Source organism: Streptomyces sp. NPDC059567 (genome assembly GCF_042735655.1).
Lineage (GTDB): Bacteria > Actinomycetota > Actinomycetes > Streptomycetales > Streptomycetaceae > Streptomyces.
Genome location: NZ_JBHWBS010000021.1, coordinates 25,524 through 81,926, shown reverse-complemented (window position 1 = coordinate 81,926; position 56,403 = coordinate 25,524). Strand labels below are relative to the sequence as shown.

Genomic DNA, 56,403 nt, shown 5'->3' with positions numbered 1-56,403 from the left:
AGCGGTTCGCCGCGGTGGGCCGCCGCGCCCACTGCACCGCCCCGGACCCGCCGACCCGGGTGGGCGGCGCCGCGACGTAGTGGCCCTCGCCCCGCGTGACCAGGTCGATGGAGGCCGGGGCCCAGCCCAGCTTGCGGACCAGGTCCGGGACCTTGGTGGCGGCGCCGGGCAGGACGAAGAAGAGCATCCGGCGGTCGGGGGTGCAGGTCGCCGGGCCGAGCGTGAGCTCCATGCGCTCCATCCGGGCCAGCGCCAGGAAGCCGGCCGACTCGGGCACGTCGATCGCGTCGAAGGTACGGCCGGTCGGCAGCAGGATCGACGCCTTGGGCTGCTTCGACCACATGCGCCGCGCCCCGACGGCGCTGCCGGTCGCCTGCGTCGACCAGTCGGGCCTGGCCGGGTGGGCGCCGGGGGTGGCGCAGCTCTCGACGCCGCAGGAGCAGCGCTCCCTGCCCTCCACGGCTTCCAGCCAGGTCCCGGGGAACACGTCCCAGTGCCGCTCTTCCGCGTACCGCACGGCGCAGTCCAGCAGCAGCTCGCCTCGCTGCTTGGGGATGTGTGCGGCTTCCGTGACTCCGATGGTCTCTTCCACGGTGAGCACAACTCCCGCCGTCACCTGGGGTTACGGGCGCGGTGAAGAGCGGTGTGGAGCATCGATCCTGCATACGGGGCGCATGGGTGCACGGGTGGGGGCGCGCGTGGGCCCGGGAAGCGGTGGGTGGGTAGCCCCCATCGGGGGTGTCGCCCTGGGTTCTGTACGACTGGGTGATGCGTCCGGTTTCGCGTGTTCACATCGGCATTGACCGGATATCCGCCGGGCAGTGATCAGTTCTCGGATCGCTCTCCGGCCTCAGGGGGTACTCATGGCAGCCAGGCCACTCGTTGCCCGTCAGCCGAACGAACGGCTGCAGGCGCTGATTCAGGAGGCCGCGTGTTCCAACGCCGGCCTCGCCCGCAGGGTGAACATGGTCGGGGCCGAGCGCGGTCTCGATCTGCGCTACGACAAGACGTCGGTGGCGCGCTGGCTGCGCGGGCAGCAGCCGCGCGGCCGGGCGCCGGGGATCATCGCGGAGGCGCTGGGCCGCAAGCTGGGCCGCACGGTCACCATCGACGAGATCGGCATGGCGAACGGCAAGAACCTGGCCTCCGGTGTCGGGCTGCAGTTCGCGCCGACCGTGCTCGGCGCGATCGAGCAGGTCTGCGAGCTGTGGCGCAGTGACGTGGGGCGCCGGGACTTCCTGTCCGGTTCGACCGTGGCGGCCTCCGCGCTGGTGGAGCCCAGCCGGGACTGGCTGATCACGGGCGCGGACGCGCAGGTGGCCCGGTCGGCCGGGTCGCGGGTGGGGTTCTCGGACGTGGAGGCGGTCCGGGCGATGACGAGTGCGCTGGTCGACCTGGACCGGCGGTTCGGCAGCGGGCACGTCAGGCCGGTGGTGGTGCACTACCTGAACAGTGTGGTGGCGGGGATGCTGTCGGGCTCGTACCGGGAGGCGGTGGGCAGGGAGCTGTTCGCGGCGGTCGCCCGGCTCACGGAGCTGGCCGGGTACATGGCGGTGGACACCGGGCAGCCGGGGCTCGCCCAGCGGTACTACATCCAGGCGCTGCGGCTCGCGCAGGCGGCGGGCGACCGGGGCTACGGCGGGTACGTGCTGGCGGCCTCGATGAGTCATCTGGCCGCGCAGCTCGGGAACCCGCGGGAGATCGCCCAGCTGGCGCGGGCGGCGCAGGAGGGCGCACGGGGGCGGGTGACGCCGAGGGCGGAGGCGATGTTCTACGCGGCGGAGGCCCGGGGGCACGCGCTGCTCGGGGACGCCCACTCCTTCGAGGCGGTCGCGGGACGGGCCGTACGGGCGCTGGAACAGGCCGATCCGGAGTCGGGGGACGACCCGGACTGGATCGCGCACTTCGACCACGCGTACCTCGCCGACGAACTGGCCCACTGCCACCGGGACCTGGGCCGTTCCGAGGCGGCGGCGCGGGCGGCGGAGGAGTCGCTGAGCGGCCATCCGCAGACGCGGGCCAGGCGCCGCGCGATCGGTCTGGTGCTGCTCGCCTCCGCGCAGGTGCAGCGGCGCGAGGTGGAGCAGGCCTGCCACACGGGGACGCAGGCGCTGGAGCTCCTGGCCACGCTGCGGTCCTCGCGCGGGGCGGAGTATCTGGACGATCTCAAGGAGCGACTGGAGCCGTACGCGGGGGAGCCGGCGGTGCGGGAGTTCGGGGCGCGGCTCGAGCTGTTCGCGGCCTGACGTCGTGTGACCGCGGTCACCGCCCCGGTCGCTCCGCGGGGCGGACCGGCCGCGGTGGTGCGGCAGTTGTGTGTGGGGTTGTTGTGGGTCTGTTACCGGACTCACACGTGTGTGCGCTGCCCTGGACGCACCCGGTAGCGTGAGCCGACGATTCCGTAGGTCCATCAGTAGGAGTCCCGGTGACGCAAAGCGGACAGGGTCCGGAGCCGCAGTATCCGGCGGTACGGCCCACGCACGAAGGTGTCGTGCTGCCCGCCGAGGGTGGCGTGGAGACCGGCCCGGCCGCAGGCCCGGCCGGCGGTCAGCCGTGGGGCGGCGCCTGGGGTCCCGGTGGGGCGCCGCAGGGGCAGCCCCTGCCGCCGGCCCAGCCGCTGCCGCCGGAGGCCGTGCCGGGCGGTGCCGCGGACATGCAGGCGACGCAGTACATCGCGCCGGTCCCGCCGCAGGGCGCGCCGCCGTCCGCCGGACCTGGGCCGATGCCCGGGCCCATGCCGGGCGCCATGCCCGGGGCGAACGGGGGCATACCGGGCGCGCACCCGCTCCCGTCCCACCGCCCGCCGGAGGGCGGCTACGGCTTCCCGCCGCCGGTCTCCCCCCAGAGTGGCTACGGATACCCTCCCGCGGCAGCCGCACAGGGCGGCTACGGATACCCTCCGGCCGCGCCCGCGCAGGGCGGCCCCGCGCAGGGCGCCGCGGACATGCAGGCGACCCAGCACATCCCGCCGGTCGCCGCGGCGCAGGGCGGGCCGGACACGCAGTTCCTCGGCACCGGGCCGCTGCACCAGCAGCCGGGCGTTCCCGCCCAGCCGGCCGGCGCCTCCGACGCGACCCAGTACATCGCTCCCGTGCCGTCGCAGATGCCCGGCGAGCGGCAGCCGCCCGCCGAGTTCGACAACCTCTTCCGCAGCGACGCGACGCAGCACCTCCCGCAGCCGCCGCAGCACACCCAGCCGCCGCGGGCGCAGCAGCAGTACAGCCCCCAGCAGCCCCCGCAGCAGCAGTTCCACCAGCCTGCCCAGCCGTCCCCTTTCCAGGGCGCCTACCAGCAGGACGCGTACCAGGACGCGTACGACGACGAGCCCGAGCCGCGCCGTAAGTCGCCCCTCGCCCTCATCGCCGCCGTCGTCGTCGGCTGCGCGATCGTCGGCCTCGGCGCCGGCGCGCTGCTCAGCGGCGGCGACGACGACAAGAAGGAGAAGGACCCCGGCCAGAACGTGGCCGCCTCCTCCGGAGCACCGTCCACGGGCACGACGGAGAAGGCCGCCGACCCCGCGGAGCCGCAGGCGAAGGCGCTCGACAAGCTGCTCGCGGACAGCAACAACAGCCGTGACGCGGTGATCCGTTCCGTCGAGGCCATCAAGCAGTGCAAGAACCTCGACCAGGCCGCCACCGACCTGCGCGGCGCCGCCCAGCAGCGCCGGGATCTGGTGACCCGGCTGCAGGCGCTGTCGGTCGACCAGCTGCCGAACAACGCCGCCCTGACCTCCGCCCTCACCAAGGCGTGGCAGGCATCGGCCGCCGCCGACGACCACTACGCCGCGTGGGCGGACCAGATGAAGCCCAAGAAGGCATGCAAGGGCGGCAAGGCCCGCAGCACCAGCCAGACGGTGGCGGCGACGAAGAAGAGCGGGGAGGCGACGACCTCCAAGCGCCAGGCGGCCTCGCTGTGGAACCCGACCGCCACGAAGTACGGGCTGCCGGAGCGGACTCCCACCCAGCTGTAGGGAAAGGGGAGTTGCCGCCCTTTCCATGATCAACATATAACGCGCGGGGGGCCTTGCGGCAGGGCCCCGCCCGTGGCGCACAATCTCCGGGCTGGACAGAGGAACGCCGGAACGGGGAGTGGCGCATGCGGGTGTTGGTGTCGACGTACGGGGCGCGCGGCAGCGTCGAACCGATGGTGGGGCTCGCGGTGCGGCTGCGGGAGCTCGGCGCGGAGGTGCGGGTGTGCGCCCCGCCGGACGAGGAGTTCGCCGAACTGCTCGCCGGTGTCGGGATCCCGCTGGTGCCGGTCGGCCGGCCGGTGCGCGCGATGGTGACCACGGTGGTGCCGGGGTCGGCGGTGGGCCTGGCGCAGCGGGCCGCCGAGTTGATGGCCGCGCAGTTCGGTCCGGTCGCCGCGGCGGCCGAGGGGTGTGACGCGCTGGTGGCGTGCGGCCCGTTGCCGGTCACGGCAGGCGCGCGGTCGGTGGCCGAGAAGCTGGGCATCCGCTACGTGCATGCGAGCCACCAGCCGATCATCCTGCCGTCGCCGCACCAGCCGCCGCCCGCGCGGCGTGGCCGGCCGCTGCCGCCGGGGGTGAGCGACAACCTGGAGCTGTGGGAGGTGGACGCCCGGAACGCGAACGAGATGTTCGGCGCGGTGCTCAACTCCCACCGGGCGTCGATCGGCCTGCCGCCGGTGGACAACGTCCGCGACTACGCCTTCTCCGAACAGCCGTGGCTGGCGACTGACCCGACCCTGAGCCCGTGGCCGCCGACGGACCTCGACGTCGTCCAGACCGGAGCGTGGTTCCGCCCGGACGAACGCCCGCTCCCGGCGGCGCTGTCGTCGTTCCTGGACGCCGGCGCACCGCCCGTGTACGTGGGCTTCGGCAGCACGCCCATCAGCGCCTCGAAGGACGTCGCCCGGGTCGCCGTCGAGGCGATCCGGGCACAGGGCCGCCGCGCGATCGTCTCCCACGGCTATGCCGGCCTGGACGTGATCGACGACCAGGACGACTGCTTCGCCGTCGGTGAGGCCAACCACCAGGCGCTGTTCGCCCGGGTGGCCGCGGTCGTGCACCACGGCAGCTCGGGCACCACGACGACCGCCGCCCGGGCCGGCGTGCCACAGGTGGTGGTACCCCAGGGGGCTGACCACCCGTACTGGGCCGGCCGGGTGGCCGAGTCGGGCATCGGCGTGGCGCACGACGGGCCTACTCCGACCGTCGAGTCCCTGTCGGCCGCGCTCGCGACGGCCCTGACCCCCGAGACCGGCGCGCGGGCGAAGGCCGTGGCCGGCCAGGTCCGTTCCGACGGGGCGACGGTGGCCGCGCGGAGGCTGTTCGACGAAGTCCGCCGCGCGAGGAGTGTCAGGGGGCGCTGAGCACAGTGGCGCCGACGTCGACGAACCCGGGCTTCTGCGCCACGAGTTGCCCCTTGCGGACCACCTGGAAGGTCACCTCATGGTTGACGATCCGGGGGAAGCGGGGGGCGCCGAGCATGTCCTCGTAACGCCAGCGCAGTTCGGGGGTGAGGCCGCCGGTGTCGATCTGCACACCGCGGTCGAGGGCGTGCGAGACGGCCCCCGCCGTGATCGTGTCCTTGTCGAGCGACTCGATCACCTTCTTCAGGACGGTGTACGCGATCCAGGTCGTCTGCACGCCCGCGTCGGCCGGGTCGACACGGTTGTCGGCGAACGCATGCTCCTTGATCACCTTGCGCATCGGCGTCCAGCGCGCGTCGTTGGCCTCCGGGTACCAGCCGGTGACGTACGCGCCCTCGAAGGGGCTGTGCGCGCCGCCGGTGCGGTCGATGACGGGCTGGCTGACGCTGCCGAGGACCGAGGAGATCCGCACGCCCTCGTTGCCGTTCTTGCCGTCCGCGTCCCCGCCCCCGTCGCCGCCGGAGTCCTCGTCCTCGGGCAGGCGCCGGAAGGAGTCGAAGAACGTCTGGGTCCGCTCGCCGAGGACGGCGGCGACGCAGCCTTCCTCGCCGCCGGCCCTGGCGCGGGCCCGGCCGGCCTGCTCGGTGTACTCGGCCGCGTCCTCGAGCGCCGGGATGTCGGTGGCGCTCTTGTGGCTGCCCTTGCTGAGACCGGAGTTGAGGAGGTCGGGCAGCTTGTCGCCGGCGAGGGTGTCGGGACGTACGAGGGAGACCTTGCGGCAGGACTCGGCGAGCTGGATCCCGTGGCCGGCCATGAGGGAGGCCTGGCCGCCGTTCACCGGGTAGGAGAGCGGGCTGGTGAACTCGTCCTCGGAGATTCCGTAGCCGCCGATGTACGGAATGCTCGCGGCCTCCAGCGGGGCCATGAAGGCCCGGCCGTTCTGGCTGTAGGAGCCGACGACGGCGACGACGTCCTCGCGGACGGCCCGGCGTGCGCAGGCCGCGGCTCCGGCGGAGGTGTTCTGCTCGTTGCAGGTGAGGATGCGCAGCTCGTGGCCGTCGATGCCGCCGTTGGCGTTGACCCAGCGGGCGTACGCCTGGGCCATGGCGGGCATGCCGGGCTGGTTGGTGGCGCGGGTGCCGTCCGGGGCCCAGGTCATCACTGTGACGGGCTCCCTGGATCCCCCCGTGGTCCCAGGGAGCACGCCACAGCCGGTGAGCAGCGACGCCCCGGCCGCCGCCGCCGTGACATGTGCGAGGAGTGAGGTCAGTCGCCTACCGGTCATGACCATGCACAATTCCGCCTCATGGGTAACGCAGAAGTGTGCGGGGTTCAACGCGGGGTGACGCAAAGGTGAATTGCAGGGGTCGGCCGCGGTGGGGGAGGGGGCCGGTCGGCCGATCTTGGAAGGGAACGTACGATCGAACGGTGTCCAGTCCAGTCTCAGGTTCGGTGAACTCTTCCCGTCGCGGCCGTCGCTCCTCCACCATGGGCGGCATGCCGCTCAACGACATGCCGTGGTGGCGCTGGCGCAGCAACGCGCGCTCGGCGCTGCACATGCTTTCCGATCCCGAGTTCCACGAAACGATCTGGCTTGCCGGCCACGAGGGGTACGGCGACGTCACCGACGCCGTCTACCGCCTGGTCGAGGACACGTGGCTCGACAACTGGTCCGCCGAGAAGTACGTCGGAACGATCTTCCGCGACTCCGGCGAGGCCGCGCTGGTCGACGTGGCCGTGCTGCGGGTGCTGCGGATCATGCACCAGGTGGGCCCCGACGCGCCGTTCTCCGCGTACATGGAGCACCACGGGTGGCCGGAGGCCGTGCGTGCGGCCCGCGAGGCACACGTACGCATGGCGTCGGCCGACGGCGAGGACCCCGACACGCCCCCGCGCTCCCTGGACGTGCTCCGTATCATGACGCGGTCCGCCTGACGGACGGCGACCCTGCCGCCGGGGCGGGGTGTGGCACCCTACGGGGATGACCGACCAGTACGTCCTCACGCTTTCCTGCCCGGACAAACAGGGCATCGTGCACGCCGTGTCGAGCTATCTCTTCATCACGGGATGCAACATCGAGGACAGCCAGCAGTTCAAGGACCGGGACACGGGTCTCTTCTTCATGCGGGTCCACTTCTCGGCGGAGACGCCGGTGACCGTGGAGAAGCTCCGCGCGAGCTTCGCGGCGGTGGGCGACTCGTTCGCGATGGACTGGCACATCGACCGGGCCGACGAACGCATGCGGGTCGTGCTGATGGTGTCGAAGTTCGGCCACTGCCTGAACGATCTGCTCTTCCGCTCTCGGATCGGGGCGCTGCCGGTCGAGATCGTCGCGGTCGTCTCCAACCACACGGACTTCGCGGAGCTGGTGGGCTCGTACGGCCTTCCCTTCCGGCACATTCCGGTCACGAAGGACAACAAGCCGGAGGCGGAGGCGGAGCTCCTGGAGCTCGTCCGCGAGGAGAACGTCGAGCTCGTCGTCCTCGCCCGCTACATGCAGGTGCTCTCGGACGACCTGTGCAAGCAGCTGTCGGGCCGGATCATCAACATCCACCACTCCTTCCTGCCGAGCTTCAAGGGCGCCAAGCCCTACCACCAGGCGCACGCACGCGGCGTGAAGCTGATCGGCGCGACGGCCCACTACGTGACGGCGGACCTCGACGAGGGCCCGATCATCGAGCAGGAGGTCGAACGGGTCGGCCATGAGGTCACCCCGGACCAGCTGGTGGCGATCGGCCGAGACGTCGAATGCCAGGCGCTGGCGCGAGCGGTGAAGTGGCACGCGGAACGCCGAATCCTCCTGAACGGCCGCCGCACGGTGGTCTTCACGTAACCGTCTCGTGGGCCGGCGCCCGCTCGCCCCGGGCCGCGGACGAGGGGCACCTGCCGCCGGCCGCGGCTACAGGCGGCTCAAGGAGGCCGCTGCGAAGAGGACGTCGCGGATCGCCTCGCGGTCGCCGTCCTGGCCCGCCGCCGCTTCCTCCGGTGGGACGTGGCCCGCCACCAGCTGGCAGAACTCGACGCCGTCCATGGCCACCTGCGCCACCGCATGGTCAGGGGAGCCGAGGGCCGCCGGGGAGTCCAGAGCGATGTACCAGTGGCCGCCGCCCGAGCCCTCGACCTCCAGATGGAGCGAGCGGCCGGGCGCGCCCGCCGTCACCAGATGGCGCGGCGGGGACGCCAGGCCCGCCCGGCGCCGGTCGGCCAGCGCCGCCGGAAGCAGCCGCGCCGCCAGGTCGATCATGCCGTGCAGATGCGCCCCGCTCGGCGGCTCGTACGGATACGCCACCGCGTTCGCGATGTCGTCCGCGTGCACCCAGCACTCGAAGGCCCGCTCGAGGAGCGAGTCCCGCATCGGCAGCGCGAAGTCGCCGTACGTCACCGTCAGATCCGCGACACCCCGCCCGGCGAACGACACCGTACGGATCAGCGTGTGGCTCTGCTCCCGCCACGGCTCGCGCACCCCGCGCGTCGGCGGATGGTACGAGCCCTGCCAGTACGTCTCCGTCCGCTCCGTCGGAGACACCTCCGTGGCCGAAGGCCCCAACGGGTCGTCCAGACCGAGCGCCGTCGACACCAGGCCGTCGACCGTCAGCAGATGCCCGATCACCCCGGCCACCGTCGTCTTGCGGCTCACCGGACGCTCGCCCTCGAACCACTTCAGCCGCACCGGCGCATGCCACTCCGACTCGCCGATGTCCCGCAGCAGCGCGTCGAGCCGGGCGGTCTCCGCGTCGTACGACGTCGCCCAGGCGGGCACCGGGATACGGGCGGGGCGCCGGCCCAGACAGTTCTCCAGGACCCGGGAGCGCAGCAGCGGATCGAGGTCCAGGTCCCGCTCGGAGTGCAGCAGCCCGACCGCGTCCCGCAGCCGCAGCGCCTCGTCCGCGCACGGCGCGCAGACGGTGAGGTGGTCCTCGACGGCCTGGGTCTCCTCGGCCGAACACGCCGACAGTGCCCACGCCCCGAGCAGGGACTTGAGCACACTGTGCGGCGGCACGTCCGGCGGAGGCGGAGGAGGCGGCGGGGGAGCGGGCTCCTCCGCCGGCTCGGGCGCTGTCACCTCAGGCCGTCGCGTCAGGTCCGCGTGGTCGTCCGCGGCCGGCCGTGGTCCCGGTATCCACGGAGCGCGCGCGACCTCGTCCGGGTCGCCGTTCGCCCCGTTCACAGCGAGCGTCCGTAGCCGGGCGGTGAGGTCCCCTCCAGCGGGCGGGTGTTCGCGGTCGACAGCAGCTGCAGTCCGAGCCGCAGCCGGCGCCGCGCCTCATCCTCCGTCACACCGAGGTCGGCGGCGGTCTGGCGGTAGTCCCGCCGCTGGAAGTACGCCAGTTCCAGCGCCGCGCGCAGCGGCGCCGGCATCGACGTGACGATGTAGTCCGCGCGGGCGGCGACCGAGGCCTGGCGCACCTTCTGCTCCAGCTCCTCCGCCGAGCCCTCGCCGCTCTCCGCGTACGCCGTCGCCTCCGTCTGCCGCAGCCGGTGCACCGCCTGCCGCTGGGTCAGCTTGGCGACCCACGAGCGCATGTTGCCCTGCTTGGGGTCGTAGGCGTCGGGGTTCTCCCAGATGTAGCCGAACACCTCGCGGGTGACCTGGTCGGCCGCGCTGTCGTCGTCGAGCACCCGGTGGGCCAGGCTGTGGACGAGGGAGGCGAAACGGTCGTAGAGCTCGCCGAGCGCGGCGGCCTCACCGCGCGCCAGCCGCTGCTGCATCCTGCGGTCCCAGCGCGGTGGTGTGTCCTTCGCCATACGAAGCCCTCCGGAGCTCTTCGGCTGCCCTCCCGACCCGAGTTCACCATCCAAAGTAATGCGCCCGACCGACAGCGCACCCGCCTTTGTGGCAAGTACACCCACACAGGGCCTGGTGATGGTAGAGAAAGCGTCACCTTTCATCCGGGGTGTTTCGTTCCGCCGAGGCGGGGCAGCGGGAGGAGACAGGAAGCACTGCCTCCGTTTGAAGGGCGCTAGTCGTGACGCTTCACGTCGAGGAAGACGAGCGGGACCCCTGGACCGTGCTGCGCATCCAGGGCGAGCTGGACCTGGTGACGTCGCCGCTGGTCCGCAGACGCGTCCACGACGCGGTCGCGGGCGGCCGCCACGACGTGGTCCTCGATCTGTCGGGGGTGCTGTTCTGCGACTCCAGCGGCGTGGGCGTGCTGATCGCCGCGCGCCGTCTGATGCGCTCCTGCGGCGGGCGGCTGCGGGTCGTGCTGCCCGCGCGCGGCGCGGTGGAGGGCTCGCACGTCAACCGCGTCCTGGCCGCGCTCGGCGTCCGCCGGCTCTTCGAGGTGTACGCGGACGCCACCGACGCGGTCGACGAGCGCGCCCGGCCCCTGCCCGTGGACTCCCTCGTCGGACAGACCGCCGCCGTGCCCGCCCAGACGGTCCGCCCCGCCAACCACGACGTGCGCCGTCTCTCCGCGTAGCGGCTCGGTTCCACACGGCCGTCCCTCTCGGCATGAGGGCCGCCTTCGTCGTACGCTCCGCCCATGGAGCCCATGGAACCCGCGCAGGACCAGGACCCCGGACAGCTCTACCAGCGCCGGATCGCCCGCCGTTTCTCCGCCTTCGACCAGGACGGCGACGGGACGATCTCGCGCGAGGACTTCAGCACGGCGGCGAAACGGCTCCTGACCGAGTTCGAGGTGTCGTTCCGCTCCGACCGGGGCCAGGCGCTGTGCGACGGCGCCGAGGCCTTCTGGCAGGGCATGGCCGGGATCGCCGACGTCGACGGAGACCAGCGGGTCAGCCGCGAGGAGTTCGTCGGCGGTGCGGTGAAGCGGCTGCACGACCACCCCGAGCGCTTCGCCGAGATCGCCCGGCCCTTCCTGCACGCCGTCCTCGCCATCGCCGCGACCCCCGCCGAAGTGGAGCGCGCCCTCCTGGCGCTCGGTGTCGACGCGGCGCCGGCGTCCCTGAGCGTACGGACGCTGCCGACCCTCGCCTCCGGCCAGGTCGACGAGGCGGCGGCGGTGACCGCCTTCGCCCACTACTTCATGACGGAGTGATCCGGCTCCCGGCGTAGCGCTCGCGCAGCTTGTACTTGAGGACCTTCCGCAGGGTCTCGTTGCGCGGCAGGGCCTCCACGATCTCCAGCTGCTCCGGCAGCTTGTGGACGGAGAGGCCCTCCGCGCGCAGGAAGCCCGTGACCGTCTCCAGGGTCAGGGGTTCGGCTCCCGGCGGCTGCTCGATCACCGCGCAGACCCGCTCGCCGCGCTCGGGATCGGGGAGGCCGACGACGGCCGCGTCGCCGACCGCCGGGTGCCGGTGCAGGAGGTCCTCGATCTCCTTGGCCGAGATGTTCTCGCCCTTGCGGATGATGATGTCCTTGATCCGCCCCGTGAGGACGAGGTGCCCGCTCGCGGTCACATGCCCCACGTCGCCCGTGATCAGGAAGCCGTCCTCGTCGAAGGCGGCCGCCGACTGCGCGGGGTCCAGATAGCCCCGGCAGACCGCCTCGCCGCGCAGCCGGACCTCGCCGCCCTCGGATATCCGTATCTCCATGCCCTCGGGCGGCCGGCCCTCCGTCGTCGCCAGGTTCTCCGCCGTGTCGTCCGGCGCACCCATCGTGATCATGGGGACCTCGGTCATCCCGTACCCGTGCGTGAGCTGGCAGCCCATCTCCCGTACGACGGCGTGATAGATCTCCGGCGGCTTGGGCGCCCCGCCGCCCGCGAGCAGCCGCAGGCTCGGGATCAGCTTCTCGCCGGGCGGCAGTTTCCGCTGCTCGGCGAGGAACATCGAGTAGAAGGCGGTCGACCCGCCCGCCACCGTCACACCGTGCCTGCGGTACTCCGCCAGCGCCTCGGGCAGCGCGAACTGCTCGAACATCACCGCCGGGAAGCCGTAGAGCAGCAGCATCACCGTGTAGTCGGGCCCGGCGATGTGCGCGTACGGGAAGGCCATCGAGCCGATGTCGTCCTCGCTCAGACGCAGCGCGTGGGCGAGGCAGGAGCCGCCCGCGATGAGTGAGCGGTCGGTGTGCAGGACGCCCTTGGGGTCGGAGGTCGTCCCCGAGGTCCAGTAGATCCACCGCACGTCGGTGCCGGCCCCGGGGGGCGGCGGCAGGACGGCCGGATCGCCGTCCGGCAGGTCGTCGTACGCCTCGAAGATCCCGCGCGCCCCGAGCCGCCGCGCCATCTCCGTGTGGTCGAAGCCGCGCCACACCCCGGGCACGGCGAAGAAGTCGGCCTTGGACTCGCGCAGCGCGAAGCCGACCTCGCGGTCCCGGTAGAAGGGGATGACCGGGGACTGTACGGCTCCGATGCGGGCCAGCGCGAAGGAGAGGACGGCGGTCTCGATCCGGGTGGGCAGCTGCCAGGCCACGACCGTCCCGGGCCGCACCCCCATCCCGTACAGCCCCGCGGCGCACCGCTCGGCGCGCTCGCACAGCTCCCCGAAGGTGAGGCTCCGGTCCCCCTGGAGGAGGACGGGCCGCCCGGGCGTGAGGCCGGCCCGCCGCTCGACGAGCTCCCAGAGGGTGCGGGAGGTGCCCAGGGTGTGTGCGGTGTCGGTCACGACGATCCCCTCTCCGCCCCCAACTGACGGTCAGTCAGATTGCCTGGAGAGCGTAGAGGCCCGCTGCTTGTCGGTCCAGGGGTCGGGGGCTAGCCTGAGACCGATCAGTATCTGACGGGTCATCAGAAAAATGCGGGAATGGGAGAGGGTCTCATGACGGAACTTCCGCGGATCATCAGCGTCGACGACCATGTGATCGAGCCGGCCCACCTCTTCGAGACCTGGCTCCCGGCCAAGTACCGCGACCGTGGGCCCCAGCCGTTGACCGCCGGGATCGGGGAGCTCGCCTATGTCGGCGGGAAGTACCAGATCACGATGGACCCGGACGGGCCGCCGACCGACTGGTGGATCTACGAGGACCTCAAGTTCCCGTACAAGCGCAACATCGCCGCCGTCGGCTTCGACCGCGACGAGATGACCCTGGAGGGCATCACCCGCGAGGAGATGCGGCGCGGCTGCTGGGACCCCGTCGAGCGGCTCAAGGACATGGACCTCAACCACGTCGAGGCGTCCCTCTGCTTCCCCACCTTCCCGCGGTTCTGCGGCCAGACCTTCGCCGAGGCCAAGGACAAGGAGGTCGCCCTCGCCTGCGTCCGCGCCTACAACGACTGGATGGTCGAGGAGTGGTGCGGCGACAGCGGCGGCCGGCTCATCCCGCTCTGCATCATCCCGCTCTGGGACATCGACCTCGCCGTCGCCGAGATCCGCCGCAACGCCGCCCGCGGCGTCAAGGCCGTGACCTTCTCGGAGATCCCGACCTATCTGGGGCTCCCGTCGATCCACTCCGGCTACTGGGACCCGTTCTTCGCGGTCTGCCAGGAGACCGGCACGGTCGTCAACATGCACATCGGTTCCAGCAGCCAGATGCCCGCCGCCTCGCCCGACGCCCCGCCCGCCGTCCAGGCCTCGCTCAGCTTCAACAACGCGATGGCCTCGATGATGGACTTCCTCTTCAGCGGCGTCCTGGTCAAGTTCCCCAGGCTGAAGCTGGCGTACAGCGAGGGCCAGATGGGCTGGATCCCGTACGCCCTGGAACGCGCGGACGACGTGTGGGAGGAGCACCGCGCCTGGGGCGGGGTGCGGGACCTCATCCCCGAGCCCCCGTCGACGTACTACTACCGGCAGATCTTCTGCTGCTTCTTCCGCGACAAGCACGGCATCGCCTCGCTCGACGTCGTCGGCCGGGACAACGCCACCTTCGAGACCGACTACCCGCACGTCGACTCCACCTTCCCGCACACCAAGGAAGTCGCCCTCGACCACGTCAAGGGACTCGACGACGAGACGATCTACAAGCTCATGCGCGGCAACGCCATCCGCATGCTGGACCTGGGCATCGTCTGATGGACCTCGCGTACGACGAGAAGGAGGAGGAGTTCCGGGCCCGGCTGCGGGAGTGGCTGGCCACGGCGCTGCCCGCGCTGCCGCCGAAGCCCGACCCGCTGGACTGGCCGGGGCGGCGCGCCTACGACTGCGGCTGGCAGCGGGCGCTGTACGACGCCGGATACGCGGACGTCCACTGGGACGCCTCCCCGACCCAGCGGCTCATCTTCCTGGAGGAGACCGAGCGGGCCGGGGCGCCCTACGTCGGCGCCAACTTCGTCGGACTGCTGCACGCCGGGCCGACGATCGCCGCCGAGGGCACGCCCGAACAGCGGGAGCGGTGGCTGCCGCCGGTGCTGCGCGGCGACGAGGTGTGGTGCCAGGGCTTCAGCGAGCCGGACGCCGGCTCGGACCTGGCCTCGCTGCGGACGAGAGCGGTCCGGGACGGGGACGCGTACGTCGTCACCGGCTCCAAGATCTGGACCTCGCACGCCGAGGTCGCCGACTGGTGCGAGCTGCTCGTACGGACGGACCCGGGGGCGGCCTCGAAGCACCGGGGGATCAGCTGGCTCGCCATGCCCATGGACGCGCCGGGGATCACCGTCCGGCCGCTGCGGACCCTCGCCGGGTCGACGGAGTTCGCCGAGATGTTCCTCGACGAGGTCCGGGTGCCCGTCGCCAACCGGGTCGGCGAGGAGAACGACGGCTGGCGCGTGACGATGGTGACGCTCTCCTTCGAGCGCGGAACGGCCTTCGTCGGCGAGGTCGTCGCATGCCGGCGTGTGCTCGCCGAACTCGCGCGGGCGGCGCGGGAGAACGGCACATGGGACGACCCGGTGATCCGGCGCGGGCTCGGCCGGCTGAGCGCCGAGTTCCGGGCGCTGTGGCGGCTCACCCAGTGGAACGTCAGCGAGGCGGAGGCGTCGGGCGGGGTGCCGGGGATCGGCGGCTCGGTCTTCAAGCTCCGTTACTCGCATGCGCGGCAGGAGCTGTACGACACGGCGGCCGCCGTCCTCGGCCCGGACGCGCTCGACCTCGGGCGCGAGTGGAACCTGGACCGGCTGTCCTCGCTCTCGTACACGATCGCCGCCGGGACCAGTCAGATCCAGGCGAACATCGTCGCCGAGCGGATACTCGGCCTGCCGAAGGGGCGGTGAGGGGTGGTGTCGTGGACTTCCGGCTGACGGACGACCAGAAGGCGTTGAAGGCGGGGGTACGGGAGCTGCTCGCGGGGCGCTTCGACCGGGACGCGCTGAGGGCCTCCGTCGAGCGCGGCACGCTCGACCGTGGCCTGTGGCGGGAGCTGGGGGCCGCCGGGTTCTTCGCGCTGCGGGTGCCGGAGGGGGAAGGGGGCGTGGGGCTGGGGCTGCCGGAGGCGGTGCTCGTCTTCGAGGAGGCGGGGAGGGCGTTGTTGCCGGGGCCGTTGGTGGCGACACATGTGGCGGCTGGGGTGGTCGAGGGGGCTGCGGAGGGGGAGGTTGTCGTCGCTGCCGCCGACGGCGGGCTGGTCGAGTGGCTGGACGAGGCGGACGTGGTTCTCGGCGACGCTGGGGGAGCCGTACCCGTGCGGTCCGTCGATCCGCTGACGCCGTTGCATCGGTTGCCGGCCGCCGTGGTTGCGGGGGACATGAGCGGAACGCGCCCGCCAGGGCGCCGTTCCGTCGTGCCCAGCGGTTCCGCCCCAGCGGAACGTATGGCCACAACGGGGGTGGCGGGGTTGCTCACCGCTGCCGAGCAGCTCGGGAGTGCTGCCCGCACCACCGAGATGGCCGTCTCGTATGCCCGAACCCGGGAGCAGTTCGGGCAGGCGATCGGGTCGTTCCAGGCCGTGAAGCATCTCTGTGCGCAGATGCTCGTGCGGACCGAGGTCGCCCGGGCCGCCGTCTACGCGGCCGCTGTCACCGGCGACCCCGTCGAGATCGCCGGGGCGAAGTTGCTCGCCGACGAGGCGGCGGTCGACTGCGCGCGGGACTGTCTTCAGGTGCACGGCGGAATGGGGTTCACCTGGGAGGCCGATGTGCATCTGCATCTGAAGCGGGCCTGGGTGAGGTCGCGGCGCGGTCCCTCGAAGGCGCAGGCGGAGGAGGCGGAGGCGGCTGCGTTGTAGGCGGACGCTCACGCAGCGTCGATATCGGGTTGTGTCCTTCGGCCGGTCCGTCACGGCCCGGAGTCGGGGTCCCGCTCCGGTACGCTCCGTGGGATGCGAGTGCTTGTGGGCCCGGATCGTCCCGGTGTCGCCGATGCGGCGGCTCCGGATCGGGCGATGCCCGCCGTTCGCACCCCGTGGAGGGGCTGGGCGCCCTCCTGTTCGACTCCCCGCAGCGTGCGTCGCACAGTATGGACCATGCGTACTCCTTCGCGCTGGAATATGCCCGAAGCGCTTGTTGCGGTGACTGTACGTCAACCATGCTGTCTCACAAGGGAATCACGGTCCGTGAGGACGTCGATGGCTGTGAGGCGCGAGGCGATGTGTCCGCCGGTTCGGATGGTGTGAGCGGTGCAGGTGCTTCAGGTTCAGTTGGAGGTCGGGCCGGACCCGGCGGAGGTGGGGCGTGCCCGGCGATGGGCGCGCTCGAGGCTCGCCGGATCGGGCATAGGGGATGACGAGCCGCTGGCCGAGACGCTGGTGCTGCTCATCTCCGAACTCGTGACCAACGCCGTGGTGCACACAGGCTGTCCGGCCGTGCTGAGGATGCTGTTCGGCGCGGGCTGTCCGGAGGCCGGGACGGTACGGGTGGAGGTCGCCGACACGAGCGACCGGCCGCCGCTGCCGCGCCACGCGCAGGGCGAGGACACCAACGGGCGCGGCCTGGAGCTGGTGGACGGCCTGGCCGACCGATGGGGCTGGCAGCGTGAGGGCGCCGGCAAGAGCATCTGGTGCGAAGTGGACCGTGGGGCGCCGAAGGTGCCGTCGGAGTCGGCGGTCACCACCCCTACGGCCTCGGTGCACTGTTGACGGTTCGTGGCGTTTTGTTCACTCTGGGGTGAGCGATTCGACGTGAGGGGACGACGAGGGCGCGCCAAGGTGCCCTCGACGAGTGCGGGTCGTGTCCAGGGTGGCGGCGGCCGTGCCGTGCTCGGGGCGCGCGCGAGTGCGCCGCCACCCGCGTACAACTCCTCCTTCTGTGATCCCTGGATCCTTCGAGCCCCTCGACCCTTCGGTTCAGAGAATCGCGACCGGGGCCACCGGTGTGCCCGTACCGCCCACGAAGGGCTCGGGCATCGCGGAGAGCAGGAACGCGTACTGCTCCCTCTGTGCACAGGCTGTGGACAGACTTTCCAGATTCCAGTTCTGCCCCTGGAGCATCCCCATCTCGACGAGGTCGAGGGCGTGGACGGGCAGCCAGAGGTTCTCGATCTCGGGCGGGAAGATCTCGAAGGTGAGCGTGTCGTTGGCGACGGCGGCGACGTCGCGGGCGTGGAACCACTCGGGCGTACGGATGGAGAGGCCGGGGGAGGGGAAGGCGTAGGCATGCTTGTCCCCGGCCAGGTACTGCTGCATCTGCCCGGTCCGTACGAGCACGATGTCGCCGGCCCGGACGGTGACGCGGCCGAATTCCGCGGCCTCGTCGAGGTCTTCGGGGGTGACGGCGTGGTCGCCGGGCAGCCGGTCCAGGCCCTTGGCGGCGGCCACGTCGAGCAGGACGCCACGACTGACGATGTGGCGGGCGGTGTGGATGCCGCTGAACTCGGAGCGGCCGTGCGGGGTGATCGTGGCGGCGGGGCGGCCGTTGTAGATCTTGCCGGAGTGCGAGACGTGGGTGAGGGCGTCCCAGTGGGTGGCGGCCTGGAGGCCGAGCGTCACGGCGTCGTCGCTGGTGGCGACCGTTCCGGGGCCGAAGAGCTCCTGGTTGACCTGGACCATGACATGGAGGGGGTTGACCCGGCCCGGGATCATGCCGGTCTGGACGCCGTCCTGCCGGAGGTCGAGGGCGAGGGGGACGCGATGACCGGAGCGGACGGTCGCGACGGCGTCCCGTACGACGTCGTCGGTGATCAGGTTGAGGGTCCCGATCTCGTCGTCCCGGCCCCAACGCCCCCAGTTGTTGACGCGCTTGGCGATGTCGTGGAATTCGACGGGGAGCTGCGAGGGAACTGACATCGGGGCCTCCAGGGTCTTGTTTTCCTGCATCTGACGGACCGTAGAATCCTGTCGACGAACGAATCTAACGGACCGTCAGGAAATGCGGGAAGGGGCCGGGCGTGGGGAACTTCTTGGCAGGCAAGGTCGTCGCCGTGACGGGCGCGGGGCGGGGGATCGGTCGCGCGGTCGCCCTCGCGTGCGCGGCGGAGGGGGCGAAGGTCGTCGTCAACGACTACGGCGTCTCCATCGAGGGCGGCGAGCCGACGTCGGAGGTCGCGCTGTCGGTGGTGAAGGAGATCGAGGCGGCGGGGGGTTCGGCCGTCGCCGTCGCCGACGACATCTCGACGATGGCGGGCGGCCAGCGGATCGTGGACGTGGCGCTGGCGGAGTACGGCCGGATCGACGGGGTCGTGTGCGTGGCGGGGATCCTGCGGGAGCGGATGCTCTTCAACATGTCCGAGGAGGAGTGGGACCCGGTCGTCGCGACGCACCTGAAGGGGACGTTCACGGTCTTCCGGGCGGCGTCGGCGGTGATGCGGAAGCAGGGCGGCGGGACGCTGATCGGCTTCACGAGCGGCAACCACCAGGGGTCCGTGGCGCAGGCGAACTACTCGGCGGCGAAGGGCGGGATCATCTCGCTGGTGCGGTCGGCGGCGCTGGGCCTGCACAAGTACGGGGTGACGGCGAACGCGGTGGCGCCGGTGGCGCGGACGCGGATGTCGGCGAACGTCCCGATGGAGCTGAAGGAGATCGGCGAGCCGGAGGACGTGGCGGCGCTGGTGGTCTACCTCCTGTCGGAGCGGGCACGGGCGGAGAAGATCACGGGCCAGGTGTACACGATCGCGGGCCCCAAGATCGCGGTCTGGGCGCAGCCGAGGGAGCTGCGGGCGGGGTACGCGGAGGGCGGCGCGTGGACACCGGAACGCATCGCGGACTTCCTCCCGGGGACGGTGGGGGTGGACCCGATGCCGCTGCTGGAACGGCTGGAGGAGATGGCGAGAGCGGCGTCGGAGGGAGCGAGGCCGAACGGGTAGGCGCCGCCCCGGTGGAACTCAGGCCCACAACTCGAGCGACGAAGGAGTACGTACATGCGCGGTGTCGTTTTCGATGGCAAGCACGTCCAGGTCGTCGACGACCTGGTGGTTCGGGATCCCGGGCCCGGTGAGGTCCTCGTCGGCGTCCGCGCCGCCGGCCTCTGTCACAGTGATCTGTCCGTCATCGACGGCACGATCCCCTTCCCCGCCCCCGTCGTCCTCGGCCACGAAGGCGCCGGCGTCGTCGAGGCGGTGGGCCCCGGCGTCACCCATGTCGCCGAGGGCGACCACGTCGCGCTGTCCACGCTCGCCAACTGCGGCGCCTGCGCCGACTGCGACCGTGGTCGGCCCACCATGTGCCGCAAGGCCATCGGGATGCCCAAGCAGCCCTTCTCCCGCGGCGGCACCCCCCTCTTCCAGTTCGCCTCCAACTCCTCCTTCGCCGAGCGGACCGTCGTCAAGGCCGTCCAGGCCGTGAAGATCCCCGAGGACATCCCGCTCACCGCCGCCGCCCTCATGGGCTGCGGCGTCCTCACCGGCGTCGGCGCCGTGCTCAACCGCGCCAAGGTCGACCGCGGCGAGACCGTCGTCGTCATCGGCACCGGCGGCATCGGCCTCAACGTCCTCCAGGGCGCCCGGATCGCCGGCGCGACGACGATCGTCGCCGTCGACACCAACCCGGCCAAGGAGCGGACCGCCCTGCTCTTCGGCGCCACCCACTTCCTGACCTCGACCGACGGCGCACGGGACATCCTTCCCACCGGCGCCGACCACGTCTTCGAATGCGTCGGCCACACCGGCCTCGTCCGCACCGCGATCGACCTCCTCGACCGGCACGGCCAGGCGATCCTCCTCGGCATGACCGCGCCCACCGCCGAGGCGAGCTTCCCGCCGGCCGCGATGTTCCTGGACAAGTCGATCCTCGGCTGCCGCTACGGCTCCTCCCGCCCGCAGAAGGACATCGCGCTCTACGCCGAGCTGTACCGGCAGGGCCGCCTCCTCCTCGACGAACTCGTCACCGAGACCTATCCGGTGGAGGACTTCGCCAAGGCCGCCGAGGACGCCGAACAGGGGCGCGTCGCGCGGGGGGTGCTCACCTTCTGACCCGGACCCCGCGAACCCTCAGCCCACCGCCCCCGCGCGGAACGTGCGCCGGTACGCCGTCGGGGTCACGCCGATCGCCGCCTGGAGGTGGGACCGCAGCGACTGGGGCGTGCCGAAGCCGGCGTCCCTCGCCACCTGGTCGACCGGCAGGTCCGTGGACTCCAGGAGGTGGCGGGCACGCTCCACCCGCTGCTGGGTCAGCCACTGGCCGGGGCTGATGCCGACCTCCTCACGGAAGCGGCGCGTGAACGTCCGTACGCTCATCGACTCCCGTACCGCCAGGTCCCGCAGCTGGATCGGCTCGTGCAGACGGGCCAGCGCCCAGGCGCGCGCCGACGTCGTGGTCGCCGTCCCCGCCTCCGGGAGCGGGCGGGCGATGTACTGAGCCTGCCCGCCGTCCCGGTGCGGCGGCACGACGGTCCTGCGGGCCACCTCGTTGGCGACGGCGCTCCCGTGGTCGCGGCGCACGATGTGCAGGCACAGGTCGAGCCCGGCGGCCACGCCCGCCGAGGTCAGCACGTCCCCGTCGTCGACGAACAGCACGTCCGCGTCGACCCGTACGTTCGGGAACAGCCGCTGGAAGTGCTCGGCCGAGGCCCAGTGCGTGGTGGCCGGCCGCCCGTCGAGGTAGCCGGCGGCGGCGAGCACGTACCCGCCGGTGCAGATGGACACCAGCCGGGTCCCGGGCCGGATGTGCGCGAGGGCGGCCGCCAGCTCGTCGGTCAGCCTGCCCTCGTCGTAGACGGGACCGAGTTCGTACGAGGCGGGGACGACGACCGTGTCCGCCGTCGCGAGCGCCTCCGGGCCGTGCTCCACCTGCACGGCGAAGTCCGCGTCCGTCTGGACCGGACCGGCGACCGGGGCGCAGGTCACGATCTCGTACAGCGGCCGGCCCTCGGCGTCCTTGGCGCGGCCGAAGATCCGGTGGGGAATGCCCAGTTCGAAGGGGAGGAGGCCGGGCAGGGCGAGGACGGCGATGCGGTGCGGCACGAGAAAATCCTTTGTGGTCCAGACCACTTGCTGCTAGAAGTCGGGTCCGTGACGACGGACGAGCAGGCGGACAGACGAGCGGACATACCGGTGGACGGACGAGCGGAGCAGTACTCGTACAAGTCCGAGGGCCGGGAGCGCATTCCCGGACCCGTCGGCGCTGCGGCTCCGGCCCTCTGGAACCGTAACTTCCGGCTCTTCTTCGTGGCCCGGGCCGCCGCCGTCTTCGGCGAGGGCATGGTGCCCGTCGCCCTCGCCGCCGGTCTGCTCGGCGCCGGGCACCCCGGCTCCTCCGTCGGCTACGCGCTGGGTGCCTGGATCGGCCCCTTCGCCCTGTTCGTCGTCGTCGGCGGGGTCCTCGCGGACCGGTTCACCGCCCGCCGGATGATGATCCTCGCCGATCTGGTGCGGCTGCCCGGCGCGGCCGTCCTCGCCGTCTCCTTCAGCGTCGGCGGCCCGCCCCTCTGGGCGGTGTACGCGCTCAGTGCCGTCAGTGGCATCGGCGCCGCGCTCTTCCAGCCGGGCGTCGCCTCCACGATCCCGCGCATCGCCCCCGACGTGCAGCGCGCCAACGCCGTCCTGCGGGTCGTCGAGTCGCTGATGACGATGGCGGGTCCGGCCGCCGCCGGAGTCCTCGTCGCGCTCACCGGCGGCGCGGGCGCCGCCTTCGGCCTCAACGGCGCGACGTTCGCCGTCAGCGCGGTCTGCCTCACCCTGATGCGGCTCCCCGCAGCCCCCTTCGACTCGGTGCGACGCGGCTCGCTGCGGGCCGAGATGGTCGTCGGCTGGCGGGAGTTCACGGCGAGGACCTGGCTGTGGGGCGTGATCGCGATCTGGACGGTGTACGGGTTCACGGTCGCGGGGCCGATGGTGCCGCTGACCGCGACCCTGGTGACCGGGGACCACGGCTCGGCCACGTACGGCGTGCTGATGGCCGTCGCCGGCGCGGGCAACGCCGCCGGCGGGCTCCTCGCCCTGCGGCTGCGGCCCCGCCGCCCGCTCGCGGCCGGCGCGGTCGCCCTGCTCGGCCTCCCGGTGAACCTCGTCCTGCTCGGCTCGGGAGCGCCCGTCGCGCTGCTCGGGGCGGGGCAGTTCCTGGGCGGGGCGGCGTTCGCGTTCTGGCTGGTGATGTGGTCGACGTCGGTGCAGACGCATGTGCCGCAGGACGCGCTGAACCGGATGCACGCGTACGAGGTGGCCGGCTCGCTCCTGATGATGGCGGCGGGCCGGGCGCTGGCGGGCCCGGTGGCGGAGGCCGTCGGCACGGAGGAGGTCCTGCTGGCGGGGGCCGGGATCGCGGTGCTGGTGGTGGTGGCACTGCTCGTGGTGCGGCCGATCAGGACGCTGCCGCGGGTGTAGCCCCGGAGACGGGCTCGGAGCGGACCGTGGCCCGATGGCCCGGTCCCTCCGGGATCGGAGCCGACCGTGGCCCGATCCTTGTGAAAGCTGTCATCCGGGCCAGTGGTGGGCGTGGTCCCCGATCACGATGCTGTGTGACGTGACCCAGACAACCGAGACCCCCGCACCCGTCGGCAGGCACTCCTCTCGCACCCCCCGTGTCCACCGCGCCTGGTTCGTCGCGGCGGTCACCTTCGTCACGATCATCGGCGCCGCCGGCTTCGCCTCGCTGCCCGGCCTGCTGATCGAGCCGCTGCACGGCGAGTTCGACTGGTCGCGCGGCACGATCGGCTTCGCGGTGTCGGTGAACCTCGCGCTGTACGGCCTCACGGCGCCGTTCGCCGCGGCCCTGATGGACCGGTTCGGCATCCGCCGGGTCGTCGCCGTCGCGCTCAGCGTGATCGCGCTCGGGTCCCTGCTGACCGTCTGGATGACGGCGTCCTGGCAGCTCGTCCTGTACTGGGGAATCCTCGTCGGCCTCGGCAGCGGCACGATGGCGCTGGCGTTCGCGGCGACGGTCACGAACCGGTGGTTCGTCGCCCGGCGCGGTCTTGTCACCGGCATCCTCACGGCGGCCGGCGCCTCGGGCCAGCTGGTCTTCCTGCCGCTGCTGTCCTGGCTGGTCGAGAACCACGGCTGGCGCCCGGGCTCGGTGACCGTCGCCCTCTCCGCCCTCGTGATCGTCCCCTTCGTCTGGCTGCTGCTGCGCGACCACCCGGCGGACGTGGGTCTCGCGCCGTACGGCGGCACGTTCGCGCCGAAGCCCGCCCCGGTCACGGGTGCGGCCCGACGGGCCGTGACCGTCCTGCTCAAGGCGGCCCGGACCGGCCCGTTCTGGCTCCTGGCCGGCACCTTCGCGATCTGTGGCGCCTCGACGAACGGACTGGTCAGGACCCACTTCGTGCCCGCCGCCCACGACCACGGGATGCCGATCACCGCGGCGGCCTCGCTGCTCGCCGTCATCGGGGTCTTCGACGTCGTCGGCACGATCGCCTCCGGCTGGTTCACCGACCGCTTCGAGGCGCGGCGCCTGCTCGCCGTGTACTACGCGCTGCGCGGGATCTCGCTGCTCTTCCTGCCGATGCTCCTGGCGCCGTCCGTGCACCCGCCGATGGTCTTCTTCATCGTCTTCTACGGTCTGGACTGGGTGGCCACGGTCCCGCCGACGATCGCCCTGTGCCGCGAGCACTACGGAGAGGACAGCGCGATCGTCTTCGGCTGGGTCCTCGCCTCCCACCAGGTGGGCGCGGCGGTGGTCGCCTTCGCGGGCGGAGTGGCGCGGGACGTCTTCGGCTCGTACGACGTGGTCTGGTACGCCTCGGGCGCCCTGTGCGCGGCGGCGGCCCTGATGGCCCTGGTGATCCGCCGCCGGGAGGGCACGGGCAGCAAGGACGCGGTGACCGCCTGACCCGTACGCCGACGGCTCCGTACATCTGCTGCTTCGACGGCTACCGCTCCGGCCCTAGGGCCTCTCGTTTGGATCTTGCCGGGCTCGCGTGCCCTGGTGCCGCACCTCGCCGCGTTGTCGTCGGTCGGCATGGTCCCCCGTAGCCCTTCGGGCACGGGAGGTGCCCCCACCGCCATGCCTCCCTCCTCCGCCTTGCGATCCACGGCACCAGACCCCGCTCACTGATCCGGCCTGATCCAAACGAAAGACCCTAGCCGCTGAACCGGCCGAACCGTCCCCGGTGGAAGAGCAACGGCTCGCCGTCCGCGTCCCGGGTGCCCAGGGCCTCGACCCGCCCCACCACGATGAGATGGTCGCCGCCCGTGTGGACCGTGGCGATCGTGCAGTCGACCCAGGCCGGGGCGCCGGTGAGGCGCGGTGAGCCCGTCACCGGGGCGCAGTCGTACCCCACGCCCGCGAACTTGTCGGCCCCGCTCTTCGCGAACCCCCGGCACAACTCCCCCTGGTCCGCGCCCAGGATGTTGACGCAGAAGACGCCGGCGTGGGCGATGCGGGGCCAGGTGGTCGACGTACGGGCGACCATGAAGGCCACCAGCGGCGGGTCCAGGGACAGCGACGCGAAGGACTGGCAGGCGAAGCCGGCCGGGCCGTCGGGGCCGGGGGCGGTCACCACGGTGACGCCGCTCGCGAAGTGCCCGAGCACGCGCCGGAACTCGGCCGGGTCGACGGGCAGCCGCTCGTCCTCTCGTACCGCCCGGAGCCGTGGCCTGGGGAGTGGTTCGACGGCCGTGGGCGATCCGGCCGACCTGAGGTATCGGACGGCGGTGGCCGCCATCCCTGCGTGTCCCATCACACCGTCCATTGAAGCTGACGATCCGTCAGATTGGAACCCTTCGTCCCCGCTCAAGACCCTGCCCGAGACCCCGCACACGCAAGGACCCCGGGACCGGCCTTCTCAGGCCTGTCCCGGGGTCCCCCGATGCGAATTCGGACTAGGCCGCGACACCCGCCGTCGACCTGGTCCAGACGACACCCGAGTCGTGACCGGTCCGGTACGCGACGACCCGAACGGCGATCTTCATCCCGCGCTGCGCCTTCGTCAGCGTCAGAGTGGCCCGCGTCGCGCCGGAGATCGGGCGCCCGTTGGCGTACCACTGATACGTGTACGACGTCGGTGCCGGCGTCCACGTACCCCGGTTCAGCGTCAGGGTGCGGCCGACCTTCACGGTGCCCGTGATGTACGGCGCCGTCGTCGCCCTGGGAGCGAACCCCTTCGCCACGGCGGAGGCCACCGCCGTGGCCGACGCGCTCAGGTGCCCGGTGCGGTGCGCCGTCACGGTCACCGACAGCTTCTTCCCGACGACGGACGCGGGGGAGACGTAACTCGCCCCGGTCGCCCCCGGGATGGCCACGCCGTTCGCCCGCCACTGGTACGTGAACGAGGTCGGCGCGGGAGACCAGGTGCCCACCACGGCCGTGGTCTTCACCCCGACGCGGGTTCCGCCGGACAGGGACGGTGCCTTCACCGCCTTCGGCGCGACACCCTTGGCGACGGCGACGGCCGCGCTCGAAGCCGTCACGGCCGGCTGCCCGGCCTTGTGGGCGGTCACCGCCACCGACAGCTTCTTGCCGAGCAGCGAGGCCGGCGGGGTGTACGAGGACGCCGTGGCGCCCGCGATCGCGACCCCGTCCGCCTTCCACTGGTACGCGTACGAGTCCGGTGTCACCGACCAGGAGCCGTTGCCGGCCGTCACCACCGCGCCGACCGCCACCGTGCCGGCGAGGGCCGGTGCGAGGGTGGACCGGATGGGGGCGAGGACGTCGAACGAACCCTTGGAGTACTGCGTGCCGTTGACCGCGTACACGCTCATGTACAGCGAGCCGACCGGCGCGCCCGTCAGATCCAGGGTCGCCGTCAGGCTCTTGCGGTCGGGTGCCACGGCCACGGTCGTCGACCGCACGGAGAAGCCGTTGCCGGAGAGCCCGATCTGGTCCTTCTCGTGCAGGGCGGTCCCGGTCAGCGTGACCGTCACCTTGGTGCCGGAGACACCCGCCGCGGGTGTCACGGTCCCGATCGACCGCTCCTCAAGGCCGCAGAGGCTCCGGCAGACGCCGTCCGCGCGGAAGTCCGCCTGCGACGCCTTCTCGGGCAGCCCGATGACGAGCGTGGTGGGGCTGGACACACGGGGGTAGGCATACGCGACCGCGCACTCGTAGCGGTGGCCCTCACTGGAGGCGAACCCCATGCAGCCGTTCCTACGGCTCGCGTGGTCGTACAGCCAGGGGGTGACCGTCTGCTCGAAGGTCGTCGTGGGCGTGATCTTCAGGTCGATCCGGTCGCCGGAGGCGGTCGGCAGGACGGCGCACACCGCGGTCTTCTGCTCGGTCAGGGCGCCCGTCAGCGGCCCGAAGCCGTAGCTGACGTTCGCGACCTTGACGCACTCGGGCGCGGGCCCCGCGGCCGTGCCGATGCGCAGGGCGTCCAGACGGTACGAGTCGGCGGCGGGCTTGCCCTCCGGGACCATCACGAGGGTCTGGTACCGGGTGGAGCCGGTGGCGGCGCATCCGGACGCGAAGAAGTCGCAGACGGCCTCGCCGTCCGCGCCGTACACGACGGCTCGCGCCGTGCCCAGCGCGTCCCGGACGTTCAGGTGCAGGGTGTCCTCGGCGTCGCCCGTGGTCACCTGGTGGCACAGGAAGGTGCCTGGGGCGAGCGGTGTGCCCCCGGTCGACGGGCCGCCGACCGGCGTGGCCGGCGTCGCCGCACAGCCGCGCGCGGCGGCGGTGACGTCGCGTCGGATCAGGGCGAACTCGTCAGGCACGTCCCGGCCCCGGAAGAGGACGGTGTGTGCGAGCTCGGGGGTGAGCTCGCAGGTGTTCCAGGTGCCGTAGTAGGACCGGACGGTGCAGATCTGCTTGCCGGTCGCGTCGAGGACGCTGACCTCGGCACGGGAGGTGTGGGACAGCCCCTGGATCTGGAGGATCTCGCGCGTGGAGTGGGAGTCCGCCGGGATGGCGAGGCAGTGCGCGAAGACCCCGTCGCCCGTCTTCAGGCTCGTCCGGGCGGGGGAGGCCGTGAAGTCGCCTGCCAGGAAGGTCTGACAGCTGCTCGCCACGTCCGTGCGGTGGACGACGAGCTGGTAGTCACCGGTAGCCGGGACCGTCTCCTCGTTGGAGACCAGCGCGCGGTAGGGGGCGGTGCCGCCCAGGGCGCAGGTGCCTTCCATGAGCTGCTGTTCGTGGCAGAACTCGGTGCCCGTGGCGTCGACGATCGTGACGGCCGGATCCGGCGAACCGATCCTGTACCTGGTCATGACTGCCACGTGGGCGCCCTGCGGCACCGGCAGGTTCAGGCAGTCGACCTCACCGGCAGCGCCGAACGAGCCGGTGAAGGTCTGCGCGAGCGGGACGTCGGACGTGCAGCCGGCGGACGAGGACCGGTCCAGGACGAGCACGGCGCCGGCCGTGATCAGGGTGTAGGCGGTGCCCTCGGTCAGTGTGCAGGCCGATCCCGCCGCGCAGGCCGTCGTGCCGTCGGCCGCGTACACCTTCAGCGCGGTGCGCTCGCCGGACTCCGAGACGCCGTGGACGTCGTACCGGCCGGTCGTGGCCGGCGTGAACGTCCTGCACTCGGTCTGCGGGGAGACCTGGGTGGGCGCGGAGCCGTAGGCGTTGACGGGCACGGAGGCGCAGCCCGCCGGAGTGGACAGGCGACGGATCTTCAGGCTGTACGCGGCGGGGAAACCGTCCTCGACGTCCCGGACCTCGGCCAGCATCCGGTAGCCGCCGTTCCCGGCGGGCAGGACACAGCCGTCGCTGTCGTCCTCGTTCCAGCGGGGGCAGATGCGCTGGCCGCTGTCGTCGGTGATCCAGTGGACGGCCTGGCCGTACTTCTCGAGCCGGAAGTCGCTGGTGATCCGGTCACCGGCGTTCGCGGCGAAGCTGCGGCAGACGATCCCGAGCCGGCTGACGGCGGTGCCGGTCAGCGGTGCGGTGTCGTACCCGGTGCCGCCCGTGTCGGGGCAGTTCGCGGACGGTACCAGGGGGACGATGGCGGCCTGGGCCTCGCGGGTCTCCCAGCCGGCGTTGACGATCTTCAGCGTGTGGGTGCCGGCCGCGAGGTCGCACCAGCCGTCGACGCCGTAGAAGTGGCTCCAGCAGTCCACCTCGGTCTCACCGGTCGACACGTCGATGTACGAGTCCTGGAGGCCGGTCAGGAGCACGCGGTGCATCCCGGGCTTCTCGACGGAGAAGGTGAAGCAGGCGGAGGCGTCGGCCGCGATCGTGGCACGGACGACGGCGTCGCCCGGGTCGCCGCCCAGCGGGGCGAGGGTGAGCGGCGCACACACGTCGCCGGTGGGCGTCGGCTCGGGGTCCGGCGTGGGCTCCGCCGTCGGCTCCGGGTTCGGCGTCGGCTCCGCCGTCGGCGTGGGCTCTGCGGTGGGCGTGGGCTCTGCGGTCGGGGGGGGGGGCGGGCCGCGCCCCCCCCCCCCCCCCCCCCCCGCGACCGCGACATCGCCGAGCCCGGTGGGCAGCACCGGCACGAGCAGGGCGGTCAGCAGGGCGAGGACGAGCAGGACGGGTGCCGGCGGCACCGTGGATCTGGATCTCTCACGCGTGCGCGCGAAGTTGGGCATTCCGTTCCCCCCGGAGCGGTATCTCTGGCATATGCGCGTCACACCCTACGGCTCCGGTACGACAGCGGCGACAGAGATACCAGCAGGCGAGAGGGCTACCGCCCCTCGTACCGGGGCGTGCGCCGCTCCACGAAGCTCGCCACGCCTTCGTTCGCGTCCCGCGTCGTCATATTGATCTCCTGCGCGGCCGCCTCCGCCGCGAACGCGGTGGAACGGTCCGCGTCCAGCGAGGCGTTCACCAGTTGCTTGGTGAGCGCAAGCGCCCGCGTCGGGCCCTGGGCCAGCCGCTCGGCCCACTCCCGGGCGGTCTTCTCCAGCTCCTCCGCCGGGACCACCCGGTTCACCAGGCCCAGCTCCCGGGCGTCGTGGGCCGTCACCGCGTCGCCGAAGAACATCAGCTCCTTCGCGCGCTGCGGGCCGATCAGCCGGGGCAGCAGATACGCCCCGCCCCCGTCCGGCACCAAGCCACGCCGTACGAACACCTCGATGAACTTCGCCGGCTCCGCCGCGAGCACGAGGTCGCAGGCGAACGCCAGATGGGCGCCGATCCCGGCCGCCGTGCCGTTCACCGCCGCGATCACCGGCTTCTCGCAGTCCATGACCGCCCCGATGAACCGTTGGGCCCCCAGCCGGATGGTCCGTGCCACATCCCCGGGGACCCTCTCGCCCGACGACGGGGCGCCCCGCAGGTCCGCGCCCGCGCAGAAGCCCCGCCCGGTCGCCGTCAGCACCACCGCCCGTACGTCCGGGTCGGCCGAGGCCTCCCCGAGGAACGCGATGATCCGCTCGCGCTGGTCCCAGGTGACGGCGTTCATCGCCTCGGGCCGGTTGAGCGTGATCCACGAGACCCCGTTCTCGACGGAGTGCAGCAGGTCTTCCACCAGAGCTCCTATCGGCAGACCGCGAGCGCGTCGAGCGCCACCGCGCCCTGCCCCCGTGGCAGCACCATCAGCGGGTTGATGTCCAGTTCGGCGAGGTCGCCGTCCAGTTCCAGGGCCATCCGCTGCACCCGCAGCACGACCTCCACCAGCGCGTCCACGTCCGCCGGCGGAGCGCCGCGCACGCCCTTCAGCAGGGCCTGCCCGCGCAGTTCGCCGAGCATCTCCCTCGCCTGGTCCTCGCCGAACGGCGGCACGCGCACCGCCGCGTCGTTCAGGACCTCGACCAGCACGCCGCCCAGGCCCACCGTGACTGTCGGCCCGAAGAGCGGGTCGCGCGTCACGCCCACCACCATCTCGACCCCGCGCCCCACCATCTGGCAGACCAGGATCCCGTCGAGGTCGACGCCCTCGTAGCGCGCGATGTCGGTGAGCTCGCGGTACGCGTCCCTGACCTGGCTGGCCGAGGTCAGCCCGACCTTCACCAGACCCAGCTCCGTCTTGTGGGCCAGCTGCGCGCCGGACGCCTTCATCACCACCGGGTAGCCGACGAGCCCGGCGGCCCGGACGGCAGCCGCGGCGCTCGTCACCAGTTGCTCGCGCGGCACCCGGATCCCGTACGCCCGCAGCAGCTGCTTCGCCGCGTGCTCGCTCAGTTGCCGGCCCGGCCGCATCAGGGCCTGCGCCTTGCGGAAGGAGGGGGACGGCGTGCGCGGGGCCTCGTCGAAGGGGGAGCGGTAGCCGGCGGTGAAGCGGTGGTGGTCGAGATAGGCCTTCACGGCCCCGATGCAGTTGGAGAACGTACGGAAGGTGGCGACGCGCGAGGATCCGAGCAGGGTCTCGCGGTAGGCGGCCTCGGTCCCGACCGGCGAACCCCACACCACGCACACCAGCTTGTCGGTGGCCTCGGCCGCGTCGACCAGGTCCTGCGCGAGCTTGTCGCTCATCGGCGGGAAGGGGCCCGTGATGGGACATATCAGCACCCCGACGGACGGGTCGGCGAGGATCGCGTCGATGATCTTCCGCCCGCGCCAGTCGCCCACCGGATGCCCGCCGTTGTCGACCGGGTTGGCGACGTTCAGATACGGCGGTATCCACTGGTGCAGCTCGTCCTGCTTGGCCTGCGGGAGGGTCGGCAGGCGCAGCCCGGCGGCCGTGGCGAGGTCGGAGAAGTGGGCGCCGGTGCCGCCGGAGATCGAGTAGACGACGACACCGTCGGCGACCGGTTTGCGGGCCCGGGCCAGCAGGGCCGCGGTGTCCTGGAGTTCGTCGAGCCCGTCGACCCGGATGACCCCGAACTGCCGCATCGCCGCGTCGACGACCTGGTCCGCGCCGGTGAGCTTGCCGGTGTGCGAGGCGGCCATCCGCGCCCCGGTCTCGGTCCGCCCGACCTTCACCGCGACGACCGGCACGCCCTGGCGGGCGGCGCGGTCGGCGGCGAGGAGGAAGGAGCGCCCGTCCTTGAGCCCCTCGACGTAACAGGCGATGGCGCCGACCTCGGGGCGGGTCGCGAAGTACGAGATGAAGTCGGCGGTCTCCAGGTCGGCCTCGTTGCCGGTGGGCGCCCAGTGGGAGAGCCGTACCCCCAGCTCCTGGAGGGTGTGCACGGGTCGCCCCTGGTGGCCCGACTGCGTGATGAGCGCGATCGCCGGCCCGTCGAGGTCGTCGCGGAAGCGCTCGAAGGCGTTGAGGTTGGTGTTCGGACCGAGCAGGCGGATCCCGGAGCGTCGTACGGCTTCGGTGAGACGTTCCTGCGCGGCGGCGCCCTCGTCGCCGGTCTCGGCGAAGCCCGAGGCGAAGGCGACGGCGAACTTCACCTTGGCCTTGGCCAGTTCCTCGATGACGGGCAGCGGGTCCGCGACGAGCAGGACGGCGAGGTCGACGGGCTCGTCGAGCGCGCCGACCGAGGGCACGCAGTCGATCCCGAAGACGCTGGTACGGGTGGGGTGCACCGGCACGAGGCGGGCGCCGACCCGCTCGGCCCAGGCGATGAGCTGCCGCGTGATGCCGGTGTTGGGCCGCCCCTCGGCGTCGGAGGCCCCGACGACGGCGACGGACCCGGGCCGGAAGAACCGGTCGAGGTCGGGCACGGGGGCGTGCAGGGGCCGCCCGCTGACGTCCCGGTCGCCGTCCACGGCGGTGACGCCGTGCACGGCGATCCCGGGCGTCCCGGAGTGCTCCCCGCAGGCGACCACGCGGGCGCGGAGATCGGTGGTGAAGGTGCCGTGAGTCGATCCAAGCATCGTTCCGCCCACTCTCCCGCTCGTCGTCGTGCCGCGACGTGTCACCTGACACTCAGTCAGATTACAGAACTGACGCTCAGTCAGGAATGACTGCGACAGAGCCAATGAGCGGAGGGGCGGCGGCGGAGGTCACCGAGCGGGGCGCCCGCGGGGTCGTCGGCTCGGCGGCGAAGATCACCGTGTGGGCGCCCGCGGGGTCGTCGGCTCGGCGGTGGAGGTCACCGAGCGGGTGCCCCCGGGTCCGCCGGCTCGGCGGCGGAGGTCACCGACCGAGCGAGGCGCCCGCGGTTCCGCCGACTCGGCGGCGGAGATCACCGCGTGGGCGCCCCCGGGTCGCCGGTCACCGTCCGGCCGGCCGACTTCCGGATCACGCGGGCGATCTTCTCCGCGTCGATCGCCATCTCCCGGAACATGCCGCTGATCGGGTTCGTGAACCCCGTGAAGTACAGCCCCGCCGCCTCGCGCGGAGCCCGCGCGCCCCGTGTCGCGGGCCGCCCGCGCTCGTCGAGGACGCCGAGATGTCCCACGAGCGGCTCCAGGGCCCGCCGGTAGCCGGTCGCCGCGATCACGGCGTCCGGGGTGATCGCGGAGCCGTCCGCGAGGAGGACCTTGTCGCCGTCGAAGGAGTCGACCGCGCCGACGACCTCCACCTTCCCCTTCCGTACGGCGTCGATCAGGCCCACGTCCTGCACCGGGACGGCCCCTTCGCGCAGCCGCGAGTAGAGCCCCGTGTCCGGCCGGGGCAGCCCCTGCTCCGACAGGTCCGGTATGGAGACGCGGCCCATCAGCTCGCCCACCTTGTCGACCAGGCGCACCGGCAGGCGGCGCACCAGGATGCCGGTGCGCTGCGCCGGCCACCCGGCCGTGGAGCGCCGCACGATGTGCGGCACGGTGCGCACCGCGAGCCGCACTCGCGCCGCCCCGCCCTCGACGAGGTCGGCCGCGATCTCGGCCCCGGTGTTCCCGGCGCCGACGACGAGGACGTCCTTGCCCTCGTACGGCCGCGGGTTCCGGTAGGCGCTCGCGTGGATCAGCTCGCCGCGGTACGCGTCCCGTCCCGGCCACTCGGGCAGGCGCGGGGTGTGGTTGTACCCGGTGGCGACGACGACGGCCCGGCCGGTCAGCTGCCTGCCGCCGGTCGCGTGCAGCAGCCAGTCCTCGCCGACGCGCTCGACGCGGGAGACCTCGACGCCGGTCACGATCTCCAGCTCGTGGAACTCGGCGTACTTCTCCAGGTACCGCACGACGTCCGCGCGCGCGACCCAGCGTCCGAAGGAACGGGGGATCGGTAGTCCGGGAAGCGCGGAGAGGCGGCGGGTGGTGTGCAGCCGCAGACGGTCGTAGTGCGCCCGCCACGAGGCGCCGACGGCCTCGGACTTCTCCAGGACGACGGCCCGTACGCCCTGCGCGCGCAGGGCGGCGGCGACGGCGAGTCCGCCGGGTCCGCCGCCGATGACGTAGACGGGGTGGTCGGGTCTGGAACGGGGGGTGTTGGCCATGAATGCTGAGCGTAACGAGATGCTCACTTGTTGGGTCTCGGTCAAGAGGGGAATCGGTTGCGAATCGGTCACGTATGGGTGGGGCGTGGGTGGAGAGTGCGGGGGCGTGCGAGGGTCTTGCGCAGACGCCGCCCCATCCGCTGAACTGACGTACCGTCAGATCAGGATCGGGGAGGGGCAGGTATCGACCGATGCAGACCATCTGGCTCACCGGCGCCGAATGGCTCGCCGTCCTCCGCATCGGCCTCGGCCTGTGGTGGCTGGAGAGCTGGCGCCACAAGGACAAGAAGGGCTGGTTCGAGCGCGGCACCGGCATAGCGTGGGCGGCGGACGTCGCCGGCAAACACCGGTGGCCGTTCGTAAGGAAGGGCTTCGACTCGGTCGTCGCGCCGCGTCCGAAGGTGATGGCGTACGTCGTCGTCTACGCCGAACTGGCCCTGGGCCTCGGCCTGATCCTCGGCCTCCTCACGCCCGTGGCCCTGATCGGCGGCCTCCTCCTCAACCTCCTCTACCTCGTCCTGATGATCCACGACTGGGCCGAGCAGGGGCAGAACGCGATGATGGCGCTGATCTCACTGGTCGCCCTCTTCGCGATGTCCTGGCAGACCTGGTCCCTCGACCACGCGATCGGACTGTTCCGATGACGGCCGCCGACCCGGACATCGACGCCTTCACCCGCCCGTACTGGGACGCGGCGGCCGAGGGCCGCCTGCTGCTCATGCGCTGTGACGCCTGCGGCCGGACGCACCACTACCCGCGCGAGTTCTGCCCGCACTGCTGGAGCGAGGACGTCCGCTGGGAGGAGTCGAGCGGCCGCGCCACGCTCTACACCTGGTCGGTCGTCCACCGCAACGACCTCCCGCCGTTCGGCGACCGGGTGCCGTATGTGGCGGCGGTGGTGGACCTGGCGGAGGGCCCGCGGATGATGACGGAGCTGGTGGGGGTGGCGGAGACGGACCTCCGGATCGGGATGGATCTGGAGGTCACGTTCCGCACGGAGGGGGAGGTCGTCGTCCCCGTGTTCGGGCCGTCGTCACAGGGCTGAGATGTTCCGCCAGAGCTGGGCGCGGTTGCCCGGGTCGCAGGCGTACGTGGTCAGGAACGGCGGCCCGACGGTCATGCACTCGTCGTTGCTCACATTCATGATCGTCCGGCCGTGGGACGTCGTGGCATGGATCTTCCACGACTGCTTGCTGGAGCCGTTGCAGGCGCCGACGCCGACGCCGCCGGGGTTCCCGCCCGCCTGGAGGCATTTCCCGGTCGTCTTGTTGACCAGCCGGAAGGTGCCGTTCGCGCCCGCCTTGTAGGTCCAGGCGTACGCCATGGTGCCGCTGTTGTTGGGCACGGAACCGCACTCGTAGGTGTTGGCGAAGACGCCGTACCCCGGATTGTACTCGCCGATGCACTCGCCGTTGGAGGCGTTCTCCAGGGAGTACGTCCCCGAGGGCGCCGAGCCGCCGGACGACGGCCGTGGCTTGGGCTGCGTGGTCGTGGAGCCGGAGCCGCCTCCGGTCGAGGAGGACCCGCTTCCACCGCCGCTGCCACTCCCGCTGCCGTTTCCGGGGATGGTTCCGGTGCCGCCGGTGGCCGCGCCGCCGCCCGCTGCCGCACCCCCACCGCCTGTCGCACCCCCACCGCCTGTCGTGCCGCCGGCGCCGCCCGTGGTGGGGCCCGACCCCTGACCCGAGGGGGAGCCCGACGCGGAGGCGGAGCCGGACGGCGAGGTGGACGGGGGCGTGGTCGCCGGCGCGGGCGCGCCCGGTGCCGGCTGCGAGGCGGTCGCGGCGGGCGGGGCCGCCGAGGTGCCGGGGCCGCCGCCCTGTCGGCCGATCTCGTACGGACCGAGGGCGACGGTCAGGGTGGTGCCGGTGGCCACGACGACGGGGACGGCGACCAGGACGAACCGGTTGCGCCGCTCCCGCCACCCGCGGGCCGCCGTGGGGCCGGTGGCGGCGGCCGCGTCCGGCCCCGCGGTCGCGGGCTCGCTCGGGCCCCGCGGGGTGAGCGCCACCGTCCCGATGTCCTCGACCTGGTCGCCCTCCCCGGTGTCCCCGAGCTCCGCGAGCTGCTCGGCCGTGGGCGCCCCGGCGGCGAAGGCCGCCCGTTCCTCGACCCGTTCGGCGACGGCCGGCGGCCACTGGACGCCCTCCGCGTGGCCCCCGGTGAGGCCGACGAGTTCGGCCGCCGTCGGCCGGTCCGCCGGGTCCTTGGCGAGGCAGGACCGTACGACCTCCGTGAGCTCGGGCGCCGTCTCCGGGAGCCGACCGAAGTCGGGCTCTCCGTGGACGACCCGGTAGAGAAGGCCGGGCCCGGAGCCGTCACCGAACGGGGGACGGCCGATGGCGGCGTACAGGAGCAGGCTGCCGAGGCCGAAGACATCGGCAGCGCCCGTCAGTTGGGGATCGGCGATGGCCTGCTCGGGTGCCATGTAGGCGGGCGTTCCGATGACCATGCCGGTCCGGGTGAGCCGGCTCTGGTCGGCGGCGCGCGCGACGCCGAAGTCGATGAGGGACAGGCCGTCGGGCGTCAGCATGACGTTGGACGGCTTGAGGTCGCGGTGCACCATGTCGGCGGCATGCACGGCCTTCAGCCCGGCGGCCGCTTGGTGCAGGAGCCGCCAGAGGGCGTCGACGGGAAGCGGGCCGCCGTGGAGCCTGATCGCCTCGTTGAGGGTGACCCCCGGTATGTACTCGGTCGCGAACCACGGCGGTTTCGCCGTGCGGTCACTGGCGAGCAGCTTCACACTGGCGCCGCCGGGAAGCCGGGCCAGGTTGTCGAGCTCGTGCCCGAAGTGGTTCAGGAAGTCCGGGTCCTCGGCCAGCACGGGCAGCACCCGCTTGACCGCCGCGAACTTCCCGGGCACGGCCCCGAGATAGACCCGGCCCATGCCCCCGGACCCAAGGACGCCGAGCAGTCTGAACGCACCGATCTGCCGGGGATCCCCCGACTCCAGTGGCATGGCTCCGCTGCCGGTCAAGTGTGAGTTGTTTCCCAGCTCCCCCTGCATGAGCAGCAGGATAGCGGAGCTATCCTGCGATCTGAACGACCCATCACCTCACAGAACAGAAGCAGAAGTCGGCGCGGTGCGGGGCGAGTTCGGCCCGATACGGTGAAGACGGCGGGAGGGCCCGTGCCGGCGAAACGGCCGGCCCGGTGCGACAGCGGCGAACGTCTCGACGGGCCGCCTGCGGAGCGCGCCCCCGTACACCTCCTCCCCCTCCAGCCCGTGTCACGCCGCCCAGGCCTGCCGGACGCGGCGCTGATGGGCGACGGCATCCATCAGAGTGCCGACCACGTCGAAGAGGATGAACTTCCCGGTCATGCGGGTGGACCCAAGTGACCCGGAGTCGGAGCGCTCGTTTGCCGGGGCATGAAGAGCACCCTTGCTTTCGCCGTGGCCACGGCCACCGTCGCGGGCTTCGGCCTCGCGGGCGCGGAGGACGCCGCGCCGACCCCGCCCACCAGGATCTTCCTGACGATCACGTCCGGCGCGACCGGCGACGTGAAGGAGGTCTATCTCGGATGTGGCCCCACCGGGGGCAACCACCCGCAGGGCGAGGTCGCATGCAGCGCCCTGAACGACGCGCGCGGAGACTTCGAGAAGCTGAAGGGCGACGCCGACGTGATGTGCCCGATGGTCTACGAACCGGTGGTGGCGGAGGCGCAGGGCACCTTCGACAGCGTCCCGGTCGGCTGGAAGAAGGAGTTCGGGAACACCTGCGAGCTGAACGCGAAGACGGGCACGGTCTTCGCCTTCTGACGCTCGCCGACCTGGCCGGAAAGCGTCGTCGTACCCCTGACGCGTTAACCACCTGCGCCATCGGCCGGCGATCCGTAAGATCATCCGACGTGAACACCGGATCGGCGCCTCGACGCCACACACGGATCGGCTACCCGGTGGTGGACTGATCGCTCGGCGGGTGCGTTCACAGCACCCCCGCCGCCTTGGTTCGGCACGCGGACCTCCCAGCGCTGCTTCTGCATCGCGAGTCCGTTTCTTTCGTGCCGAATCACAGTGAGGTCATCCGTATGTCAGTCACGTTCAACCACACCATCATCGCCGCCAAGGACAGCACCGAGTCGGCTCTGTTCTTCCGGGAGCTGCTGGAACTCCCCGAAGCGCCGTCCTGGGGGCCGTTCGTCAACGTCCAGCTCGCCGACGGCGTGCTGCTCCAGTTCGCGAAGCCGCCGACGCACATCGAGATCCAGATGCAGCACTACGCCTTCCTGCTCGACGACGAGCTGTTCGACCGGGCGTACCAGCGGCTGTGCGACCGCGGCGTCGTGCACTGGGCCGATCCGCAGATGCAGCGCCCGGGCGAGATCAACAACGGGCACGGCGGCCGGGGCGTGTACTTCAAGGACCCGGCCGGCCACGCGATCGAGCTGATCACCCGCCCGTACCTGTAGAGCGGGGTAGGGCGGGAGCCCCGACCCCGACGTGGTGACCACGTCGGGCCGGGGGCTCCCGTGCCCGGGCACCGGGGTTGCGGCGAGTCGGATCGATGATCAGGCGAACTGGTTGTACGGAGGCATCGGCCCCCAGGAACCGCCGATCTCCTGGGGCGCGCGGAACGGGGCGTTCCAGCTGCCGGTGCCCTTGTAGACGTACGTCGGCCCGTCGGGGCGCCTCGCCACCAGGTCGGGGCGGCCGTCCCGGTCGGCGTCACCGACGCCGACCAGGTGGCTGTACCCGCCCCAGCCGGCGCCGATCCTCACTCGGGGTGCGAAGGTCCCGTCTCCCTTGCCGAGGTAGAGCCAGAGGACGCCGGCGCCGTCGCGGGCGACGAGGTCTCCGGCGGTGCCTCCGGCGATGTTCCCGGTGGCGGCGATCTGGTTGTAGCCGTTCCAGCCCGTGCCGATCTTGACGCGGGTCGTGTACGGGGTGCGCCAGTTTCCGGTGCCCTTGTAGAGCCACATGACACCGGCGGTGTCGGTGGCCACGAGGTCGGGCTTCCCGTCGCCGTTCAGGTCGCTTCCCGCGGCGATCTTGTTGTAGCCGCCCCAGCCCGAGCCGATCCTGTACCGAGTCGTGAACGTGCCGTCGCCCTTGCCGAGGTAGTGCCACAGGACGCCCGCGCCGTCGCGGGCGACGAAGTCCCCGGCAGGGGCTCCGGCGATGTTCCCCGTGGCCTCGATCTGGTTGTAGCCGTTCCAACCGCTGGCGAGCAGCCTGTCATCGGGCTGTTGGACGCCGCCGTCCGAGGCGTTCAGGTCGGCGCGCCACAGCCGGCCCGACCCGTCGCGCATGAGCAGGTCCGGGGAGCCGTTGTCGTTGTAGTCGTGCGGGGCGGCCTTGCGGGTGACTGTGAACGTGCCGGAGGTGACCAGCTTCGGTCCGATGCCGTTCATGGGCTCCGCGGTGAGCGTCCAGGCGTACTCCCCGTTCGGCGCACTCACCCACTGGCCGTTCCTCGGCTCGACGTAGCCGAACCAGTCGCCCCAGGCGGCTCCGTCGAACCTGGACGTGTCGTCGTAGTCGCCGCCGGCGAGCAGGTGTACCTCCTGCGCCAGCCCGGTCCGGGTGTGGCGCAGTGTGACATCGGCCAGCACGTTGGATCGCGACAGCGGCCAGGACATGGGTACCTGGCCGCCGTTGCGGTCCAGGTCGATCACGGCGGGGAACGAGGGGACGCCCCGCAGCGTGACCTTGGAGAGCTGGCCCGTGCTCGCCACAAGAGTCGTGACGGGGACGCCGTCGGCGCCGGGGGAGATCCTGTACAGCCCTTCGCCCTGAGCCGACGTGCCGCCGCGCACGAGCTGTGCGCCGTCGGGAGCGGTGAGGGACGACTTCACGTGGTCCAGGAGCTTTCGTGTCGCCCCGGTCTGGAGGGAGCGCGCGGTGACCGCGTTCAGGACGTGCGGCGTGTACGAAGTGAGGCCGCCGACCTGCCCGTACGTCAGCCAGGTGCCCACCAGACCGATCTCCACGGGGTTCTCGGTGGCGCCCAGCCGGATCTCCTGGGTCTCTCCGGACGCCCGCTCCCTGACGAGCACGCGTGTGTCGGAAGCGGAGCGGTACTCCACCCAGGCGAGGTGCGTGGTCGTCATCTCGACGTCCTTGACGGGCCATTGCGGGGAGGCGATCTCATGGGTCTCGGTGACGGCGCCGGTGGCGAGGTCCAGCACGGCCCAGTACGCCTTGCTCGTCGGCTCCGTGCCGGTGCGGTAGTTCAGCAGGGCATGGCCGGGCATGCCCGCGGCGAGCGTCGGCGACGCCCCCGCCGGCACGCCGGACACCTTCCGGCTGGTCTGCGTACCGCCGACGTTCTGCACGAGGGAGAGCTCCGAGGTCGCGCGGTCCCGTACGAAGAGAGTCCTGTCGACGGCTCCGACGTGCCAGGCGTCATGGGGGACGCTCAGCACCTCCGAGCCCGTGGACATGTCCATGAGCGTGACGCGCTGGCCCACTTGGTCGACGACCACGGCGTCGGAACCCTTGGCGCCGTAGACCCATGCGCCAGGCGGCAGCACCGTGGAGGATCCGTCAGCGAAACTGGTCCAGCGCTTGTCGGCCAGGTTCTTGGTCAGGAACCCCGAAGAGCCACCGCCGACGATGTCGGCGTCGAGCGGGAACGGCACCGGTGCCTGTTCCGCCGACCCGGTGGCCGATGCCGGGGCAAGGGCGGGAGCCGCCGTCGCCGGCCCCGTGGACACAGTGGTGCCGGCGGTCACCGCGAGGGTGACGCCCACCGCGGTGGCGAGTCTGCGGCTGAAGGCATGGGAATGACGGAGCAACGGACGGGCCCTCCCCTTGAGGCGACCGCGCGCGGCCCGACTCGGGCACGGGACGGCGATCGGAAGACACGGAGGCGGCCGGAGGTTCCCCCCATCCGGATCTTCGCCTTCCGCGGACTGTGGCCGGAGGATAGCAACCCCGGCCGACACCCGTCACGATCCTTCTCGTCGCTCCACCACGCCCCGTACGTACGCCGCTTGGCCCGCATGCTGGTTGTCCTCCGCGATCACGCTCACCAGGCGGACGCCGAGGGTGACCGGGGGGTCCCAGGCGTCGTCCACGACGCGGTCGAGGTCGGCGTTGGTCAGGGTGCCGAGGTGTTCCACGGTCCGGGCGTGGACGGCGTCGTAGTAGCCGAGGAGCAGGTCGGCGGAGGCCCGGACCTTGGCGACCTGGGTGCTGGAGTGGCCGTAGCCCGTGGCCCCGGCGCCGAACGGGAGGCCGAAGCGGGACTTCCAGCCGTCGGACGTCCACACCTGCTCGGTGTCGAAGGCGCCAGCGAGGTGATCGTCCTGAATCCGCGTCAGGTGCCAGACCAGCCAGGCGATCGAGTTCGCGTCGTCGTCGATCCGTAGCGCCAGCTCGTCCTCCGACAGGCCCTCGACGGCTCCGCGCACGGCCTCCTGGACGCGGCCGAACGCGTCCAGCAGCAGATCGGCGCTCCTCATGTCACTCACTCCTCGCTCGACGGTTCTGCGTGCTCCACCCAGTGGGCCATCGAGGAGATGCCGAGGACGGTCCGCGCGGCCGGTGACGGGGCCGCGAGCCGGCCGAGTTCACCTAGTCGGTGGTCAGGATCCGCAGGGCCCGGACGAATGCCTCTCGGTCCGGCGCCGGGAGCCGGGAGAGCAGTCGCTCCTCGCCCTCCTGGATCTCGGACCGCACGGTGTCCCGCAGTTCGCGGCCCTCGCGCGTGAGGGAGAGCAGGCGGGCCCGGCGGTCCTGGGGGTCGGGGCGGCGACCGATCAGGCCGCGCTTCTCCAGGTCGTCGAGGACGGCGATGATCCGGGTCTTGTCCGCCCGGATGGCCTCGGCCAGGGCGGCCTGGGTGCGGATGGGCGTCTCGTCGAGGTGCAGCAGGACCGCGTACGCCCACATCGTCACGCCGTGGGCGTCCAGGACCGGCTGCTCCGCCGCCATCAGGGTGCGGCCCAGCGGCACGACCATCGCGGCGAGATCGGGGCGGGGCTCTTCCATGGCCATGAAAATACCCGTTGACAATTCGTAGGCGTGAGCAGATCGTAATCATATGCGTATCTCTTTGGAAGGTGAGGGACCGTTCGAGCGGTTACGGCTCCTCCACGCGCGCGTGGTCCGCGACAGCGTCGCCCTGGTGCACCGGGTGACCCCCGGCGACCTCGGCCGGCCGACACCCTGCGCCGGATGGACGGTCGCCGATCTGCTCGCCCACATGACGGCCCAGCACCGCGGGTTCGCGGCCGCCGCCCTCGGTGACGGCGCGGAGCTCGCCCACTGGACCGTCCACCCGGTGACCGATTCCGCCGCCGCCGTCGCGCGGTACGCCGAGGCCGCCGAGCACGTCGTCGCCGCCTTCGCGGCCCTGGACGCCCCGGACCGGCCCTTCCTCCTGCCCGAGTTCACGGTCGACCGGACCTTCCCCGCCGGCCGGGCCGTCGGCTTCCACTTCATCGACTACGTCGTCCACGGCTGGGACATCGCCCGCGGCCTGGACCTCCCGTACGACCCCGAACCCGACGTCCTCGACGCCGCGCTCCCGATCGCCCTCTCCGTCCCGGACGGCGACACCCGGCTCACCCCGGACAGCCCCTTCCGGCCGGGCATCCCCCTGCCCCCGGGCGCCGGGACGCTGGACCGGATCCTCGCGACCCTCGGCCGCATGCCGGGCACGCCCTAGCCGCCCGGTCCGTCTCAGGACGAGCAGCCCACCTCCCGCCGCACGGCCGGGAAGTACGCCGTCATCAGCCGTGTCAGCGCCTCCCGCCGCTCGGCAACGTCATCCGTCCCGCTCGGCGGGAACAGCTGGGCCACGAACTTGCGCGGCTTGCCCTCGTACGTACAGGCGGCCACCGCCAGCGCCGTCGCGTCCGCGACGCGGGCGTCGTCGCCGACGGGGATCCGGTCGGCATCCACGAGCAGCCGCTCGTGGACCTTCATCGGGTCCTCGGCCGGCTCGATCACGTCCGCCTTCACCGTGAGGACGGTCTGCCCGTCCACCGTGATCGAGCACCGGGGGTTGGCCGGCCGGGAGGCGTACGCCGACTGCTCCACCGTCTCCCCCGGCGGGAGGAAGGGCGCCAGTACGGCCGGGTCGACCGGCACCCCGCACACCTCGGCAGGCACCGCGTACTCCCTGCTCTCCCCGCACCCGGCCAGCGCACCGAGCAGGAGAGCGACGGCACCGGCCCGCGTGCGGCCGCTCACTGGTCGCCCGCCAGACCCTTGGCCCGGCTGTTGCCGTTCAGCGCCGCGAGGTTGATCTCGTTCTCCAGGGTGTAGGCGTTGTTGCCGTGACCGGGGTTGGCCCTCGCCCACTCCTGGGAGAGGGCCCGTAGTTGGTTCTCCCGGTGCTCGAATGTCTTGCCGTTCTGGTCCTGGATGCCCTTCTCGATCCGCGCCTGCTCGTCCAACTGCCAGTTGTAGGCCAGGGCGTCGACCCCGCGCTGCGCGGCGTCACCGACCACCGGGATGAAGTTCACCGCGCCGCCGAAGCCGTGGTACAGCCACTTCGCCTCCCACGACGGGTCGTCCTTGTCCGCCTTCAGCGCCTGGTAGCGGGCCTCCTCCAGGAAGCCGACCGTGTTGCCGGCCCGCTGGAGGGTCTCCTTCGGGTCCTTCGGCTGATCCGTGTGGATGTCCTGGAGGATCTCCCGGTTCATGGCTTCGTTGAGCATCCCGTACGCGTCCTGGTCGCGGGACAGCTGCTTGCTGACCTCCAGGAGCTGACCGCGGTCCAGTTGCCGCGGGTCGTTCGCGTCCTCCGAGAGGGAGCTCGCGGTGTGGTGGACGACGTCGCTGTGGCTGGAGAGGACCTTGGCCATGTCGTCGCGCATCTCCGAGGGGAAGTCGTCGCCCCGCGCGGAGAGGAACTCCAGCGAGCGGTCCAGGACCTTGCGATGCTCCGGGGTGAGATCGACCGGCTGCGCGGTGGGGTCGAGCGGGTTCATGCCCGTGGCGGCGGAGACCAGCGCCGCACCCGTCGCCTCCCGCGCGGAGTTGCCGTCCTTGTCGTCGAGGGGCGTGTCGTCGAAGACCTGCCGGTCCCCGAGGACGTACTGGGCGTTGTCGTTCGGCTCCGTCGTGCCGAAGAACTCGGTCGACGCGTTCGGGCTCGCGGCGAGCGCCCGCATGAGGCCCGTCATCGGGTCGCGGCCGAAGTCCTCGCCGATGAAGTTCATCTTCGGCATGGGCGGGGCACCGGCGTTCCAGTAGTTGGCCGGGAGCCGCATCTTCTTCTCGGTGGCGACGAGTGCGTTGCCGTAGTCGTTGAGGAATCGGTTCTCCCAGTCCCCCGTACGCATCAGGTTGCTCATCAGCTGGTAGCCGTACACCTGGCTGCCCCGGGTCTGGATGCGCTCCTCGCCCAGCCTGACCATGTCGTTCTCCCAGGTGCGCATGGCCGGGCTGTCCGACTGGGTCGCGCCGGCGAGGACGAGGGAGAGGTTCTGCTGGAAGTCGCCGAAGTCCTTGTGCCGCGAGCGCTGGAGGGAGCCGCCGTCGGACGGGTCGGACAGGTCGGCCCAGAAGTCGAGGACACCGCGCGGGCCGAGCCTGGTGGCGAGCGTCTCCTGGAAGAGCCGGTCGTCCTTGTACGCGGCCAGGTCCTTGTCGAGCCTGTCGAACTCCTCGGGCGACATGTCGTCGCCCTTGTTCCTGAGCAGGTCGGCGATGCGCTCGGCGTCCTTGAGGGCCGCCGCCGCGCGGTCCCGGTCGTAGTAGGCGGCGTCGGAGAAGCCGTACGGGGTCTGGCTCACCAGCATGGTCAGCGCCTTGGAGGCGGTGCTGTCGCTCTCGGTGGCCTTCTCCAGGATCCCCTGCACCCGGTCGCGCAGCGCGGTCACATCGGCCTGTGAATGCTCGGGCACGTCGTGCCCGTCGGCGGCCCGGTCGGGGTGGATGTTCATGGTCACGGTGAAGCCGCCGTTCCCCGTGCCGACGACCGTCAGGTTCTTGGCCAGGCCCTGCTCGATCGCCTCGTCGAGCTGCGTCTTGTACGCGGCGAGTTCGGCGTACGTGTCGCGGAGGATGTTCCCGATGCTGGTGGCCTGGGTCGCGGCGTCGGCGAACTCCCCGGCGGTCTTGGTGATGAACGCCCGCGTGACGGTGGCGTTGGACCCCTCCCACGCCGCCTTGTCCGACTTCGCCCCCATGTCCTTGCGGGCGTCCCCCTCCAGCTCCCACAGCTTCTTCGCCATGGCTTCCCAGTCACCGACGGCCGTGGACAGCTTGGAGAAGTCCGCGAACCGGAGCGCTTCCAGATCCATCAGTGCCGCGCCCTCTCCTCGAAGCCCTTGTCGAGCTGCTCGAACTTGAACCGGGTCGCGATCCAGTACTCGTCGTCCGCGTGGGTCTTCTTCGAGTACTCGAGATGGTTGGAGATGTGCGCACAGGCGTCCAATAAGGTGCCGACCTGCTCGTTCCATTTGTCGGCCACCGTGGAGAGCGCGGCGCCGAGCGCGAAGTCCGTCTTCAGCGAGCCGGCCGCCGCGTACGTGTTGGCCTTGGCGTGGTCCCCGTCGGTGTCGAGCCGCTGGTGGAGCGTGAACGCCGCGTCGCCGACGGCCGCGAGGTCCGCCTGCTCGACGCGCAGCCTCCCCGTACCGCCGGATCCACCACCCCCGTCCGCGGGGAGCTGGTTGAGGCGTGTGGACACCGCCTTCTCCGCCGCGGCCGACCTGATTCCCGCCCATTCGTCGTCGAAAGACACGAGGCCCCCGTGATGCCCATGATCGTTGGTGTATGCATGTGCACCATAGGCAAATCAGCGGTGCCCCACGGGAGACCCGGGGCTTTCTTCACGGCCTGTTGACGGCGAACTTCGCGACCGCCCGTCCGAGCCCTACGCGTCCCGCTTCTCGCGATCCGGACGTTCCTCCCGCTTCGCCCGGTCCGCCCGCCACCCCGCCACCGTCTCCTCCACGTCGAACGGCTTCAGGTTCAGCGGCGGTCCCGCCGGCGGGCGGGCCAGGGCCGCGGCGATCTTGGTGTTGATCTCGCCGACGATCCGGCGCACCTGCGCCTCGGACACGGCCCGGCCGATCGCCTCCACCGCGTCCTCGGCCTCCTTGCGCAGGGCCAGCGAGGGCGGGAGGACGGACGCGCCCTCGCGGTGCATCTTGCTCTTGATCCACCACAGCGCGTCATAGGGGGCGTTGTCGTCGTCGAGCGGCTTCCCGAAGCCGGCCAGTCTCTTGAACTCGCCGCGCTCGGTGGCCTCGCGGATCTGCTTGTCCACGAACGACTCGAAGCTGACGCCAGGCGGTTTGCGTTCGGTCATACGTCCAGACTACGAGCGGCCCGGGCCGTGGGGGAGGGGGACGAAAGGCAGGAGCCCCGCTCGTGCCCGAGGACACGGAGCGGGGCTCCTTGGGTACTTCTCTAGCCGTGCGCGATCGCCGACCCGGGCAACTTAGGCCGGGGTGACGTTCTCCGCCTGCGGGCCCTTCGGACCCTGCGTGACGTCGAAGTTCACGACCTGGTTCTCCTCGAGGGAGCGGAACCCGGACGCGTTGATCGCGGAGTAGTGGACGAAGACATCCGGGCCGCCGCCGTCCTGGGCGATGAAGCCGAAGCCCTTTTCAGCGTTGAACCACTTGACGGTTCCGGTAGCCATAAGCCCTCCTTGGGCCAAAGGGTTGCCCTGCTCCAGAACCTGCAAACAAGTCTGAAAACTACAAAAGCCTGCGGGTCACATGCTCCGCAGGCTCTGTACTGCAAGGGAAACCAAACTGCAACTTGCGATGAGCGTAGCACGCAGGGTGTGCGCCGCACTAGAGGGAAAGATCACGTCACCCACACGTTTGACGTGCTTCTGACGCGCTGACGCGAGCGCCGCGCGCGCCCCGGCGATGTCCACCGTGCGAGACGGGTCTAGCCTCACGATGTGGACAATGCAACCGATGACCACCAGCGCAGCCGGCCCCGCGTCGGACACATCCAGTTCCTGAACTGTCTGCCCCTGTACTGGGGCCTGGCCCGTACCGGAACGCTCCTCGATCTGGAGCTGACGAAGGACACCCCGGAGAAGCTCAGCGAGCGGCTCGTGCGGGGCGACCTCGATATCGGGCCCATCACCCTCGTGGAGTATCTCCGCAACGCGGACGATCTTGTCGCCCTGCCGGACATCGCCGTGGGCTGCGACGGCCCCGTCATGTCCTGCGTGATCGTCTCCCAGCGGCCCCTGAAGCAGCTGGACAGGGCGCGGGTGGCGCTCGGGTCCACCTCTCGTACGTCCGTACGGCTCGCGCAGCTGCTGCTCGCCGAGCGGTACGACGTGCGGCCCGACTACTACACGTGCCCGCCCGACCTCGGGCTGATGATGCAGGAGGCGGACGCCGCCGTCCTGATCGGCGACGCCGCCCTGCGGGCCTCCCTGCACGACGCGCCGCGGCTCGGGCTCGAGGTCCACGACCTGGGGCTGATGTGGAAGGAGTGGACCGGCCTGCCGTTCGTCTTCGCGGTGTGGGCGGCGCGCAGGGACTTCCTGGTGCGCGAGCCGGAGACCGTGCGCGAGGTCCACGAGGCGTTCCTGGCCTCGCGCGATCTGTCGCTGGTGGAGGTCGCCAAGGTCGCGGAGCAGGCCGCGCGCTGGGAGTCCTTCGACGCGGAGCTGCTGGAGCGGTACTTCCGGACGCTGGACTTCCGCTTCGGGCCCGAGCAGCTGGCGGGGGTGCGCGAGTTCGCCCGCCGGACCGGTCCGACGACCGGCTTCCCGGCGGACGTGAAGGTGGACCTGCTCGCCTGAGGTCGGAGCGTCAGGGGGACGGCACCGGGCCCTGCATCTGCCGGCTGATCCACTCCATCGAGCCGTCCCCCATGCCCCTGATGTAGCCCTTGGCGTTGTGCCCGCCGCCCTGGATGACCTGGAGGCGGGTCTTCACCGGGCCCTTCGTGAAGTTCTTCATGAAGGACCTCAGCCGGGGCTCGCCCGACTCCTCCGTCCCTATCTGGAACGCCAGATAGACCCGGTTCTCCTTGGTGTCCGGCTTCGTGCCGAGCGCCTTGGCGAGCTTCTCCGGGTTGTTCGCCTGCCGCTGTGCCTCGTGGCCCGCCCACAGCGGGGAGTCGGGGACGGTGTCGGGGCCGGACGCGATGACGGCCTTGAACGTGTCGGGGTGCTGGAGCACCGCCTTCAGCCCGGCGAAGGCGCCGGAGGACGAGCCCATGAACGCCCAGCCGTCACGGGACTTGAAGGTGCGGAAATTCGCCCGGACGAAATCGGGCACGTCCTCGGCGAGCCAGGTCCCCATTCTGGGTTGCCCGGGTATATCGCTGCCGTCGTAGTAGTACTTGTCGTCGGGGTTGAGCACAGGCATCACGACAATGAACGGAAGGCTTTTCCCTTCCTGCGACCATGCGCTGATGCTCGACTGGAGTTTGAGGTCCGTGCCCATCCAGTAATTCACCGGATAGCCGTTTCCGCCCGGCAGCGCCACAAGGACCGGGAAGCCGCTGTCGGCGTACTTCGGGTCGAAATACTGCTTCGGCGCCCAGACCCACACCTTGCCCGTGAAGCCGGACTTCGCGCCCGCGAGCGTGGTGACACCGATCTTGGTGCCGTCGTCGAGGGTATTGGCCGTGGTGAAGCTCGCCTTGGGGCCGGTGGGGAGGACGGTCTCGGGGACGTTCGCCCCCGGAGCACCCGGAGTCCGCGTGGTGCTCGGCGCGCCCGCCCTGTCGGCCGTGGCCGTCGATCTCGGGGTGTCGAAGGTGACGGGCGCCCCCTCGTCCGAGCAGCCGCCGACGAGAGCGGCCGTGGTGCCGACGGCGAGCGCGGCTGCGAGGATCCTGCGAATCCTCGGGGCCTTGGGGTTCCTCGTGATCCTGGGGAGGCGTGTCATCGGGTGACTCCGGGGTGCTTCGGACACTGCGACGTATTACGGAGAAGAGGAGGGACGTGGTGGGGGATCGGTTGGCTGGGTACGGTTCCGAATCGTGGTGATCCGGCCCACGAAGGGCCGTGCGCTGCTGGAAAAGGGGAGACATGCAGCCGCTCGAAGCAGGGGAACCCAGGACCATCGGTGCCTACCGGATCCTCGGCCGTCTCGGCTCCGGTGGCATGGGGCGGGTCTATCTGGCCCGCAACGAGGGCGGCCGGACCGTCGCCGTGAAGATCGTGCACCCGCACTTCGCCCTGGACGAGCAGTTCCGGGCCCGGTTCCGGCGTGAGGTGGAGGCCGCCCGGCTGGTCGGCGGGGAGTGGACCGCGCCGGTCCTGGACGCCGACCCGGAGGCCGCCGTGCCGTGGGTCGCCACCGGATACGTCGCCGGGCCGACGCTCACCCGGGCCGTGGAGGCGATCGGCCCGCTGCCCGCGCACACGGTACGGACCCTGGGCGCCGGCCTCGCCGAGGCGCTGGCGGGCGTGCACGGACTCGGCCTGGTCCACCGTGACGTGAAGCCGTCCAACGTGCTGGCCACCCTGGAGGGGCCCCGGCTCATCGACTTCGGCATCGCGCGGGCCACGGACGGTACGGCGTCGCTCACCGCGAGCGGGGTCTCCATCGGCTCGCCCGGCTACATGGCGCCCGAGCAGATCCTGGGCCATGGGGCGACCGGAGCGTCCGACGTCTTCTCGCTCGGCGCGGTCCTCGTGTACGCGGCGACCGGCGCCCCGCCCTTCCCCGGCGACACCTCCGCGGCCCTTCTCTACAAGGTCGTCCACGAGGAGCCCGAACTGGGCGCGCTGGCGGGAGAGCTGAGGGAGCTGGTGGCGGCCTGCCTCGCGAAGGACCCGGCGGCCCGCCCCGCCCCGGGCGCCGTCGCGGCCGCCCTCGCCCCGCGCGGGGCGGCGGCGCTGGTGTCGGGCGGCTGGCTGCCGAGCCCGCTGGTGGAGGAGATCAGCCGGACCGCCGTACGCCTCCTGGAACTCGACGCGGGTACGGGAACGGTCCCGCCGGTCCCCGGTGCCGCGCCCGACCCGAACGCCTCGGGCCCCGTGCCCTTCACGGCCCCTTCGGTGTGGGCACCCGCCCCCGAGGGGCCCATGACCGGCCCGCCGTCGGGTGTCTTCGGCCCTCCGGCGGTTCTGTCGCCCGAAGCCCGGCCCGAGGCGGGGGGTCCGTCCGGGCGGGGGGCTCCCGGGCCCGGCGTCTTCGGCCCGCCGATCGCCCCCGCGCCCGGCGGCTTCGCCGCCCCGCCGGACCAGGGGCACACCGCGCCCGACGGTGAGGGCACGCGGCGGCGGCAGGCCACGTTCTCGCTCGCCGCGGGGCGGCGTGTCAGCTGCACCGTCGCGCTCGCCGTCGCCGGGGCGCTCGCCGCGGTGACACTGGGGGCGGGGTACCTCTTCGACCTGATGCCGGGCGGCCGCCGGGGCGCCGACGCGAGCGACACCGGCGGGAGCAAGACGAATCCCCCCGCCACCACGCCCTCCGCCTCCACCACGCCCTCCGGCTCCGTCCCGGAAGCGTTCCTCGGCACCTGGACCGGGCCCACCACCGAGCGCAACGGTTCCCCGCACGGAGACTTCACCGTCGTCGTCTCCAAGGGCGGCATCGGCAAGGACGTCGTCCGCACCACCCACACCATCAGCGTCCTCGGCACCACCGTCAGCTGCCACGGCCTCGGCAAGCTGACCTCCGCCACCGCCACCGAGCTGAACATCGCCGACCGCACGGACCCCGACCGCCCCGGCACCGAAGGTCTCTGCACCACCGGCACGTCGACCTTCACGCTGACCCGCAACCCCGACGGCACCCTCACCTACCGTTCCGACGAGGTAGCCGCGGGCCGCCCTAGCGGCACCCTGCGGAAGTCCTGAGAACTGCTGGCGTAGGCTGGCTCAGTCCTTAGAATCCACCCTCCGAAAGGGACTCAGCCGGTGACCGAGAAGGCCGACCTCCAGTCCGTCCTCGACCGCGCCGCAGAGGGTGGCAGGATCACCCCCGAGGAGGCGCTCGACCTCTACCGCTCGGCGCCGCTGCACGCGCTGGGCGCGGCCGCCGACGCCGTACGCCGTCGTCGCTACGCCGGTACGGAGCACATCGCGACGTACATCATCGAGCGGAACATCAACTACACCAACGTCTGTGTGACGGCGTGCAAGTTCTGCGCCTTCTACGCGCCGCCGAAGGACACCGCCAAGGGCTGGACCCGCGACCTCGACGACATCCTGCGCCGCTGCGCGGAGACCGTGGAGCTCGGCGGCACGCAGATCATGTTCCAGGGCGGGCACCACCCGGACTTCGGCGTCGAGTACTACGAGAAGCACTTCGCCGCCATCAGGAAGGACTTCCCGCAGCTGGTCATCCACTCCCTCGGCGCGTCCGAGGTCGAGCACATGGCCCGCATCTCCGGCGTCTCCGTCGAGGAGGCGATCACCCGTATCCACGCGGCCGGTCTCGACTCCTTCGCGGGCGCCGGCGCCGAACTGCTGCCGGAGCGCCCGCGCAAGGCGATCGCCCCGCTCAAGGAGAGCGGCGAGCGGTGGCTGGAGATCATGGAGATCGCGCACGGCCTCGGGGTCGAGTCGACGTCGACGATGCTGATGGGCACCGGCGAGACGAACGCCGAGCGCATCGAGCACCTTCGGATGATCCGTGACGTGCAGGACCGGACGGGCGGCTTCCGGGCCTTCATCCCGTACACGTACCAGCCCGAGAACAACCACCTGAAGGGCCGCACGCATGCCACGCTCTTCGAGTACCTGCGGATGATCGCGATCTCCCGGCTCTTCATGGACAACATCGCCCACATCCAGGGCTCGTGGCTGACCACGGGCAAGGAGATCGGCCAGCTGACCCTGCACTACGGCGCGGACGACCTCGGCTCGATCATGCTGGAGGAGAACGTCGTCTCCTCGGCGGGCGCCAAGCACCGCTCCAACCTGCGCGAGATGATCGACATGATCCGTACTGCGGACCGTGTCCCGGCGCAGCGTTCCACGACGTACGAGCACCTCGTCGTCCACGACGACCCGGCGAACGACCCGGTCGACGAGCGGGTCGCCTCGCACATCTCCTCCACGGCCATCGAAGGCGGTACGGCGCACCCGGAGCTGAAGCTCCTGAACGCCAACTGACGCCTTCGTGCTGACGATTCACACGGCGGACGTGGTGCTGCCGGGCCCGGGCCACGACCCCGTGCCCGGCGGCGCGGTGGCCGTCCGGGACGCGGAGATCGCGGCCGTCGGCCCGTACGAGGAGGTGACCGCCGCCCTGCCGAGCGCGCGGGTACGCCGCTGGCCGGGTCTCCTGACGCGGGCGCTGACCAATCCGTACGGCCCCGAGCTGCTCGAACAGGCCTACCACCCGGACCCGCGCGAGGCGGACGAGCTCGGCACCGAGCCGATCACGGGCGAGGCGCTCGCCGCGCTCGCGATGGACGATGCGCGCTGGGGTGCGAGCGCCCGGCGCGGCCTCCAGCGGATGCTGGCGCACGGAACGGTCGCGGTGGCCGGGGCGTACACGCGCCCGGCGGTCCAGGAGGCGGTGCGCCGGTCGGGGTTGGTCCAGGCGGGCCGGGCCTCGGTACCGCCGGTGGGAGTCCCCTCGCTCGACCCGTACGCGACGGGCGGCCCGGTCGTGCACACGCACCTGCTGAGCCCGGGCAACCATGCCCGGTTCGCCGTCTTCGACGTCGCGGACGAGGCCGAACTCGTCGCGCGCGGCGCGTCCACCTGCGTCGCCACCGTCCTCGGCGGGCGACTGGTCCACCGTCGCCGGTAGCGGGCGCCCACCCCGTGGGGGCGCTTGCGTGCCCTGCCCCCGCGTCCGCCACGAGTGACGGCTGCGGGGGATCAGCCGCCGCTGACCGGGGTGGACTTCTCCTGGACCGGGTTCTCGTCGGCGTACTTCACCAGGTCCGTGAACCGGTCGTCGCGGGCGACGGTGAGCAGCTGATCCGCGGTCACCGGAGCGGAGACACTGGGCTTGCCCTCGGCCTCCGACGGGGTGACGGAGAGCAGGACATGGCTGCGGCCGTACGGGAACCGGACCATCGCGCCCAGGGTGTCGAGCTCGTTGACCGGCATCGTGTACGCCTGCGCCGTGCGGCCCTCGCCGAGGTCGGCCTTCTCGCAGGCCATCCGCTTGGACGGGTCGTTCCGGCAGGGCTGCAGCGTCTCACCCTCCGCGGGGCGCACGGACAGCGTGGCGATGAAGTCCCGCCCACCGGAGGTGATCTGGTAGAGGGACACCTCGCCCTCCACCGGGCGGATCTCCGTCACGGTCTTCGGCAGCAGCTCGTCCAGGAGCGCGGCGGCCTGCTGCTGGAACTGGGCGCGCCGCTCCGCCTCGGCCCCGGTGGCGGGTGCCGGCGGCTCCTGACCCGGTGTCGGCGTCAGCCGCACGGGCGTGTGGTAGGCCGAGGGGAAGGCGGCCGGTGGCGCGGCGGGCATCGCCACGCCGCTACTGGGTCCCGGCAGCAGGGTCAGGCCGAGGGCCGCGGCGGTCACCGTGCCGAAGACACCGCCGACGGCGGCGAGGCGGGCCCGGGCGCGCCGTCTGCGCCCCTGGAGGATGGCGACGGGCGCGAGGTCGGGAAGCGGCGGAAGGTCTTCGGTCGTACGGTCCATGGCGCTCTTGAGCAGTGTGGCGTCATCCACTGTGGGCCTCACCTTCCGGTGGCGTGGTGGTCGGTGGCGTAGAGGTGGGCCTCGCCGAGGTGGTCGCGGAGCCGCGCGAGCGAGCGGGAGCAGGTGCTTTTGACCGTCGCCTCGCTGCAGCGCAGGAGCGAGGCGACGGTCTCCACACTGAGGTCCTCCCAGTACCGCAGGACGACCATGGCGCGGGCTCTGGGCGGGAGCTCGGCGAGCGCGGCGAGCAGGGTGACCCGGAGGTCGGCGTGCTCCGCCGCGGGTGCGGGGCCGAGCCCGCCGGTCTTGGTGAAGGCGAGCAGGTCGCGCAGTCGGCGACGTCGCTCGGCGAGGAAGGTGCGGGTCAGAACGGTCTTGGCGTAGGCATGCGGGTACTCGGCCGTACCGGCCCTGCGCCAGTGCTGGAAGAGCTTGGCGAGGGTGGTCTGGGTGAGATCGCGGGCGGTCTCGGCGTCGCCACAGAGCAGGTACGCCGTGCGGTACAGCCGCGTCTGCCCGGCGCGGGCGAACTCCTCGAACGCCTCGTCCGAGCCGTGCGGTGCCTGCATCGCGCTCCTCCGTCCCTGGGGGTCGTCCCCCGCTGCCCGACTGTCACCCCTCCTTGAGTGCGCTGCCACCGAAAAGGTTGAGAGGAAGTTTTCGGCGAATCCCCGGCGGGCCCGGAGGGCTCCCGAAGACCGTCGCACGAGGGCTGCCACAATGGCCGGGTGACCCGAGCATCCCTGGACAAGCAGCCGCACGAAGTCGCCTCGATGTTCGACGACGTGGCGGCGAACTACGACCTCACCAACGATGTGCTCTCGCTCGGCCAGGACCGGCGCTGGCGCAAGGAGGTCGCGAAGGCGGTCGACGCCCGCCCCGCGCAGCGGATCCTGGACCTGGCGGCCGGGACGGCCACCTCCTCGCAGCCCTTCGCCCGCGCCGGTGCCTATGTCGTGCCCTGCGACTTCTCGATCGGGATGCTCCAGGTCGGCAAGAAGCGGCACCCATGGATGCCGTTCACCGCCGGCGACGGTACGAAGCTCCCCTTCCGCGACGACGTCTTCGACGCGGTGACGATCTCCTTCGGGCTGCGCAACATCCAGGACACCGACGGGGCGCTGCGCGAGCTGTACCGGGTGACGAAGCCCGGCGGCCGGGTCGTGATCTGCGAGTTCTCGCACCCGACCTGGAAGCCCTTCCGCACGGTGTACGAGGAGTACCTGATGCGCGCGCTGCCGCCGGTGGCCCGGGCGGTGTCGTCCAACCCGGACGCGTACGTCTACCTCGCCGAGTCCATCCAGTCCTGGCCCGACCAGCCGGCCCTCGCGGGGCTGCTGCAGAAGGCCGGCTGGTCCAAGGTCGCCTGGCGCAACCTGACCGGCGGCGTGGTGGCGATGCACCGGGGCTTCAAGCTCCCGTAGGAGCACACCGCCCGGAAGCCCCGGGACCTCCGCAATAGACTTCGACCGACCTTCCCTCGACCCTTCGGGAGACCACGCCGTGACCGAGCCCCTCTCCGAGCACAGCGCAGATGTGATCGTCGTCGGGGCAGGCCCGGCCGGCTCCACGACCGCGTACTACCTGGCCAAGGCGGGACTCGACGTCCTGCTCCTGGAGAAGACCGCGTTCCCCCGCGAGAAGGTCTGCGGCGACGGGCTCACCCCGCGCGCCACCAAGCAGCTCGTCGCCATGGGGATCGACATCTCGGAGGAGGCCGGCTGGCTGCGCAACAAGGGCCTGCGCATCATCGGCGGCGGCGTCCGGCTCCAGCTCGACTGGCCGGACCTCGCCTCGTACCCGGACTACGGACTGGTCCGCAAGCGCGACGACTTCGACGAGCAGCTCGCCCGGCAGGCGCAGAAGGCCGGCGCGCGGCTGTACGAGCGCTGCAACGTCGGCGCCCCGGTCATCGACGACCGCACCGGCCGGATCACCGGCGTGACCGCCAAGCTCGGCGAGGACAAGCGCGAGGTCACCTTCCACGCGCCGCTCGTCGTCGCCGCCGACGGCAACTCGACCCGGCTCTCCCTCGCCATGGGCCTGCACCGGCGCGAGGACCGGCCGATGGGTGTGGCGGTACGGACGTACTTCACCAGCCCCCGCCACGACGACGACTACCTGGAGTCCTGGCTGGAGCTGTGGGACCGGCGCGGCCCGCAGGACCGGCTGCTGCCCGGCTACGGCTGGATCTTCGGCATGGGCGACGGCACGTCCAACGTCGGCCTCGGCATCCTGAACTCCTCCTCCGCCTTCAAGGAGCTGGACTGGCGCGAGGTCCTCAAGGCCTGGTGCGCCTCGATGCCGGAGGACTGGGGCTACACCCCGGAGAACATGACGACGCCGATCCGCGGCGCCGCCCTGCCGATGGCCTTCAACCGCCAGCCGCACTACACCAAGGGCCTGCTGCTCGTCGGTGACGCGGGCGGCCTGGTCAACCCGTTCAACGGCGAGGGCATCGCGTACGCGATGGAGTCGGGCCAGATCGCGGCCGACGTCATCGTGCAGGCGCACGCCCGGTCGACCCCGGCGCAGCGCGAACTGGCCCTGCACAACTACCCCAAGATCCTCAAGGACACCTACGGCGGGTACTACACGCTCGGCCGCGCCTTCGTGAAGATCATCGGAAACCCGAAGATCATGAAGATCGCGACGCAGCGCGGTCTGACCCACCCGGTCCTGATGAAGTTCACGCTCAAGATGCTCGCGAACCTCACGGACCCGACCGGTGGCGACGCGATGGACCGGATCATCAACGGCCTGTCGAAGGTGGCCCCGAAGGCCTGAGCCGGTGCCGCGGCCGCGGCCGCTCACGAACGGGTGATGCCCCCGACGCCTGTCGTCGGGGGCATCCGCGTCTCACGGGCAGGTTCTGACCTCGGGAGTACGCCTCAGCAGCAGCCCTCGGGCGATCACGGTCGTCGACTGCGTCGCCCGCCCGGCTCCGGAGGGGCGACAAAGACGGCCCGGCCAGACGATCTCGGCCAGCAGGGCCAGCAGGTGGAGCTGGAGGCGGGAGAGCCCGCCGAGCTTCTCGCGCATGTTCGTGACATGGAACTTGACGGTGCGTTCGGTGATGCCGAGCCGTACGGCGAGGTCCGTGTTGGACTCGCCGCCGGGCATGGCCGAGAGGACTTCCCGCTCGCGGTCGGTCAGGAGATCCAGCCGGTATAACGCGGCGGTGACCGGGTTGACCCGGCCGGATCTCTCCTCGTCGGCTTCTGTAGGACGTGCCGGGTTGCAGTACTGGCCATGACGATGCATGTCTGTCCCCCCCCAGAGACGGCATTCGTTGAGCACCGTGCCACGGCGTGCACGGTGCGACGGCGCGGCGTCGCGCCAGTGACCGTAACCCCCATCGAGGCGGAATCCATTGCCTGTCTCGCCTGATGGTCCTCTTCCGAACGGGGCGGCGCCCGCGGCGAGCGACTACGCTGTGGGGGGCGGGGGGGGGGGGGGCGGGGCGACCCGCGCACCAGCGCGGGCCCGGAGACCCTCAGAC

At 71.7% G+C, this 56,403-nt stretch carries 50 protein-coding genes and 1 pseudogene (1 of these 51 cut by a window edge); 26 read left to right on the top strand and 25 right to left on the bottom strand.

Features of this window, described 5'->3' with window-relative positions; genetic code table 11:
- A protein-coding gene (locus tag ACFVZW_RS13035) for a bifunctional DNA primase/polymerase (RefSeq protein ID WP_384520322.1) crosses the window boundary here: on the bottom strand, nt 1-601 show its 5' portion. The gene continues 86 nt to the left of window position 1, outside the view; 601 of the gene's 687 nt are visible here — the first part of the coding sequence; it begins with the start codon at nt 599-601; its stop codon lies off the left edge, out of view.
- 262 nt (nt 602-863) lie between these two features.
- Between ACFVZW_RS13035 and ACFVZW_RS13030 the strand changes: the two genes are divergently transcribed.
- From ACFVZW_RS13030 to ACFVZW_RS13020, 3 genes are all read left to right on the top strand, one after another.
- Nucleotides 864-2,246 (top strand): transcriptional regulator, encoded by a 1,383-nt coding sequence (locus ACFVZW_RS13030; protein WP_384520320.1) that lies wholly within the window; start codon nt 864-866, stop codon nt 2,244-2,246.
- A gap of 179 nt (nt 2,247-2,425) precedes the next feature.
- The gene (locus ACFVZW_RS13025) at nt 2,426-3,970 is read left to right on the top strand and encodes a hypothetical protein (protein ID WP_384520318.1); all 1,545 of its coding nucleotides are present in this window, start codon (nt 2,426-2,428) and stop codon (nt 3,968-3,970) included.
- Between the two features lie 125 nt (nt 3,971-4,095).
- Nucleotides 4,096-5,334: a glycosyltransferase gene (locus tag ACFVZW_RS13020; protein WP_384520317.1), complete on the top strand. Its 1,239-nt coding sequence runs from the start codon at nt 4,096-4,098 to the stop codon at nt 5,332-5,334.
- Here ACFVZW_RS13020 and ACFVZW_RS13015 read toward each other — a convergent pair.
- Entirely contained in the window at nt 5,321-6,619 is a 1,299-nt protein-coding gene (locus ACFVZW_RS13015; RefSeq protein WP_384520315.1) for an ABC transporter substrate-binding protein, read from the bottom strand. The genes ACFVZW_RS13020 and ACFVZW_RS13015 overlap by 14 nt on opposite strands.
- 203 nt (nt 6,620-6,822) lie before the next feature.
- On the opposite strand from ACFVZW_RS13015, the gene ACFVZW_RS13010 reads away from it, so the two are divergent.
- Together ACFVZW_RS13010 and purU are read left to right on the top strand one after the other, a co-directional pair.
- Nucleotides 6,823-7,269, top strand: coding sequence for a hypothetical protein (locus ACFVZW_RS13010; RefSeq protein WP_384520348.1), 447 nt, complete (start codon nt 6,823-6,825; stop codon nt 7,267-7,269).
- A 46-nt stretch (nt 7,270-7,315) separates the two neighbouring features.
- Nucleotides 7,316-8,167, top strand: a complete 852-nt coding sequence (gene purU / locus ACFVZW_RS13005; protein ID WP_384520313.1) for a formyltetrahydrofolate deformylase — start codon at nt 7,316-7,318, stop codon at nt 8,165-8,167.
- A gap of 66 nt (nt 8,168-8,233) precedes the next feature.
- On the opposite strand, the gene ACFVZW_RS13000 is transcribed toward purU, so the two are convergent.
- Nucleotides 8,234-9,502, bottom strand: coding sequence for a maleylpyruvate isomerase N-terminal domain-containing protein (locus ACFVZW_RS13000; RefSeq protein WP_384520312.1), 1,269 nt, complete (start codon nt 9,500-9,502; stop codon nt 8,234-8,236).
- Nucleotides 9,499-10,080: a sigma-70 family RNA polymerase sigma factor gene (locus tag ACFVZW_RS12995; protein WP_384520310.1), complete on the bottom strand. Its 582-nt coding sequence runs from the start codon at nt 10,078-10,080 to the stop codon at nt 9,499-9,501. Before ACFVZW_RS12995 ends, ACFVZW_RS13000 begins: the two co-directional genes overlap by 4 nt.
- A gap of 221 nt (nt 10,081-10,301) precedes the next feature.
- Here ACFVZW_RS12995 and ACFVZW_RS12990 point away from each other — a divergent pair.
- A pseudogene (locus ACFVZW_RS12990) lies at nt 10,302-10,667 on the top strand (STAS domain-containing protein); the annotation flags it as partial.
- Between the two features lie 153 nt (nt 10,668-10,820).
- Nucleotides 10,821-11,339 (top strand): EF-hand domain-containing protein, encoded by a 519-nt coding sequence (locus ACFVZW_RS12985; protein ID WP_384520308.1) that lies wholly within the window; start codon nt 10,821-10,823, stop codon nt 11,337-11,339.
- Here ACFVZW_RS12985 and ACFVZW_RS12980 read toward each other — a convergent pair.
- Nucleotides 11,326-12,849: a class I adenylate-forming enzyme family protein gene (locus tag ACFVZW_RS12980; protein WP_384520306.1), complete on the bottom strand. Its 1,524-nt coding sequence runs from the start codon at nt 12,847-12,849 to the stop codon at nt 11,326-11,328. The two genes, ACFVZW_RS12985 and ACFVZW_RS12980, sit on opposite strands and share 14 nt — an antisense overlap.
- Before the next feature lie 153 nt (nt 12,850-13,002).
- Here ACFVZW_RS12980 and ACFVZW_RS12975 point away from each other — a divergent pair, with 153 nt between their 5' ends.
- The 4 genes from ACFVZW_RS12975 to ACFVZW_RS12960 all read left to right on the top strand — a co-directional run bounded on the left by ACFVZW_RS12975 (nt 13,003) and on the right by ACFVZW_RS12960 (nt 17,128).
- A complete protein-coding gene (locus ACFVZW_RS12975) occupies nt 13,003-14,193 on the top strand; it encodes an amidohydrolase family protein (protein WP_384520304.1) in 1,191 nt (396 codons plus the stop codon).
- On the top strand, nt 14,193-15,329 hold the full coding sequence (locus ACFVZW_RS12970) for an acyl-CoA dehydrogenase (RefSeq protein ID WP_384520302.1): 1,137 nt from the start codon (nt 14,193-14,195) through the stop codon (nt 15,327-15,329). Before ACFVZW_RS12975 ends, ACFVZW_RS12970 begins: the two co-directional genes overlap by 1 nt.
- A gap of 11 nt (nt 15,330-15,340) precedes the next feature.
- Nucleotides 15,341-16,279, top strand: a complete 939-nt coding sequence (locus ACFVZW_RS12965; RefSeq protein ID WP_384520300.1) for an acyl-CoA dehydrogenase family protein — start codon at nt 15,341-15,343, stop codon at nt 16,277-16,279.
- A 390-nt stretch (nt 16,280-16,669) separates the two neighbouring features.
- Nucleotides 16,670-17,128 (top strand): ATP-binding protein, encoded by a 459-nt coding sequence (locus ACFVZW_RS12960; RefSeq protein ID WP_384520298.1) that lies wholly within the window; start codon nt 16,670-16,672, stop codon nt 17,126-17,128.
- A 207-nt stretch (nt 17,129-17,335) separates the two neighbouring features.
- On the opposite strand, the gene ACFVZW_RS12955 is transcribed toward ACFVZW_RS12960, so the two are convergent.
- Nucleotides 17,336-18,304 (bottom strand): cyclase family protein, encoded by a 969-nt coding sequence (locus ACFVZW_RS12955; RefSeq protein ID WP_384520296.1) that lies wholly within the window; start codon nt 18,302-18,304, stop codon nt 17,336-17,338.
- Between the two features lie 71 nt (nt 18,305-18,375).
- Between ACFVZW_RS12955 and ACFVZW_RS12950 the strand changes: the two genes are divergently transcribed.
- Together ACFVZW_RS12950 and ACFVZW_RS12945 are read left to right on the top strand one after the other, a co-directional pair.
- Nucleotides 18,376-19,290, top strand: a complete 915-nt coding sequence (locus ACFVZW_RS12950; RefSeq protein WP_384520294.1) for an SDR family NAD(P)-dependent oxidoreductase — start codon at nt 18,376-18,378, stop codon at nt 19,288-19,290.
- Nucleotides 19,291-19,344: 54 nt separating this feature from the next.
- Entirely contained in the window at nt 19,345-20,394 is a 1,050-nt protein-coding gene (locus tag ACFVZW_RS12945) for a Zn-dependent alcohol dehydrogenase (RefSeq protein ID WP_384520292.1), read from the top strand.
- 18 nt (nt 20,395-20,412) lie between these two features.
- On the opposite strand, the gene ACFVZW_RS12940 is transcribed toward ACFVZW_RS12945, so the two are convergent.
- Nucleotides 20,413-21,384 carry a GlxA family transcriptional regulator gene (locus ACFVZW_RS12940; protein WP_384520290.1) on the bottom strand — a complete coding sequence of 324 codons (972 nt, stop codon included), beginning with the start codon at nt 21,382-21,384 and terminating at the stop codon, nt 20,413-20,415.
- 141 nt (nt 21,385-21,525) lie between these two features.
- Between ACFVZW_RS12940 and ACFVZW_RS12935 the strand changes: the two genes are divergently transcribed.
- Together ACFVZW_RS12935 and ACFVZW_RS12930 are read left to right on the top strand one after the other, a co-directional pair.
- Complete coding sequence (locus ACFVZW_RS12935; RefSeq protein WP_384520346.1) at nt 21,526-22,743, top strand: MFS transporter; 1,218 nt, start codon at nt 21,526-21,528, stop codon at nt 22,741-22,743.
- A gap of 127 nt (nt 22,744-22,870) precedes the next feature.
- Nucleotides 22,871-24,190 carry an MFS transporter gene (locus tag ACFVZW_RS12930; protein WP_384520288.1) on the top strand — a complete coding sequence of 440 codons (1,320 nt, stop codon included), beginning with the start codon at nt 22,871-22,873 and terminating at the stop codon, nt 24,188-24,190.
- A 250-nt stretch (nt 24,191-24,440) separates the two neighbouring features.
- Here the strand turns inward: ACFVZW_RS12930 and ACFVZW_RS12925 are convergent, their stop codons facing one another.
- The 5 genes from ACFVZW_RS12925 to ACFVZW_RS12905 form a co-directional block, all read right to left on the bottom strand.
- Nucleotides 24,441-25,040, bottom strand: coding sequence for a flavin reductase family protein (locus ACFVZW_RS12925; protein WP_384520286.1), 600 nt, complete (start codon nt 25,038-25,040; stop codon nt 24,441-24,443).
- Between the two features lie 142 nt (nt 25,041-25,182).
- Entirely contained in the window at nt 25,183-28,785 is a 3,603-nt protein-coding gene (locus ACFVZW_RS12920; protein WP_384520284.1) for a hypothetical protein, read from the bottom strand.
- Nucleotides 28,786-28,922: 137 nt separating this feature from the next.
- The gene (locus tag ACFVZW_RS12915; RefSeq protein ID WP_384520344.1) at nt 28,923-29,642 is read right to left on the bottom strand and encodes an enoyl-CoA hydratase/isomerase family protein; all 720 of its coding nucleotides are present in this window, start codon (nt 29,640-29,642) and stop codon (nt 28,923-28,925) included.
- Nucleotides 29,643-29,716: 74 nt separating this feature from the next.
- Nucleotides 29,717-31,948 (bottom strand): acetate--CoA ligase family protein, encoded by a 2,232-nt coding sequence (locus ACFVZW_RS12910; protein WP_384520282.1) that lies wholly within the window; start codon nt 31,946-31,948, stop codon nt 29,717-29,719.
- A 311-nt stretch (nt 31,949-32,259) separates the two neighbouring features.
- Nucleotides 32,260-33,447, bottom strand: coding sequence for a flavin-containing monooxygenase (locus tag ACFVZW_RS12905; protein WP_384520280.1), 1,188 nt, complete (start codon nt 33,445-33,447; stop codon nt 32,260-32,262).
- Nucleotides 33,448-33,638: 191 nt separating this feature from the next.
- Between ACFVZW_RS12905 and ACFVZW_RS12900 the strand changes: the two genes are divergently transcribed.
- Nucleotides 33,639-34,091: a DoxX family membrane protein gene (locus tag ACFVZW_RS12900; RefSeq protein ID WP_384520279.1), complete on the top strand. Its 453-nt coding sequence runs from the start codon at nt 33,639-33,641 to the stop codon at nt 34,089-34,091.
- Nucleotides 34,088-34,492, top strand: coding sequence for a Zn-ribbon domain-containing OB-fold protein (locus tag ACFVZW_RS12895; RefSeq protein ID WP_384520277.1), 405 nt, complete (start codon nt 34,088-34,090; stop codon nt 34,490-34,492). Before ACFVZW_RS12900 ends, ACFVZW_RS12895 begins: the two co-directional genes overlap by 4 nt.
- Here ACFVZW_RS12895 and ACFVZW_RS12890 read toward each other — a convergent pair.
- Complete coding sequence (locus ACFVZW_RS12890) at nt 34,481-36,424, bottom strand: protein kinase (protein WP_384520275.1); 1,944 nt, start codon at nt 36,422-36,424, stop codon at nt 34,481-34,483. The two genes, ACFVZW_RS12895 and ACFVZW_RS12890, sit on opposite strands and share 12 nt — an antisense overlap.
- 393 nt (nt 36,425-36,817) lie before the next feature.
- Here ACFVZW_RS12890 and ACFVZW_RS12885 point away from each other — a divergent pair, with 393 nt between their 5' ends.
- Nucleotides 36,818-37,207, top strand: a complete 390-nt coding sequence (locus tag ACFVZW_RS12885) for an SSI family serine proteinase inhibitor (protein ID WP_384520273.1) — start codon at nt 36,818-36,820, stop codon at nt 37,205-37,207.
- Between the two features lie 269 nt (nt 37,208-37,476).
- Complete coding sequence (locus ACFVZW_RS12880; RefSeq protein WP_384520271.1) at nt 37,477-37,857, top strand: VOC family protein; 381 nt, start codon at nt 37,477-37,479, stop codon at nt 37,855-37,857.
- 99 nt (nt 37,858-37,956) lie between these two features.
- Here ACFVZW_RS12880 and ACFVZW_RS12875 read toward each other — a convergent pair whose 3' ends face one another.
- The 3 genes from ACFVZW_RS12875 to ACFVZW_RS12865 all read right to left on the bottom strand — a co-directional run bounded on the left by ACFVZW_RS12875 (nt 37,957) and on the right by ACFVZW_RS12865 (nt 41,383).
- A complete protein-coding gene (locus ACFVZW_RS12875) occupies nt 37,957-40,185 on the bottom strand; it encodes an FG-GAP repeat domain-containing protein (protein WP_384520269.1) in 2,229 nt (742 codons plus the stop codon).
- A gap of 153 nt (nt 40,186-40,338) precedes the next feature.
- A complete protein-coding gene (locus tag ACFVZW_RS12870; RefSeq protein WP_384520267.1) occupies nt 40,339-40,854 on the bottom strand; it encodes a DUF664 domain-containing protein in 516 nt (171 codons plus the stop codon).
- A 112-nt stretch (nt 40,855-40,966) separates the two neighbouring features.
- Complete coding sequence (locus ACFVZW_RS12865; RefSeq protein ID WP_384520265.1) at nt 40,967-41,383, bottom strand: MarR family winged helix-turn-helix transcriptional regulator; 417 nt, start codon at nt 41,381-41,383, stop codon at nt 40,967-40,969.
- A gap of 52 nt (nt 41,384-41,435) precedes the next feature.
- Between ACFVZW_RS12865 and ACFVZW_RS12860 the strand changes: the two genes are divergently transcribed.
- Nucleotides 41,436-42,062, top strand: a complete 627-nt coding sequence (locus ACFVZW_RS12860) for a TIGR03086 family metal-binding protein (RefSeq protein WP_384520264.1) — start codon at nt 41,436-41,438, stop codon at nt 42,060-42,062.
- A gap of 14 nt (nt 42,063-42,076) precedes the next feature.
- On the opposite strand, the gene ACFVZW_RS12855 is transcribed toward ACFVZW_RS12860, so the two are convergent.
- From ACFVZW_RS12855 to ACFVZW_RS12835, 5 genes are all read right to left on the bottom strand, one after another.
- Complete coding sequence (locus ACFVZW_RS12855) at nt 42,077-42,589, bottom strand: hypothetical protein (RefSeq protein WP_384520262.1); 513 nt, start codon at nt 42,587-42,589, stop codon at nt 42,077-42,079.
- The gene (locus ACFVZW_RS12850) at nt 42,586-44,649 is read right to left on the bottom strand and encodes a hypothetical protein (RefSeq protein ID WP_384520260.1); all 2,064 of its coding nucleotides are present in this window, start codon (nt 44,647-44,649) and stop codon (nt 42,586-42,588) included. Before ACFVZW_RS12850 ends, ACFVZW_RS12855 begins: the two co-directional genes overlap by 4 nt.
- Nucleotides 44,649-45,092, bottom strand: a complete 444-nt coding sequence (locus tag ACFVZW_RS12845; protein WP_384520258.1) for a hypothetical protein — start codon at nt 45,090-45,092, stop codon at nt 44,649-44,651. Before ACFVZW_RS12845 ends, ACFVZW_RS12850 begins: the two co-directional genes overlap by 1 nt.
- A 132-nt stretch (nt 45,093-45,224) precedes the next feature.
- Complete coding sequence (locus tag ACFVZW_RS12840; RefSeq protein ID WP_384520257.1) at nt 45,225-45,662, bottom strand: DUF1992 domain-containing protein; 438 nt, start codon at nt 45,660-45,662, stop codon at nt 45,225-45,227.
- A gap of 132 nt (nt 45,663-45,794) precedes the next feature.
- Entirely contained in the window at nt 45,795-45,998 is a 204-nt protein-coding gene (locus ACFVZW_RS12835; RefSeq protein ID WP_003967102.1) for a cold-shock protein, read from the bottom strand.
- A 270-nt stretch (nt 45,999-46,268) separates the two neighbouring features.
- Here ACFVZW_RS12835 and ACFVZW_RS12830 point away from each other — a divergent pair, with 270 nt between their 5' ends.
- Nucleotides 46,269-47,129, top strand: coding sequence for a menaquinone biosynthetic enzyme MqnA/MqnD family protein (locus ACFVZW_RS12830; RefSeq protein ID WP_384520255.1), 861 nt, complete (start codon nt 46,269-46,271; stop codon nt 47,127-47,129).
- Nucleotides 47,130-47,139: 10 nt separating this feature from the next.
- Here the strand turns inward: ACFVZW_RS12830 and ACFVZW_RS12825 are convergent, their stop codons facing one another.
- Nucleotides 47,140-48,225, bottom strand: a complete 1,086-nt coding sequence (locus ACFVZW_RS12825) for an alpha/beta hydrolase (RefSeq protein WP_384520253.1) — start codon at nt 48,223-48,225, stop codon at nt 47,140-47,142.
- A 143-nt stretch (nt 48,226-48,368) separates the two neighbouring features.
- Between ACFVZW_RS12825 and ACFVZW_RS12820 the strand changes: the two genes are divergently transcribed.
- From ACFVZW_RS12820 to ACFVZW_RS12810, 3 genes are read left to right on the top strand one after another with little or no spacing between them, the layout of a single operon-like run.
- A complete protein-coding gene (locus tag ACFVZW_RS12820; RefSeq protein ID WP_384520251.1) occupies nt 48,369-50,147 on the top strand; it encodes a protein kinase in 1,779 nt (592 codons plus the stop codon).
- 60 nt (nt 50,148-50,207) lie between these two features.
- On the top strand, nt 50,208-51,407 hold the full coding sequence (mqnC, locus tag ACFVZW_RS12815; RefSeq protein ID WP_384520249.1) for a cyclic dehypoxanthinyl futalosine synthase: 1,200 nt from the start codon (nt 50,208-50,210) through the stop codon (nt 51,405-51,407).
- Nucleotides 51,408-51,414: 7 nt separating this feature from the next.
- Nucleotides 51,415-52,053, top strand: a complete 639-nt coding sequence (locus tag ACFVZW_RS12810; protein WP_384520248.1) for a hypothetical protein — start codon at nt 51,415-51,417, stop codon at nt 52,051-52,053.
- Nucleotides 52,054-52,124: 71 nt separating this feature from the next.
- On the opposite strand, the gene ACFVZW_RS12805 is transcribed toward ACFVZW_RS12810, so the two are convergent.
- Entirely contained in the window at nt 52,125-52,931 is an 807-nt protein-coding gene (locus ACFVZW_RS12805; protein WP_384520247.1) for a hypothetical protein, read from the bottom strand.
- A gap of 8 nt (nt 52,932-52,939) precedes the next feature.
- Entirely contained in the window at nt 52,940-53,470 is a 531-nt protein-coding gene (locus ACFVZW_RS12800) for a SigE family RNA polymerase sigma factor (protein ID WP_384520245.1), read from the bottom strand.
- A gap of 159 nt (nt 53,471-53,629) precedes the next feature.
- Here ACFVZW_RS12800 and ACFVZW_RS12795 point away from each other — a divergent pair, with 159 nt between their 5' ends.
- Together ACFVZW_RS12795 and ACFVZW_RS12790 are read left to right on the top strand one after the other, a co-directional pair.
- Nucleotides 53,630-54,325: a demethylmenaquinone methyltransferase gene (locus tag ACFVZW_RS12795; protein ID WP_383557283.1), complete on the top strand. Its 696-nt coding sequence runs from the start codon at nt 53,630-53,632 to the stop codon at nt 54,323-54,325.
- 79 nt (nt 54,326-54,404) lie between these two features.
- Nucleotides 54,405-55,688 (top strand): geranylgeranyl reductase family protein, encoded by a 1,284-nt coding sequence (locus ACFVZW_RS12790; protein ID WP_384520243.1) that lies wholly within the window; start codon nt 54,405-54,407, stop codon nt 55,686-55,688.
- Between the two features lie 72 nt (nt 55,689-55,760).
- Here ACFVZW_RS12790 and ACFVZW_RS12785 read toward each other — a convergent pair whose 3' ends face one another.
- The gene (locus tag ACFVZW_RS12785) at nt 55,761-56,165 is read right to left on the bottom strand and encodes a helix-turn-helix transcriptional regulator (protein WP_384520242.1); all 405 of its coding nucleotides are present in this window, start codon (nt 56,163-56,165) and stop codon (nt 55,761-55,763) included.
- Nucleotides 56,166-56,403: the final 238 nt, after the last annotated feature.

Coding starts and splice junctions, on each gene's coding strand:
- ACFVZW_RS13030 (WP_384520320.1), top strand. CDS start 864: ATGGCAGCCAGGCCACTCGTTGCCCGTCAGCCGAACGAACGGCTGCAG.
- ACFVZW_RS13020 (WP_384520317.1), top strand. CDS start 4,096: ATGCGGGTGTTGGTGTCGACGTACGGGGCGCGCGGCAGCGTCGAACCG.
- ACFVZW_RS13015 (WP_384520315.1), bottom strand. CDS start 6,619: ATGACCGGTAGGCGACTGACCTCACTCCTCGCACATGTCACGGCGGCG.
- ACFVZW_RS13010 (WP_384520348.1), top strand. CDS start 6,823: ATGGGCGGCATGCCGCTCAACGACATGCCGTGGTGGCGCTGGCGCAGC.
- purU (WP_384520313.1), top strand. CDS start 7,316: ATGACCGACCAGTACGTCCTCACGCTTTCCTGCCCGGACAAACAGGGC.
- ACFVZW_RS12995 (WP_384520310.1), bottom strand. CDS start 10,080: ATGGCGAAGGACACACCACCGCGCTGGGACCGCAGGATGCAGCAGCGG.
- ACFVZW_RS12985 (WP_384520308.1), top strand. CDS start 10,821: ATGGAGCCCATGGAACCCGCGCAGGACCAGGACCCCGGACAGCTCTAC.
- ACFVZW_RS12975 (WP_384520304.1), top strand. CDS start 13,003: ATGACGGAACTTCCGCGGATCATCAGCGTCGACGACCATGTGATCGAG.
- ACFVZW_RS12970 (WP_384520302.1), top strand. CDS start 14,193: ATGGACCTCGCGTACGACGAGAAGGAGGAGGAGTTCCGGGCCCGGCTG.
- ACFVZW_RS12955 (WP_384520296.1), bottom strand. CDS start 18,304: ATGCAGGAAAACAAGACCCTGGAGGCCCCGATGTCAGTTCCCTCGCAG.
- ACFVZW_RS12945 (WP_384520292.1), top strand. CDS start 19,345: ATGCGCGGTGTCGTTTTCGATGGCAAGCACGTCCAGGTCGTCGACGAC.
- ACFVZW_RS12930 (WP_384520288.1), top strand. CDS start 22,871: ATGCTGTGTGACGTGACCCAGACAACCGAGACCCCCGCACCCGTCGGC.
- ACFVZW_RS12925 (WP_384520286.1), bottom strand. CDS start 25,040: ATGGGACACGCAGGGATGGCGGCCACCGCCGTCCGATACCTCAGGTCG.
- ACFVZW_RS12915 (WP_384520344.1), bottom strand. CDS start 29,642: ATGAACGCCGTCACCTGGGACCAGCGCGAGCGGATCATCGCGTTCCTC.
- ACFVZW_RS12910 (WP_384520282.1), bottom strand. CDS start 31,948: ATGCTTGGATCGACTCACGGCACCTTCACCACCGATCTCCGCGCCCGC.
- ACFVZW_RS12905 (WP_384520280.1), bottom strand. CDS start 33,447: ATGGCCAACACCCCCCGTTCCAGACCCGACCACCCCGTCTACGTCATC.
- ACFVZW_RS12900 (WP_384520279.1), top strand. CDS start 33,639: ATGCAGACCATCTGGCTCACCGGCGCCGAATGGCTCGCCGTCCTCCGC.
- ACFVZW_RS12895 (WP_384520277.1), top strand. CDS start 34,088: ATGACGGCCGCCGACCCGGACATCGACGCCTTCACCCGCCCGTACTGG.
- ACFVZW_RS12885 (WP_384520273.1), top strand. CDS start 36,818: ATGAAGAGCACCCTTGCTTTCGCCGTGGCCACGGCCACCGTCGCGGGC.
- ACFVZW_RS12880 (WP_384520271.1), top strand. CDS start 37,477: ATGTCAGTCACGTTCAACCACACCATCATCGCCGCCAAGGACAGCACC.
- ACFVZW_RS12870 (WP_384520267.1), bottom strand. CDS start 40,854: ATGAGGAGCGCCGATCTGCTGCTGGACGCGTTCGGCCGCGTCCAGGAG.
- ACFVZW_RS12865 (WP_384520265.1), bottom strand. CDS start 41,383: ATGGAAGAGCCCCGCCCCGATCTCGCCGCGATGGTCGTGCCGCTGGGC.
- ACFVZW_RS12860 (WP_384520264.1), top strand. CDS start 41,436: ATGCGTATCTCTTTGGAAGGTGAGGGACCGTTCGAGCGGTTACGGCTC.
- ACFVZW_RS12850 (WP_384520260.1), bottom strand. CDS start 44,649: ATGGATCTGGAAGCGCTCCGGTTCGCGGACTTCTCCAAGCTGTCCACG.
- ACFVZW_RS12840 (WP_384520257.1), bottom strand. CDS start 45,662: ATGACCGAACGCAAACCGCCTGGCGTCAGCTTCGAGTCGTTCGTGGAC.
- ACFVZW_RS12835 (WP_003967102.1), bottom strand. CDS start 45,998: ATGGCTACCGGAACCGTCAAGTGGTTCAACGCTGAAAAGGGCTTCGGC.
- ACFVZW_RS12825 (WP_384520253.1), bottom strand. CDS start 48,225: ATGACACGCCTCCCCAGGATCACGAGGAACCCCAAGGCCCCGAGGATT.
- ACFVZW_RS12820 (WP_384520251.1), top strand. CDS start 48,369: ATGCAGCCGCTCGAAGCAGGGGAACCCAGGACCATCGGTGCCTACCGG.
- ACFVZW_RS12800 (WP_384520245.1), bottom strand. CDS start 53,470: ATGCAGGCACCGCACGGCTCGGACGAGGCGTTCGAGGAGTTCGCCCGC.
- ACFVZW_RS12785 (WP_384520242.1), bottom strand. CDS start 56,165: ATGCATCGTCATGGCCAGTACTGCAACCCGGCACGTCCTACAGAAGCC.